At 48.5% G+C, this 57,671-nt stretch carries 52 protein-coding genes, 1 tRNA gene, 1 pseudogene and 1 other annotated feature (1 of these 55 running past the window's edge); of the genes and pseudogenes, 39 read left to right on the plus strand and 15 right to left on the minus strand.

Translation table 11 applies throughout. The features are described from left to right. Positions 1-151 precede the first annotated feature (151 nt). A complete protein-coding gene (locus AAIG11_RS03700) occupies positions 152-601 on the minus strand; it encodes a universal stress protein (protein WP_343184933.1) in 450 nt (149 codons plus the stop codon). A 133-nt stretch (positions 602-734) separates the two neighbouring features. Between AAIG11_RS03700 and AAIG11_RS03705 the strand changes: the two genes are divergently transcribed. After that, entirely contained in the window at positions 735-1,340 is a 606-nt protein-coding gene (locus AAIG11_RS03705) for a DUF445 domain-containing protein (RefSeq protein ID WP_343184934.1), read from the plus strand. A gap of 43 nt (positions 1,341-1,383) precedes the next feature. On the opposite strand, the gene AAIG11_RS03710 is transcribed toward AAIG11_RS03705, so the two are convergent. Further along, positions 1,384-2,841, minus strand: a complete 1,458-nt coding sequence (locus tag AAIG11_RS03710; RefSeq protein WP_343184935.1) for a sensor domain-containing diguanylate cyclase — start codon at positions 2,839-2,841, stop codon at positions 1,384-1,386. A 419-nt stretch (positions 2,842-3,260) separates the two neighbouring features. On the opposite strand from AAIG11_RS03710, the gene AAIG11_RS03715 reads away from it, so the two are divergent. Then, complete coding sequence (locus AAIG11_RS03715; RefSeq protein ID WP_343184936.1) at positions 3,261-4,109, plus strand: peptidoglycan-binding domain-containing protein; 849 nt, start codon at positions 3,261-3,263, stop codon at positions 4,107-4,109. Between the two features lie 80 nt (positions 4,110-4,189). Here the strand turns inward: AAIG11_RS03715 and AAIG11_RS03720 are convergent, their stop codons facing one another. Beyond that, a complete protein-coding gene (locus tag AAIG11_RS03720; protein ID WP_343184937.1) occupies positions 4,190-5,410 on the minus strand; it encodes a Zn-dependent hydrolase in 1,221 nt (406 codons plus the stop codon). Positions 5,411-5,782: 372 nt separating this feature from the next. Between AAIG11_RS03720 and rnhA the strand changes: the two genes are divergently transcribed. The 5 genes from rnhA (at position 5,783) to glk (ending at position 9,900) form a co-directional block, all read left to right on the plus strand. Further along, positions 5,783-6,250, plus strand: a complete 468-nt coding sequence (rnhA, locus tag AAIG11_RS03725) for a ribonuclease HI (protein ID WP_343184938.1) — start codon at positions 5,783-5,785, stop codon at positions 6,248-6,250. A gap of 57 nt (positions 6,251-6,307) precedes the next feature. Continuing rightward, entirely contained in the window at positions 6,308-6,853 is a 546-nt protein-coding gene (locus tag AAIG11_RS03730; RefSeq protein WP_343184939.1) for a copper amine oxidase N-terminal domain-containing protein, read from the plus strand. Positions 6,854-6,942: 89 nt separating this feature from the next. Further along, positions 6,943-7,563 carry a DUF3841 domain-containing protein gene (locus AAIG11_RS03735; RefSeq protein WP_343184940.1) on the plus strand — a complete coding sequence of 207 codons (621 nt, stop codon included), beginning with the start codon at positions 6,943-6,945 and terminating at the stop codon, positions 7,561-7,563. A 138-nt stretch (positions 7,564-7,701) separates the two neighbouring features. After that, the gene (locus tag AAIG11_RS03740) at positions 7,702-8,847 is read left to right on the plus strand and encodes a GGDEF domain-containing protein (RefSeq protein ID WP_343184941.1); all 1,146 of its coding nucleotides are present in this window, start codon (positions 7,702-7,704) and stop codon (positions 8,845-8,847) included. A 51-nt stretch (positions 8,848-8,898) separates the two neighbouring features. Then, the gene (glk, locus tag AAIG11_RS03745; RefSeq protein WP_343184942.1) at positions 8,899-9,900 is read left to right on the plus strand and encodes a glucokinase; all 1,002 of its coding nucleotides are present in this window, start codon (positions 8,899-8,901) and stop codon (positions 9,898-9,900) included. 97 nt (positions 9,901-9,997) lie between these two features. On the opposite strand, the gene fabG is transcribed toward glk, so the two are convergent. The 9 genes from fabG to AAIG11_RS03790 form a co-directional block, all read right to left on the minus strand. Continuing rightward, complete coding sequence (gene fabG, locus AAIG11_RS03750) at positions 9,998-10,738, minus strand: 3-oxoacyl-ACP reductase FabG (RefSeq protein WP_343184943.1); 741 nt, start codon at positions 10,736-10,738, stop codon at positions 9,998-10,000. A 90-nt stretch (positions 10,739-10,828) separates the two neighbouring features. Beyond that, a complete protein-coding gene (locus AAIG11_RS03755; protein ID WP_343184944.1) occupies positions 10,829-11,257 on the minus strand; it encodes a MaoC family dehydratase in 429 nt (142 codons plus the stop codon). Positions 11,258-11,367: 110 nt separating this feature from the next. Then, complete coding sequence (locus tag AAIG11_RS03760; protein WP_343184945.1) at positions 11,368-11,979, minus strand: flavodoxin family protein; 612 nt, start codon at positions 11,977-11,979, stop codon at positions 11,368-11,370. Positions 11,980-12,032: 53 nt separating this feature from the next. Next, the gene (locus tag AAIG11_RS03765; RefSeq protein WP_343184946.1) at positions 12,033-13,559 is read right to left on the minus strand and encodes a sodium:solute symporter family transporter; all 1,527 of its coding nucleotides are present in this window, start codon (positions 13,557-13,559) and stop codon (positions 12,033-12,035) included. 12 nt (positions 13,560-13,571) lie between these two features. Further along, positions 13,572-14,027 (minus strand): hypothetical protein, encoded by a 456-nt coding sequence (locus AAIG11_RS03770; protein ID WP_343184947.1) that lies wholly within the window; start codon positions 14,025-14,027, stop codon positions 13,572-13,574. Positions 14,028-14,330: 303 nt separating this feature from the next. Then, positions 14,331-15,761, minus strand: coding sequence for a sigma-54 interaction domain-containing protein (locus AAIG11_RS03775; RefSeq protein WP_343184948.1), 1,431 nt, complete (start codon positions 15,759-15,761; stop codon positions 14,331-14,333). An 87-nt stretch (positions 15,762-15,848) separates the two neighbouring features. Then, positions 15,849-17,177: an acetyl-CoA hydrolase/transferase family protein gene (locus tag AAIG11_RS03780; RefSeq protein ID WP_343184949.1), complete on the minus strand. Its 1,329-nt coding sequence runs from the start codon at positions 17,175-17,177 to the stop codon at positions 15,849-15,851. A 102-nt stretch (positions 17,178-17,279) separates the two neighbouring features. Continuing rightward, positions 17,280-18,311, minus strand: coding sequence for a 3-oxoacyl-ACP synthase (locus AAIG11_RS03785; RefSeq protein WP_343184950.1), 1,032 nt, complete (start codon positions 18,309-18,311; stop codon positions 17,280-17,282). Positions 18,312-18,488: 177 nt separating this feature from the next. After that, positions 18,489-19,736 carry a DUF401 family protein gene (locus AAIG11_RS03790; RefSeq protein WP_343184951.1) on the minus strand — a complete coding sequence of 416 codons (1,248 nt, stop codon included), beginning with the start codon at positions 19,734-19,736 and terminating at the stop codon, positions 18,489-18,491. Between the two features lie 232 nt (positions 19,737-19,968). On the opposite strand from AAIG11_RS03790, the gene AAIG11_RS03795 reads away from it, so the two are divergent. The 5 genes and pseudogenes from AAIG11_RS03795 (at position 19,969) to AAIG11_RS03815 (ending at position 26,197) form a co-directional block, all read left to right on the plus strand. Then, positions 19,969-21,333: a Na+/H+ antiporter NhaC family protein gene (locus AAIG11_RS03795; protein ID WP_343184952.1), complete on the plus strand. Its 1,365-nt coding sequence runs from the start codon at positions 19,969-19,971 to the stop codon at positions 21,331-21,333. Between the two features lie 105 nt (positions 21,334-21,438). Beyond that, positions 21,439-22,110, plus strand: a complete 672-nt coding sequence (locus tag AAIG11_RS03800) for a hypothetical protein (RefSeq protein WP_343184953.1) — start codon at positions 21,439-21,441, stop codon at positions 22,108-22,110. 119 nt (positions 22,111-22,229) lie between these two features. Then, positions 22,230-22,379, plus strand: a pseudogene (locus tag AAIG11_RS03805) (hypothetical protein); the annotation flags it as partial. Positions 22,380-22,406: 27 nt separating this feature from the next. After that, entirely contained in the window at positions 22,407-24,266 is a 1,860-nt protein-coding gene (gene fdhF, locus AAIG11_RS03810; RefSeq protein ID WP_343185176.1) for a formate dehydrogenase subunit alpha, read from the plus strand. Further along, complete coding sequence (locus tag AAIG11_RS03815; protein ID WP_343184954.1) at positions 24,263-26,197, plus strand: 4Fe-4S dicluster domain-containing protein; 1,935 nt, start codon at positions 24,263-24,265, stop codon at positions 26,195-26,197. The genes fdhF and AAIG11_RS03815 overlap by 4 nt, the downstream gene beginning before the upstream one ends. Positions 26,198-26,253: 56 nt before the next feature. Here AAIG11_RS03815 and AAIG11_RS03820 read toward each other — a convergent pair whose 3' ends face one another. Then, complete coding sequence (locus AAIG11_RS03820) at positions 26,254-26,748, minus strand: flavodoxin family protein (protein ID WP_343184955.1); 495 nt, start codon at positions 26,746-26,748, stop codon at positions 26,254-26,256. Between the two features lie 245 nt (positions 26,749-26,993). On the opposite strand from AAIG11_RS03820, the gene AAIG11_RS03825 reads away from it, so the two are divergent. The 15 genes from AAIG11_RS03825 to dpaL all read left to right on the plus strand — a co-directional run bounded on the left by AAIG11_RS03825 (position 26,994) and on the right by dpaL (position 44,840). Then, positions 26,994-27,758 (plus strand): SurA N-terminal domain-containing protein, encoded by a 765-nt coding sequence (locus AAIG11_RS03825; RefSeq protein ID WP_343184956.1) that lies wholly within the window; start codon positions 26,994-26,996, stop codon positions 27,756-27,758. Between the two features lie 198 nt (positions 27,759-27,956). Continuing rightward, complete coding sequence (trkA, locus tag AAIG11_RS03830) at positions 27,957-29,336, plus strand: Trk system potassium transporter TrkA (protein ID WP_343184957.1); 1,380 nt, start codon at positions 27,957-27,959, stop codon at positions 29,334-29,336. After that, the gene (locus AAIG11_RS03835; protein ID WP_343184958.1) at positions 29,314-30,762 is read left to right on the plus strand and encodes a TrkH family potassium uptake protein; all 1,449 of its coding nucleotides are present in this window, start codon (positions 29,314-29,316) and stop codon (positions 30,760-30,762) included. Before trkA ends, AAIG11_RS03835 begins: the two co-directional genes overlap by 23 nt. Before the next feature lie 324 nt (positions 30,763-31,086). After that, positions 31,087-33,006 (plus strand): threonine--tRNA ligase, encoded by a 1,920-nt coding sequence (gene thrS, locus AAIG11_RS03840; RefSeq protein WP_343185177.1) that lies wholly within the window; start codon positions 31,087-31,089, stop codon positions 33,004-33,006. Between the two features lie 338 nt (positions 33,007-33,344). After that, the gene (gene infC / locus AAIG11_RS03845) at positions 33,345-33,851 is read left to right on the plus strand and encodes a translation initiation factor IF-3 (RefSeq protein ID WP_283407917.1); all 507 of its coding nucleotides are present in this window, start codon (positions 33,345-33,347) and stop codon (positions 33,849-33,851) included. Positions 33,852-33,884: 33 nt separating this feature from the next. Then, a complete protein-coding gene (gene rpmI, locus AAIG11_RS03850) occupies positions 33,885-34,076 on the plus strand; it encodes a 50S ribosomal protein L35 (RefSeq protein ID WP_343184959.1) in 192 nt (63 codons plus the stop codon). A 36-nt stretch (positions 34,077-34,112) separates the two neighbouring features. Next, positions 34,113-34,472, plus strand: a complete 360-nt coding sequence (gene rplT / locus AAIG11_RS03855) for a 50S ribosomal protein L20 (RefSeq protein ID WP_283407765.1) — start codon at positions 34,113-34,115, stop codon at positions 34,470-34,472. 197 nt (positions 34,473-34,669) lie between these two features. Further along, positions 34,670-36,025 carry a TrkH family potassium uptake protein gene (locus AAIG11_RS03860; RefSeq protein ID WP_343184960.1) on the plus strand — a complete coding sequence of 452 codons (1,356 nt, stop codon included), beginning with the start codon at positions 34,670-34,672 and terminating at the stop codon, positions 36,023-36,025. Positions 36,026-36,096: 71 nt separating this feature from the next. Next, positions 36,097-36,747 carry a potassium channel family protein gene (locus AAIG11_RS03865; RefSeq protein ID WP_343184961.1) on the plus strand — a complete coding sequence of 217 codons (651 nt, stop codon included), beginning with the start codon at positions 36,097-36,099 and terminating at the stop codon, positions 36,745-36,747. Continuing rightward, the gene (locus tag AAIG11_RS03870) at positions 36,747-37,580 is read left to right on the plus strand and encodes a TrmH family RNA methyltransferase (protein ID WP_343184962.1); all 834 of its coding nucleotides are present in this window, start codon (positions 36,747-36,749) and stop codon (positions 37,578-37,580) included. The genes AAIG11_RS03865 and AAIG11_RS03870 overlap by 1 nt, the downstream gene beginning before the upstream one ends. An 82-nt stretch (positions 37,581-37,662) precedes the next feature. Further along, positions 37,663-37,917: a binding site (T-box leader), on the plus strand. Positions 37,918-38,008: 91 nt separating this feature from the next. Beyond that, positions 38,009-39,028: a phenylalanine--tRNA ligase subunit alpha gene (gene pheS / locus AAIG11_RS03875; protein WP_343184963.1), complete on the plus strand. Its 1,020-nt coding sequence runs from the start codon at positions 38,009-38,011 to the stop codon at positions 39,026-39,028. A 214-nt stretch (positions 39,029-39,242) separates the two neighbouring features. Then, positions 39,243-41,645, plus strand: coding sequence for a phenylalanine--tRNA ligase subunit beta (gene pheT / locus AAIG11_RS03880; RefSeq protein WP_343184964.1), 2,403 nt, complete (start codon positions 39,243-39,245; stop codon positions 41,643-41,645). 120 nt (positions 41,646-41,765) lie between these two features. After that, on the plus strand, positions 41,766-42,299 hold the full coding sequence (locus AAIG11_RS03885) for a cell division protein ZapA (RefSeq protein ID WP_343184965.1): 534 nt from the start codon (positions 41,766-41,768) through the stop codon (positions 42,297-42,299). Positions 42,300-42,328: 29 nt separating this feature from the next. Further along, positions 42,329-43,552 carry a tyrosine--tRNA ligase gene (gene tyrS / locus AAIG11_RS03890; protein ID WP_343184966.1) on the plus strand — a complete coding sequence of 408 codons (1,224 nt, stop codon included), beginning with the start codon at positions 42,329-42,331 and terminating at the stop codon, positions 43,550-43,552. A 61-nt stretch (positions 43,553-43,613) separates the two neighbouring features. Further along, on the plus strand, positions 43,614-44,840 hold the full coding sequence (dpaL, locus tag AAIG11_RS03895; protein WP_425499407.1) for a diaminopropionate ammonia-lyase: 1,227 nt from the start codon (positions 43,614-43,616) through the stop codon (positions 44,838-44,840). 27 nt (positions 44,841-44,867) lie between these two features. Here the strand turns inward: dpaL and AAIG11_RS03900 are convergent, their stop codons facing one another. Further along, entirely contained in the window at positions 44,868-46,109 is a 1,242-nt protein-coding gene (locus AAIG11_RS03900) for a nitrilase-related carbon-nitrogen hydrolase (RefSeq protein WP_343184968.1), read from the minus strand. A 67-nt stretch (positions 46,110-46,176) separates the two neighbouring features. Here AAIG11_RS03900 and AAIG11_RS03905 point away from each other — a divergent pair, with 67 nt between their 5' ends. The 5 genes from AAIG11_RS03905 (at position 46,177) to AAIG11_RS03925 (ending at position 50,437) form a co-directional block, all read left to right on the plus strand. Next, on the plus strand, positions 46,177-47,466 hold the full coding sequence (locus tag AAIG11_RS03905) for a glycoside hydrolase family 3 N-terminal domain-containing protein (protein WP_343184969.1): 1,290 nt from the start codon (positions 46,177-46,179) through the stop codon (positions 47,464-47,466). Positions 47,467-47,506: 40 nt separating this feature from the next. Next, positions 47,507-48,274 carry an SDR family NAD(P)-dependent oxidoreductase gene (locus AAIG11_RS03910; RefSeq protein ID WP_343184970.1) on the plus strand — a complete coding sequence of 256 codons (768 nt, stop codon included), beginning with the start codon at positions 47,507-47,509 and terminating at the stop codon, positions 48,272-48,274. Between the two features lie 331 nt (positions 48,275-48,605). Beyond that, positions 48,606-49,307, plus strand: a complete 702-nt coding sequence (locus AAIG11_RS03915) for a LiaI-LiaF-like domain-containing protein (protein ID WP_343184971.1) — start codon at positions 48,606-48,608, stop codon at positions 49,305-49,307. 134 nt (positions 49,308-49,441) lie between these two features. Then, complete coding sequence (locus tag AAIG11_RS03920; protein ID WP_343184972.1) at positions 49,442-49,654, plus strand: hypothetical protein; 213 nt, start codon at positions 49,442-49,444, stop codon at positions 49,652-49,654. 156 nt (positions 49,655-49,810) lie between these two features. Next, positions 49,811-50,437, plus strand: a complete 627-nt coding sequence (locus AAIG11_RS03925) for a thymidine kinase (protein ID WP_343184973.1) — start codon at positions 49,811-49,813, stop codon at positions 50,435-50,437. A 127-nt stretch (positions 50,438-50,564) separates the two neighbouring features. Here the strand turns inward: AAIG11_RS03925 and AAIG11_RS03930 are convergent. Continuing rightward, positions 50,565-50,640, minus strand: a tRNA-Thr gene (locus tag AAIG11_RS03930). Positions 50,641-50,915: 275 nt separating this feature from the next. Here AAIG11_RS03930 and AAIG11_RS03935 point away from each other — a divergent pair. The 7 genes from AAIG11_RS03935 to tdh all read left to right on the plus strand — a co-directional run. Next, positions 50,916-51,869, plus strand: a complete 954-nt coding sequence (locus AAIG11_RS03935) for a phosphotransferase family protein (RefSeq protein ID WP_343185178.1) — start codon at positions 50,916-50,918, stop codon at positions 51,867-51,869. Between the two features lie 199 nt (positions 51,870-52,068). Next, positions 52,069-53,400 carry an NADP-specific glutamate dehydrogenase gene (gene gdhA, locus AAIG11_RS03940; protein ID WP_343184974.1) on the plus strand — a complete coding sequence of 444 codons (1,332 nt, stop codon included), beginning with the start codon at positions 52,069-52,071 and terminating at the stop codon, positions 53,398-53,400. A gap of 109 nt (positions 53,401-53,509) precedes the next feature. Then, positions 53,510-55,153, plus strand: a complete 1,644-nt coding sequence (locus AAIG11_RS03945; RefSeq protein WP_343184975.1) for a sensor histidine kinase — start codon at positions 53,510-53,512, stop codon at positions 55,151-55,153. Then, positions 55,150-56,523 carry a sigma-54-dependent transcriptional regulator gene (locus tag AAIG11_RS03950; RefSeq protein ID WP_343184976.1) on the plus strand — a complete coding sequence of 458 codons (1,374 nt, stop codon included), beginning with the start codon at positions 55,150-55,152 and terminating at the stop codon, positions 56,521-56,523. The genes AAIG11_RS03945 and AAIG11_RS03950 overlap by 4 nt, the downstream gene beginning before the upstream one ends. A 249-nt stretch (positions 56,524-56,772) precedes the next feature. Beyond that, entirely contained in the window at positions 56,773-57,063 is a 291-nt protein-coding gene (locus tag AAIG11_RS03955; protein ID WP_343184977.1) for a hypothetical protein, read from the plus strand. Positions 57,064-57,241: 178 nt separating this feature from the next. Beyond that, the gene (locus AAIG11_RS03960; RefSeq protein WP_343184978.1) at positions 57,242-57,442 is read left to right on the plus strand and encodes a hypothetical protein; all 201 of its coding nucleotides are present in this window, start codon (positions 57,242-57,244) and stop codon (positions 57,440-57,442) included. Positions 57,443-57,490: 48 nt separating this feature from the next. Next, positions 57,491-57,671, plus strand: the beginning of a protein-coding gene (gene tdh, locus AAIG11_RS03965; protein WP_343184979.1) for an L-threonine 3-dehydrogenase. Its footprint extends 848 nt past the window's final position; 181 of the gene's 1,029 nt are visible here — the first part of the coding sequence; its start codon is at positions 57,491-57,493; its stop codon lies off the right edge, out of view.

Consider the following 57,671-nt stretch of genomic DNA (forward strand, 5'->3'; position numbering starts at 1 on the left):
GAACATGGTCTCTCTTTGTCATCATTCGAATCACCCCTTATATCTATATTCGACATCAAGGGGCGAATCTCCTTTTTGATTGCAAGAAAAAAAGCCTATTTTCATAGACTTTTTCAACAACCTCAGACCCTCCGAAGTGGAGGGTCTTTGATTATTTAACGACTAATACGCTGGAGCTGGTCTCCTGAATCACCGCGTTACTGACACTGCCCAGCAGCAGCTTTTTAAATCCACCGCCACCGCGGCTCCCCATGATGATCAGATCATAGTTGCCTTCTTCAGCGGTTTGAGAGATGGTATGAGAAGGATGTCCTTCTTTCAACATGGTTTCAGCCTCGATTCCTTTCTCCCGGAAACGCATGGAAGCATGTTCCACAATTTTTTGGCGGTGCGCCACCATTTCTTCATTCATTTTTTCCAGTTTTTTAATTTCTTGTACGTAATACTGTTCATCCGCATATTCAACGACTGTCATGGTCAGTTTTTCATACACATGAAGCACAGCCACGTGATCAATGCGGCAACCGGAGGCAATTTCTACGGCTTTTACCACAGCTTTCATGCTTTCTTTTGAACCGTCTACGCATACCAGAATTCTCATTGTTGTTCGCTCCTTTCGGTCCAGTAAAATTGGTTGTTACATTGATACCCAGAGATGAGCAAATATACCGGGCAAATTGAATGAATTCAGTGAAAGATGTGTTACAATATGATAAAGGTAAGGAGGAGTTTCGATGATGGGATTAAGCTGGCTCTTAATGATGATGGTGGGCGGCCTCATCGGCTGGTTGACCAACCGACTGGCCATCCGATTGCTGTTTAAGCCATACATGCCTGTGGGAACACCCATACCTGGCTTTAATCTTCAGGGGCTCATTCCCCGGCGTAAGGCTGAGCTGGCAAGGAGTGTGGGAGTTCAGATTGAAACAGAACTGCTTTCAATGGAAGATATTCTGCAGGCCTTTGCCCGGCCTGAGCAGAAAGAAGAGTTGAAGCTGTTTCTCCGTCTCTATCTCAACGAGATGATGATGGAGCGGGTGCCCTTTTTTTTGAAAGACGTGATGAAAAAACCGGTGGATCACTTTGTCAGCGATCTGATGAATCGGGAAAGTGACCGTTTGTTGAATGAACTGTTGGAGTACATGATGGAAGAAGGCGCGGCCGGTATAAAGTTGGCCGCCATGGTGGAAGAGAAGATCAATGCTTTCCCCATGGAGCGGCTGGAAGCTATGGTGATGGCAGTCGCCAGCCGGGAACTAAAACAGATCGAGTGGATCGGTGGCTTCCTGGGAATGCTCATCGGACTGATACAGGGAATAATGCTGACATTCATGGGCTGATGATGGTTGATCAGAAAAACGGGTGCTTCAGATGGTGGCAAGGTCAAGGCTGCTTGTTCCCAAAGTCTTTCATAATCGAGAAGATGGCAGGTCGGGCGGCTTTATAGGCATCCTTAAATTCGTACATGCGCAAATCGGCGACGCGTACCATTTCTTGCAGGGTGGTGCCGTCTTTGTCATAAGTGGCAATTCCATAGCTGAAGGAGTTATGGATGGTCGTGTCATCAATAATGATTTCTTCCTGTTCCAGTTCACTGAGAAAATCCAGCATTTTTTGGTGCAGATGAGTTTCGTCAGTATAATAAAAAATGCCCACAAATTCATCGCCGCCATAGCGGGCCATCACATCACTTTTTCGTGTGATTCGTTTTAAACCCGCAGCAAAACGCTTAATCAACTGGTCACCTGCCAAATGTCCCAAGTGGTCATTGACCACCTTCAGGCAGTTCAAGTCAAACAGTACTAAATGGAACATTTCCTGGTACCGTTCAGCCTTATCCAGCACCTGGTTGAAAACTTCCTCAAAAAACGTGCGGTTGTAAATTCCGGTGAGTGAGTCATATTGAGATAAATACCGTTTATCTTCATATAGCAGATAATTGGCAATGGCAATTTCCACATGGTTACGAATGAACTGCATGATTTTCAGGTCATCATCAGAAAACGCCGCTAAACGGGTGGATTCCACATCGACCACTCCGAAAAAGTCGCCTTCAATGAAAATGGGAGCAGTGATGGAAGACTTGATGGTGCGGTCACCGTCATCCTCCAGAGGAATGGTGTAAACATTGTCCAAGGATGAAATATTATCAATTTTGGCAATATAGTTCAGTTTACCGTTGGTGGCCTTGTAAAGGAAAGATTCTTCAATGGGCAGTTGAAAGTGATCAATCAGTTCATTCTTGAAACCCCGGTGAGCCGCCATTTTAAGCAAGTTGCCTTCCCGCAGCATAATAGAACCCACTTCAGCTGCGTCAATGGCCTGAATGGCCTTTTTCAACACCAGATCATAGATGTTGTCCAAACATTCGACACCAATCACCGATTGAGTGATTTCCAGCATGGCTTCTCTCAGATTAATGAGCCGACCAAGTGCCTGCTGGTTCAGCTTTTTCGATGTCACGTCATTCAGTGTTGCGAGGATGCAGGGCTTTCCCTGATAATGAACCAGGGTAAAATGATAATCGAACCAATGGGGTCCCTCAGGGGTTAGCAGGCATACTTCCTTAATCAGGTGATTGGATTTGAGCCCGGCAGATTCCAATGCCTCCGGGTGATCCAGAATATCGACGATGCGCATGAAAAACATTTCCCGCTGATCAGGATGAATGACACGAAGGCTCTGGCGAAAAGTGATTTCATCACCTGAAAAACCCGTGAGCTTTCGAAACAACGAGCTGACATAGAGAGGGTCGCTCAGATTGATCATCACAAAAGGCACTGGCATCAGGCGGTCCAGTGTCATCAAATCTTCGGTGGTCATGGGTTTGAGGGCGTACATGGGCTTCACCTCATTTTCCCTATTATACAACATGATGATGAACGGGTACAGAAAATATGTCGACTATTCTTGCTGTCGGCTGGTTTGAGGTGGAAAAAGGTCTCTGATATTACTTCTCTGCATACCCATTTCTAAAGAAAAATCAACATAAACGGAGCTTTCTCATAAGCGGTTGGTACATATCTATTCGGTGACTCAATCCAGATAATCCGTGAGAGGCTTACAGATGATTGACTATCATCATCTCGATTTTATAAGAAGTGGAGCATATATTTCTTTTTTATAGGGCTGTCTTTCTCTGATTTCAGTCTTTTGAAGGTTCGGTGCTGGTTAAGGGGTTTCTCATGAAGGCCGAAGTATGATACAATAACCCGGAATGTACCGGGATTGGCCGGTAATTACACTTCGGGAGGTTACATATGTCTATGAATCAACAGATTAAGCGGGTGGGAGTTATCACTGTATTGATAATGGCATTATGGTTACCGTTACAGGCAGATGCTTTCACGGAAAATAGCCTTTTGAAAAGAGAAATGTCGGGGCAGGAAGTGCAGGAGTTGCAGCAACATTTGCAAGCATTGGGATTTTTTACAACAGAACCCACGGGATATTTTGGACAGGTGACAGAATCAGCAGTCGCCGCTTTTCAGGAACAGCATGGATTAACATCAGATGGGATCGCTGGAGCCAAGACGCTTTCCATGATCACCACATTCGTTCAGTCGCCGGAGCAAATGGCGGAGGTTGCTGTTACCAGAGGAAGTGGTTCGAGGGTAAATGCCAACAGTCAGACAGAAATCAAGGCGCTTTCCTGGTTTGGTGAGGTGGAGCATCTTTTTGCCAGGGGTGATGTGGCCACGATTGTTGATGTGTGGACAGGGTTGTCGTACCAGGTGAAGCGCACCTATGGCACCAATCACGCCGATGTTGAAACGCTGACAAAAGAAGATACAGCTATCTTTAAGAAAGTGGCAGGCGGTGAATGGAACTGGTCCAGAAGACCGGTGATTGTGGAAGTGCACGGTCTTCGCATTGCAGCTTCCATTGCATCCATGCCCCACGCAGGAAGGGATGACCTTCCGGCGCTGCAGACAGTGAATAACAGAAGCGGCGGCTTTGGCAAAGGAACCAATCTTGACGAAGTGAAAGGGAATAACATGCATGGTCATGTGGACCTTCATTTTGTGGGAAGCAAAGGCCACAGCAGTGGCCGGGTGGATGCCGATCATCAAAAGGCCATTCAGGAAGCATTGAATGCCACTCTCTAAAGATCACAATGATTACCACATAAAACAGCAGCCCCACTCAGGAGAGCAGGGCTGCTGTTTTACGTGGTATGATATTTTGCTTATTTTTTATCAAGGGCCAGAACGGTATTGAGAAGCACATTGCACCCTTTCCAGCATTGCTCCACAGGTGTATGTTCTTTTTCGCAGTGACTGTAGCCGGTATCACTGGGAACAAAGAGCATGGCAGAAGGAACGATGTCGGCAATGAACTGGGCATCATGCCCGGCTCCAGCATACATAACCTTATAGGAATAGCCCAGTTCTTTGACTGTTTCTTCTGCCAAATTCACCAATGCAGGATCAAAATGGACAGTGTTTCGTGCCCACTGTTCCCGGTAGGTAACTGGGCAGCCATGCATTTCTTTTGGCACGGCATGAATCACATCAACCACTTGTTTGATGACCTCGGGATCTTGATGACGCGAATCCAATGTAATACGTACATAGTCGGGGATAACAGTATGCACATTGGGGGCGCCGCTGAATTCACCGGTGGTATAAACCAGCTTGGAGTCCAGCTTGTCCAGTTCGTCATGCAGATACTGGATAACGGCAGTCATGGCATAAAGAGCGTCTTTACGCATGGGCATAGGGATGGTGCCTGCGTGGTTGGCTTGTCCTCTGGTGATGAACTCGTAGTTAACCATTCCCACAACACCGCCGAGTACAGCCACTTCTTTGCCTTCAGCCTCCAGCACTGGTCCCTGCTCGATATGGAGTTCGAAGAAAGCCTTGTAATCATCAGCCTTAAACCGGTTGCTTTGATCACCCTTGTAGCCGCTGGCTTTAAGGGCTTCTTTGAAAGTAACTCCTTCTTTATCCTTGGAAGCCATCATGGTGGCTTCGTCAAATTTGCCGGTGATGATTCCTGAACACATCATGGCTGGTCCAAAACGAGAGCCTTCTTCGTTGGTCCAGGCAATCACCGTGATGGGATGGCGGGTCTTGATGCCTTCTTTCACGATGGTTTCTGCCACCTCAAGGCCTGTGAGGACACCTAAAACACCATCATAATTGCCGCCTTTGATAACGGAGTCCAGGTGAGAACCCATGGCGATGGCCGGCAGATCCTCAGTACCTTTCAGAGTCGCATACATGTTGGCCACGTCGTCGGTTTTGACTTCCATTCCCAGCGCTTCACAACGTCTTTTGAACTCGGCACGGGCCTGTAGCTCTGGCTCTGTGAAGCATAACCGGGTAATGCCACCATTTCCAGTATCACCGAACTGACTAAAAGTTTGAATCTTGTCCTGCAGTCTTTCTTTGCTGCAATTGATCATATAATTCACACTCCTTTGATAGAAAATATGACATGACACAGTTGCTGCCAAACTGCACCTATGTTAATTCTATCACTTTGAACAGAATTGTCAAAAGAAGTAAAGAAATTCTTCGAAAAAGCAGACAGCTTACACAGATATCCGAAGGAAACAAAGAAGATAATACGATTTCACCAAAGTTGTGGCAGGACCCATCAGCACGGACCGGCAGGTGAAATCTTCGTGATTTAATGATATGGTAAAAAAGGGTTTTGAAAAGTAATGTCGAAAATGTATATGGCAAACAATCTGAAACGACCGGTCGAAACAGGCTGATTCATACTGAATCAGAAGTAGTCAGATCCAGCAATTTTGAAAGGCGTGATGGAAACCATGAAAGAAGTGAAGATTTATACAGACGGCGGGGCTCTGGGTAATCCGGGGAAAGGTGGTTATGGGGCCATTCTGGTGCATGGAGACCACAGAAAAGAAATTTCTGGCGGGTTTCGGATGACCACCAACAATCGAATGGAAATGACTGCGTGTATCCAAGCCATTGAACTCCTGAAATATCCCTGTATGATTAAGCTGTACAGTGACTCCAAATACCTGGTGGACGGTGTTTCCAAGGGGTGGGCAAAGCGATGGCAGGCCAACAACTGGAAGCGGAACAAAAGAGATATGGCAGAGAACATTGATTTATGGGAAAAGTTGCTGAAACTCATCGAAAAGCATGAGATTGAGTTTATATGGGTGAAAGGCCACAGTGGTCATCCGGAAAATGAGCGATGTGATGAACTGGTGAAGCAGGCTGCTTCAGCGGAAGACCTGCCTGAGGATGAAGGGTATCAGGAACGGTGAAAAAATGCCAGTCAATTGACACCAGCAAGCAATGATTTAAATAGGAGGCGGCAGACAATGAAGCGACAGCACCAAGATTCTCTAAAGGTAAAAGCGGCACATCAATGTATGAATGGGATGTTTACAGTGGTGATCGTTTTACTGATATTGATGGCAATATCGCTCTTGCAGCCCATATACGCTCAGAATTCACTGACCATTTCGTTGAATGGACAGCCTATTATCTTTGGTGAAACAGCGCCGGTGGTTTGGGAAGGAAGAACACTGGTGCCTTTCAGACGTTTGGCAGAAGCCATTGGTATCGATGTCGACTGGCAGGAAGAGACCCAACGAATCACAGCCACCGCTGACGGGGTCGAACTGGTGATGACGGTGGGGACAAGAATGGCAGTTTTCAATGGAAGTGGGCGGGAAATGAATGCAGCGCCTCAGATCTTAGAGGGGAGAGCCTTTATTCCTCTCAGAGACTTTAGCGAATCCTTCGGAGTACAGGTGGACTATCAGGATGGCCATATTGCCATGACCTATGATCCAATACTTTACTCTGTTAATGGAAAACTATCAGGATTCTATGCGCTGGGGGCTCTTTGGTGCAGTTCCTGATTTTGTTTACCAACAGCTTGAATCTGTGTTTGAACATCAACATCAGTAGCCGAATCAATCAGGCTGAACCAAGAAAGATGGTGAGGAACATGAATCCGAATCGGAATCCCATTTCAGGAAAAGTGACACTGTGGACACGACAAGACATTCGGAGCCTCGAGGAGCTTAGAATGAATGGGGTTATTCGCATCACCCCCCGACATTTGAAGGAGAAATTTGAAGAAATCTCCGACTACATTGCAGCTCTTTACAGCTGGTTTGTTCAGGCGGCAAACCAGCGAGTTCCGAAACCGGCTGACGTGTTGTTTCCTGTCTGGTGCTCAGTCAGCGAGGCAAACATGTTGCGTCCAACTGAAGCAACAGTGGTGTATGTGCTGGAGGTGGATGAATCGGAAGTCATCTACTTTGACAGTGTTAAATGGGATTATGTGCTGAACCACCTTTATATTCCCAAAGATTCTGATGATGCCCAGACTTACCGGGAAGAAATGAGGCGCCGGGGCCACCGTGACGTGTATTCATTTTTTGATCACAAGACGGCACATTTTTATGCCCGGGAACGCACAGAGATTATGAATAGCTGGTCGCGTGTTTTTGAAATCGACCAGTGGGATATTTTCCGGGTGCAGGCGAATCTGTGGGAGATTCGAAAGGAAATGGTGAAATCCATCCTATATCAGCAAAATGCCGATTCAAATGAACACCTGTAAAAACGAACAAAAGTTTGACGTTCAAGACGACACATTTTATAATGGCAATAGATGAGACAGAGTGTTAAATCTTACTTTACCCGGGAAAAGCCATGGCCGGTACATTCAAACGATAGATTTGAGACAGGCGGTTTACCAATGAAAGAAAAGATCAGGGGATTGCCAAACAATAAAAATCTTAACAGCAGACTGGAACAGCGGATTTTTCTCACGCTGCTGATGATCGGCATGTTGTTGACGTTTTTGTCAGGTGCAGCCAATTTGTATTATCGGACACCAGTAGACAGGGTACTGGCACCCTTTGCCATGACGGCTATCATTGGCGGTTTTTTTTGGTATGCGGTCAGTTATGGCCGTTTTAGGGGGCCGATTCTTGCAGCCTCTTTATTTGCCTGTGTCGGACTGGTTCCTTATCTTTGGATGGCTCACGGAGGTCTCTTTGGAGGCTTTCCTTTTTTTGTGCCCTACCTGACGGTGGTGCTAATGGCCATCCACCAGGGGGGCAGGCGCTGGATCTATTTGCTGGTTCTTTTTGCCACGACAGGTTGGATGATTTACCTGGACCTGCTGGGCAGCGAACTGATCAAGCCCATCACCGATCCCCGGGTATTGCTCTATAGCAATCTATATGGCCTGATCGGTTCTGCACTGAGTGTCACCGTGCTATTTTTGATTTTTTCCCGCAGCTATGAAGAGGAACAGCAACGTGTCCTGAAAATGGCTGCTGCGCTTCGGGAAGCCAATCGGGAGCTGGAGTATCTATCGCGTTTTGACACCCTCACAAGCCTTCCCAACCGACGGGATATCACCGAAAAAATGGAATATCAGCTTCGCTTGTCCAATCGAAATCAACAACCCTTTGGATTGTTGATGGTCGATGTGGATCATTTCAAAAAATTCAATGACCATTTTGGCCATCAATGTGGAGACTATGTCTTAAAAGCACTGGCTGAACTGATGCTGAGTTTAAAGCGAGAACAGGATTCTGTTGCCCGGTGGGGAGGAGAAGAGTTTATTCTTCTTCTGCCGGATACGGATTTAAGGGGAACAATGGTGATGGCAGAACGGCTGCGTTCAGCGGTGGAAAACCATTCTTTCAATGATGGCGTTAATCGTCATCAGTTAACCATTACCGTGGGAGCCACGGTCTTTGACCTGCTTTCCGAGCAGATTGATCACACCATTCGAAAAGCTGACACAGCGCTCTATTGGGGAAAAGAACAAGGGCGTAACCGTTGCTATGCTTATACTACCCGCATGATAGAAATGAAAGAACTATTATAAAGATGATGCGGTTATAATTGACTGCGATGAATATCAGGGAGGTGAATAATCATGTTGAATCAATCAGTATTAATGCTGGCAGGGGATGTGGGCGGCACCAAAACCAACCTGGCTGTTTTTGCCAGGGAAGAGGGCTTGCGCAGGCCATTGGCGGAAGCGTCATTTGTTAATCGGGAGTATCCCCATTTCACAGCAGTGATCCGGGATTTTCTGAAAGAACATCCTCTTCCGGTGAAACATGGCGCCATTGGCGTGGCAGGACCCATTGTCAAAGGCCGGGTGGAGGTAACCAACCTTCCCTGGCAGATGGATGCGAAAGAGCTGAGGGAAGCGTTGGACTTTCAATCGATCACTCTCTTGAACGATCTGGTGGCTTTTGCCGGAGCCGTACCCGTTCTTGAAGAAGATGATGTATTAACCCTCAACGCCGGTGCGGCAGAACCAACAGGTGCCATGGCAGTGATTGCTCCGGGAACCGGCCTGGGAGAAGCTTATCTTACCTGGGCTGCGGGAGAATATCACGCGCATCCTTCGGAAGGCGGTCATACAGACTTTGCGCCCCGCGATGAAAAAGAAATGGCCCTGCTTCGCTTCTTACAGCAGCAGTACGACCATGTCAGCTATGAACGGATCTGTGCAGGAATCGGACTTCCCAATGTGTATCGTTTTGCGGCACAAGCCGCAGGATTGTCTTCAGATGATGACGTTTGGAAAGAAGTAATTGCAGCAACAGATGCCACTCCAGTGATTATCAGGGAAGGGATGAAAGAAGACGGTTGCCCTGTTTGCCGGGAAGCCTTGCGTCTTTTTGTCAGTATTCTGGGAGCTGAGGCGGGTAACCTGGCACTGAAAGTGCTGGCCACCGGCGGTGTTTACATTGGCGGCGGAATTCCGCCTCGTATCTTGTCTTTACTGAAGGAACCAGGGTTTCTGAAAAATTTCCAGGAGAAGGGACGGTTTACAGACGCCATGAAAAAAATGCCTCTTCATGTAATTCTAAACCCGAGAGTAGCCTTGATGGGAGCAGCTCGGTCTGGTTGGCAACAAATATAGAGACAAGGGGAGTTTCTCTTGTCTCTAATCAGTTCAACAACTTCCATAGCAAGGGTATTGACAATGCTGCGCGAGAGGAGTCATCGTGCTTCAGAGGTTACAAGACGACACCGCCGTCAACACTGAGAACAGTACCGGTGATAAATCCGGCCTCTTCTGATGCCAGAAAAACATAGGCATTGGCAACGTCTTCGGGTTTTCCCAAGCGTTTCAGGGGAGATTTATCTTTCATCATATCCAGTACATTTTCCGGCATTTTGGCCACCATGGGCGTGGCAATAAATCCAGGGGCCACAGCATTCACCCGAATGCCACTTTTGCCCAGTTCTTTTGCCCAGGTTTTCGTCATGCCGATGACACCCCATTTGGTGGCGGCATAATTGGTTTGGCCAAAGTTGCCGAAAAGCCCCACCACTGAAGAAGCATTGAGGATGACGCCATCCTGCTGTTCCAGCATGGCAGGCAGTACGGCCTGAGTGCAGTTGAAGACGCCTTTCAGATTGATGTCAATTACCTGATCAAAGGCTTCTTCAGACATTTTTTTCAACTGTGCGTCGGCGGTGATGCCGGCATTATTCACCAGCACATCAATGCGGCCCCACTGATGTGTTACATCTGCTACCATGCGGGCAATGGAGTCCCGGTCCACCACATCCACCTCGTAAGCCAGGAGTTCTCCGCCGGCCTCTTTCACAAGTGCCATTGTCTCCTCAAGCCAGTCCAGCTTCAGGTCGCATAATACCAGGCGGGCATTTCTTTTGGCAAAAGCAACAGCGGTAGCCTGGCCGATCCCTCTGGCGGCTCCGGTGACGATGACTGTTTGGTTGGTTCGATTCATATAAATCCCTCCGTTAATAAGTCGTGATTCAGCCACCGGCGGTGATAACACGATGAATCAGCCGGCCGGTGGCCAATGGGTATCGTATGTTTATGAGGGTGATGCCACTGGCGGCATCACTGTAGCAGTTCCTTCAATGACTACCTGATCATCCTGATTGGTCCAGGTGGTTTTCAATACAACTCGGTTTTTGTCCGGAACCATATCAATGACCTCTGCCTCGACCCGAATGGTATCGCCGAATTTGACGGGGCGGGTGAATTTAATCTCCTGACCAAGGTAGATGGTGCCTGGTCCCGGGAGGTGCATCCCCAGAACGCAGGAGATCAGAGAGACAGAGACCAGCCCGTGGGCGATGCGTTCGCCAAAACGGGACTTTGCGGCAGCCACCCGGCTCATGTGAACAGGATTCATATCACCGCTGAGCCCTGCAAAGAGAGACACATCAGTTTCAGTAATGGTTTTTTCGAAGGAAGCCCGGTCACCCAGACTGATTTGATCAATGGTTTTTCCCTGCATGAAGCCACCTCCTCCTTGATAATGGTTATGTTATCGGAAATATCATGCGCAAAAAAGCTGTGGATAAAGCGTTTTAGCGGGTTTGTTTAGTGGCAGACGTTTCAGGTCGGCTACTGGTGGATTTTTGTCAGCAGAAAGTGCAAATTGTCGGATAGATGTTTCATGATAGACGCGCCTTCAGTATCTTCATCGGCATTCATTTTTCCGGAAGTACCGGCAGTTCCAACGGTCCAGTAATTGGAACCCACTAAAATCAGATCGTTCACACCGGCCCAGAGTGCCAGCTGAGACCAGGCAAATGTTTGCCCTGTTTTTCGGGCCACTGTGATGGGTGCAAAAAGTTTTCGGGAAAAAATCATTTGACCCCAGTTGTATTTCTTGTCAGTGGTGTTCAACTCATTTTTCATCCACCGGGCAGAAAAACCGGCCCGATCCAACACCGCTTTCAATCGAGGGGTGATGGAACCGTTGTATACCGGCGAACCGGCAACGATACAATCGGCTTCAATCATTTCCTGAAAAACAGCCTGAAAATCATCCTGCACCACGCAAGCTTTGTTCTCAATACACTGATAGCAACCGGTGCACTGTTCGATCTTTTTATCTTTCAATAGAATCAGTGATGTCTCATGACCCTGTGCCTTCAGATGACCCAGCACCTGAGTCAGGTAGAATTCTGTGTTACCGTTGCGGGGACTTCCGCAAAGGGCAATGACCTTCATGGAGCAACACCTTGCTTTCGGTTGGAATGGTGAAAATTGGCAGTATACGTTGTTTAGAGATCGATGACAGCATCTACCCGGGGATCCAGGTTTTCATTGGCGGATCCTTTGGTGAAGAGAGAAACGACAACCGTCACCACGATGGCTGCTGTAATGACGTTGACATACCAGGGAAGACCGCCGGGCCATCTGAAACCGCGGTTATTAAGAATCAGAGAGACGATGTTCAGCGAAAGTGCGACTGCCAAACCGGAGAAGACGCCCTGAGAGCTGGCACCTTTCCAGGTGAGGCCCAGAATGAAGACGGGGAAAGTGGCGGACATCAGGGTTCCCCATCCAAAAGTACCCAGAATGGCAACGGCTTCGCCGCTGGCCAGTGCGAAGAAGATGGCGCAGATACCGATGACAAACGTCGTGATGCGGGAAATCCTGATCTGGTTATCGGCGGTCAGGTTGACGCCAAAAGCAGAAGGCAGATCCCGGGAAATAATATTGGAAGAAAGGGTGAGGAACATGCTGGCCGTGGACATGGAAGCTGCCAGGATGGCTGCGTATACAAACATTTGAGAAAAACCGCCCACATAGTCGGCAACAGCAAAGATGGCGGTATCGTTATTGGCAAGAGGCGCTACCAGGCCGCTGCCTACCAGATAAAGAGCACCATACCCCATGGTGAGGGCGAACAGACCAATAACGAAATGTCCCAGGCCTGCATAGGCGGCCAGTTTAGGCATGTCTCGGGGGTCTTTTAGTGCGTAGATGCGTGTCAGCACCTGGGGCTGCCCCATGGTTCCCAGAATGGGAATAAACATCCAGGTCATGGCAATGGAACCGGGCAGTACCCCCCAGGCATCCATCATTTTGGGCGAGAAGGCTTTTGCCAGCTCTTGACCTTCAACAGTGGCGGCTACTTCACCCGCGGTGGAAACAACCTGTACTACATTGGCAAATCCGCCAGTCATGATCAGAAAAGAAAAAACCATGATAAGGCCGGCTACGATCATCACCAGCCCCTGAAATGCCTGTGTCAAAATACCACCCACTTCACCGCTGAGGGCGGTGTAAGCTGTGAGAATGCCGAAAATAATGAACCCGGCCACATAAGGGTTTAATCCCAGCAGGTGGGCAAAAAGGGTGGAAGAAGCACTGATTTGAGAAGCCAGATAAGCAATGGCACCCAGAAACAGGATGACAGAAAGGAGTGCTTTAATTCCCCGGTGCCGGTCGAAGCGAATATCAGAAATATCTCCCAGGCTGGCAATGGGGTAGATTTCAGCCATGGCCCGAATTTTTTTACCGATGGCGATGTATGCCATGGCAAAGGCACAGGAAGAAAGCATCCATAAATTCATGGTATTGCCTGTGCCATAAATCAAACCGGGTACCCCAACAACTGCAAAGGCACTGGCGACAGCAGACACAGTGGAAAGACCAACGGTAACAGGGCCAAAAAGGGCAGTGCCGCCGAAGAATGACTGGGGATCAATGGCTTTTTTCTTGGCAGCCCAGCCAATGATAAAGGAAATGACGATCATACCGACTGAAAAAAACAAAATGGAATAGCGGGCAGTATTTGTCATGTGATTCACTCCTTACGCGTTGGGATGGTCCTGGTTAAGTGCTTCAATTTTGGCTTTAAAAGCATTCCAGGAATCTTCAGAGAGCCATTCAGATGCATAGAGAATAAGACCTGCCGTTAACGTCAGCATTCCGCCAATCCAGTAGGCGATGACAATCGCTCCAAAAGACGGATGAAACCCTAAAATGGTAAAGGAAGGCATGACTCCCATAAAAGCCTGGGAGTAGTATTCGGCGATGTAGAAACCGGCCAGCCACAAAACAGCCCAGGACACCAGGGGATAAAGCAACATCTTCTTGCTGAGTTTCCCATTCTGGGCAGCTCCCATGAGCATATGTAACAACATCAGCACCACGCCCAGGCATAAACCGAAAAACCAGTAGCCAAACCATCCACTGAGGGTGATGATCACCCAGCAGGCGGTGATCAACAACACCAGCATTGTCTTGTGATCTTTCATATCAATCATGACATTGACCTCCTTCATCTTGTCTTGATAAATCAAACAACCGCTGCGACCCTCCTTCTGCCTGTCGGCCTTTTGAGCGCGAGCCATGGTCATCACGCTTCTGGAGGTTATTATTGCAAATAGCATGCCAGTTGGAAAACGTTTTGAAAACGCTTTTTTTCAACGCTTTTCCTTTGGAAAGAAGGTGCGATTTGTAACAGGAATGCGACAGTGCGCTAAATTGTTACGGAAAGACGGAACATTCCGGGAATGAAAAAATCCAACCCGAAGGAGTTGGATTTTTGAAGAATCACAGTAGCCTGATTAACGGTCGTGAGCCTTCAATTTGCGATACAATGTCATTCGGTCGATTCCCAGCAGATCGGCTGCCTTTGATTTATTGTTGTCGCAAATTTCAAGAGTATCTTCAATGATTTTGACTTCAATGCGTTTGATGATCTCTGCCAGCGAGTTGTGGGGTTGACCACCCAGCATCTCAGCCGTGTCATTGGAAGCGGCAAAACCACCCAGAATTTCCTGGAGGATTTCATCTGGAATGAGTTCTTTTCCGATGATTTCATCTTCGGCAATGACAATAATGCGGCAAACAATGTTTTCCAGTTCCCGGATATTGCCTGGCCAGGGATATCGACTGAGAAGCTGGATGACTTCAGCGTTGAATTTTCGATAAATGCCGGTCTTTTGATAGAAGAGGGAGCTGAAGTGTTCGATGAGCAATTCGATGTCTTCAGCCCGCTCTCGCAGGGCCGGAATGTTCAGGTTCAGCACATTCAGCCGGTAATACAAGTCTGAACGGAATTCCTGGGTTTTGATTTTATCATGTAAATTGCGGTTGGTGGCTGAAATCACCCGCACATTGATGGACTTGACTTCATTGCCGCCAATACGTTCCACCTGATTTTCCTGCAACACCCGCAACAGCTTGGACTGCATGCTCAGGGGCAGATCGCCGATTTCGTCTAAAAACAGGGTGCCATGGTTTGCCAGTTCAAATTTTCCCAATTTTCCTTTTCTGCTGGCGCCGGTAAATGCACCGGCTTCATAGCCGAATAGTTCTGATTCCAGCAGGGTTTCGGGGATGGCAGCACAGTTGATGCTGACAAAGGGTTTGTTGCGCCGATCGCTGTGGTGATGAATTGACTGGGCAAAAAGCTCTTTGCCTACGCCGCTTTCACCGGTGATGAGCACCGGCAGGTCGGTGGCGGCAAAAGAACGGGCCCTGTCTTTAAAGTGTTTAATCAGCGGAGACTGGGTGATGATATGATCAAAATGATATTTGGCACCGGAGGCGTTTCGCTGGTCGGTGTTGTCGTCCCAGTCAGGGCGAATGGACTGAATGATGGATTCCCGGATTCGTTTGGCGTTTTCATGGCTTTCAAGGCCTTCGATCACCACCATACCGGCAGCGCCAATCACTTGTTCGCCGTCAAAAATGGGGATGCGGTCCACCACCGCCACTTTGCCGGTGGCGAAGTGATGGGGGATGCCCACCTCAGGAATACCGGTTTTCAGCACGATGGGCAGACGGGTGGTGTGGTCGAACTCCAGCAGCGGCCGGCCCAGTGCGTTCTTAAAATCCGGGGCACCGTAAAAGCTGAGAAAAGCCTGGTTCATCACCACCACAATGCCGTTTTCATCCACAATGTTAATGGGAAGGGGCAGTTCGTCGAATAATGATTTGGGTATGTGCTGGAAAAGCTTTTCCAGATGTTTGTCAGCCTGTTCATTGAACATTGTTTCACCTCATTAAGCATCCTGTCGCCCTTTGCTGCACGGTTATCTTCTTTATTATCTTACCATATTCCTCGCCGGTTGCTAAGTCTAAAGAAAATTCATTTTTTTAGCCTCGGCAGTCAGTTCCTCCCTGAAATCCGGGTGGGCAATCTCAATTAACTGACGGGTACGGGAATCGATGGACTCTCCCCGCAGGGAAGCCACCCCATATTCTGTCACCACGTAGTCCACATCGTTACGGGAAAGGGAAACAACAGCGCCGGGCTTGAGGGTGGGCACAATTTTTGAGATGTTTTTCTTTTCACCATCGGCACCGGTGATTTGAGCGGTGGAATAAAGAGCAATGAAGGATTTGCCGCCGGGTGATTTCTGAGCGCCGATGGCCGTGTCTGCCTGCCCACCGGTACCGGAAAACTGCTGATAACCCAGGGATTCAGAGCAGCACTGGCCACCAAAATCGACTTCAATCGTGGTGTTGATGGAGATCATTTGATGATTTTGGGCAATGATGGAGGGGTCGTTGGTCCAGCAGCCCTGTTCAAAGAGCACACTGGGATTATCATCAAGAAAATCATACAGTTTTTGAGAGCCCAGGGCGAAGGTGCAGACAGACTGATCCCGGTGGAGGGTTTTCATGCTGTTGGTAACGGCACCTTTTTCGATGAGATCAACCATGCCGTCGGTGAACATTTCGGTGTGAATACCCAGGTTTTGACGCACTTCCAGTGCTTTGGCAACGGCATTGGGAATGCCGCCGATGCCCAGCTGAATGGTGGAACCGTCTTCAATACGTTCGGCAATGAGGGCGCCAATGCGTTCATCATAAGAATTAATGCCATTCACCGGCAGGCAGGGGACGGGTCTGTCGGTTTCCACCAGGGCATCCACTTGGGAAACATGAATCTGATTGTCACCAAAAGTGCGGGGAAATTGACTGCTGACTTCCACAATCACCAGCGCTTTTCCTGACTGAATCAGCTGTTTCTCATAGGTGTTGCCAATGGAAAGACTCAGGTACCCGTGGCGATCCATGGGGGCGCAGGTGGTTAACAGTACCGGTCGGCGGTTGGCAGTGGCAGTGAGGCGTTTATCCATGGCCCGGTGTAAATGATTGGGCTGAAAAGTGATATGGGGCTGGTGGTTGTTTTTGCGCATCACCGGCGTATAAAACCAGGAAGAGACGGTGAATGTTTGGCTGTATTTGGGATTTACAAGAAACTCGTAGGCTCCCATGGGCAGGGTGTTGGTAAGAAGCAGGTCGCTGACTTTTTGATCACTGAGTTCATGCAGTGATTCCAGCAGGGTCATGGGTTCGCTGGCGGCCAGTCCGCAAACAAGATGATCGCCGTTGGCAATAAGCTGCAAGCATTCGGCAACGGTTTTTTTTCTCTTGTTGTACATTTCCAGAATTGACATGATGCATCCCTCCGATTTTCATTTTCATTATTTCTTTTAAGGGTATGTTCCGGCGGCTGTCAGACATACATAGCTGCCTGGAGCTGAAGTGACACTGGTTTTTTATTCGGCGGTTTTACCCCACCGTACCAGCGTGCAGGCAAAGGCATAACCGGTACCGGCCCCCAGCAGTGCGCAGAGGCTGCCATCCTTCACCAGGCCTTGTTCAATCCCCAGCTGGAGGCAGAGGGTCTGGTCCACATGACCGCAGTGTCCGTGATCGCTGAGATAAACAGACTGAGATTCTGACAGTCCCAAATCGGCAATGATGGCTTTATGGGCTTTGGGATTGATGTGGGTGATTCCGATGAAATCGATGGCGTCGGTGGTGAATCCGGATTTTTCGACGGCTTGCCTCACTGCGCCGGTGAAGGCAGGAAGAGAACGTTCTCCCAACAGGGTTTTCATTCCTTCGGGATCAGGGAGGTGAATCTTATTGGCTTTCCGCAGGGCTTCCGGATCAGCGGCGATGGTTTCATCGATGGGGTGAAGGGAGCCGCCCCATTTACCGATGACCTGGTCGCAGAAAACATGGTCAGTGATAATGGCGGTTTCCAGTATTTCATTTTCAAAATGGTTTTTCCGCAGCAGAATAGCACAGCCTGCAGGTGACATGTCAAACATAAAAGATTGATTTTTGTCAGTGTAATCGATGAGGTAAGCATTGGTGTTTCCGCCGGCAATGAGCACCTGGTTGAGATTCGGGTCGCTGCGCATCATGTCTTTTGCCACCTTCAGGGCCAGCGGTGTACCGGCGCATCGGAATCCCAGATCCCAGGCATAAGCATTATCAGCACCCAGTTCATTCTGAATTTTAATGGCTGCAGTCCAGCACACGTACTCACAGTAGGTTTCGCCTGAAAAAAGAATCATGTCCAGATCCAGGGGATCTACTCGGTTTCGTTCCAGCAGTTTTTGGGCACTTTTGACGGCCATCATGGCGGCGTGGTCTTCTGGACCACCCACATGCTTTTCGCTGATGCCCATTTTGGTACGCAGAATTTCCGCCGGGATGTTGACCAGGGGGGATAATTCTTCTGCGGTGATCTTTTGATCCGGTAAATAGTTTTCATAATCCACAATGCCAATCTTCATGGGAATCCTCCTTTAAAAAGAATATGACCATAGGCATTGCAAGGCTTGTGCCAGAAAAATCACATACCAAAAAACCCTGTAACGGGAGACGTTACAGGGTTTTTTGAATCGTAATGGCAATGAGAGCTTCATGAAGGATGAGGGACGGGGGTGCGACATGTCACAATTATGTTACAGTCACCACGATCGTACCAGGGTTAGCAGGGAAAGGGTGGTCACCATGAGGATCAGCACGGTGGCCGGTGCATAGAGCCGGTATTCCCGGTAGAGCTGACCGGTGGTTACCTTCATCATTTTTAACGTAAAGGTCTGACAAAGGTGCAACGGAGAGAAATAGTACCCTAAAAAGGCGCTGATCAGCAGAAAATAAGCAAATATGTGGAGCTGCACCATGGTCATATCTGTGCTGATGCGTATGAGCATGGGCAGCGTCACTGCCAGGGGTGCATTGATGTTTCCGGTGATGAACCCAAAAAACAGGGAGGTGGCCATGAAAACCCCCATTACTGAGAGCGAACTGTTGCTGGCGGCAAAAATGGCATCAAAGAGCATCAACAGATCGCCCATTTGGAGAATGATATCTTTCATCAACAGTACGGCAACAATAATTAAGACGGTATCCCAGCTGGCAGATTCCCGGAGCACCTGAAAAAATCGATGACGGTTGGATTGGAGATACACAATGCCAATACTGACCAGCATAGTCATATAGAAGGGGAGTCCCGTGGCGGCGTTAATCAGCACAGGTACGTAAATAGGGGCAGTGTCCAGAAACAAATGACGTAAATGAAGGGCCCGGTGAACAGTGAGATGATCCTTTGAAGCGGGTTCCGGTTGAATGTTTTTCAGATAAAGAAAGTAAGCCACCGTCAGTGCCAGCAACAGAAAAATCAGGGTAAGAAGCAGCACCCAGTAAATATTGATATGGGGAAGGGATGACCGAATCAAAAGAATGGTGGATGAAAAGGGGAAAAGAATCATGGCCACATGACGGAAGACCAGATTTACAGCGGCTCGCCGTGCCGGTGCCAGACCGGCATCTGCACCGATTTCATCCACAAAGGGGGCCGACAGAATTGCGCCGCCGGGAATAATCAGTGTACCGATAAGGCTGGGAATAATGACCAGTACCGTCTTCTTGCTGCTGACAAGGGCAAGAATGGATGTCACAATTCGATCCAGAACACCGTAATGTTTCATAGTACCGCCCACCACGCTGACCAGCAAAACAGTCAAAATCGTATCCCGGGAAGGGGCGTGGGTAAACAGACCAGCAACAACCTGACCAACGGCAGGCATGCCAATGCAGGAGAGTACTGCCAGAATGCCGGTGGTAACGGCGATGGTGTAGCTTAGTTTAACTTTAAAGCGAAGCAGAACTGGAATGCAGAGAAAAGCAGCAAGCGTTGCTATGAGCTGGTTCATGGGAGTCTCCTTCGGAAAATGAGGGGATGTTGAATATCATGTCCATTATACTACAGATAAAAAAATTTCCAATGGGATTGAAAAAAGAAAAGGGATCGGTTACAATAATTCAATAGTTACCAGAAAGAAAGCAATATTCTAAAAAATGAGACAAGAAGGTGATGAGACAGCTTTACCGTTTGCACATATCCACAGCAGCAGCCAATTCAAAACACATTAAAGGAGGCAATCTATGGACAACATGGGCTTTATTTCCGTCATTCCCGCCATCTTTCTTATCGCTTACATCTTTTACACGAAGCGTATTCTGGAAGCACTGACACTGGCTTGTCTCATGGGATTCTTCATTGGTCATCGGGGTGGGTTTTTTACGGCCTTCATCGATGGGTTGCTGGATGTCAGCATGGATTATGACATGATCTGGCTCTGGGTCGTGTGCGGCCTCATGGGCAGTATTATTGCTCTCATTGAAAAAGCCGGCGGCTCCTTTGCCTTTGGCGAATGGGTCTCAAAGCGGGCCAAAACCCGAAAAAGCACCCTGATCTGGACCTGGATTCTGGGGATTGGCATTTTTATTGATGATTATCTCAACTCACTGACAGTGGGTTCCTGCATGGCACCCAACACAGATCGCCATAAGGTTTCTCGGGAAATGCTGGCCTATGTGGTGGACTCCACCGCGGCTCCCATTTGCGTGCTGATTCCCATCTCCACCTGGGCTGTTTTTGCGGCAGCACTTCTAGAGGCCAATGGTTTCGCCCCCCGGGGAGAAGGCATGTTGTACTTTATCCGTACCATCCCCTATAATTTCTATGCCTGGATTGCGGTCATCATTGTGCCGCTGGTGATCATCGGTGTAGTTCCTCTTGTTGGCCCCATGAAAAGAGCAGAGCAGCGGGCGCAGGAAACCGGCGTGCTGGCGCCTCCCGGATCAGAAAAAATTGATATTAAAGCAGGCGAAATCGTTGAAACCCCTGAAAATCCTAAAATCTACAATTTCTTTTTACCCATGATTTTTCTGGTGGCGGCCACCATTTACTTTGAAGTGGATATGATGATGGGCGTTATTACCACCGTGGCCTTCATGTACGTGCTTTACATTCCTCAAAAAATTATGACCGCCGATGAATTTTGGGATTTGTCCATCAAAGGCATCAAAAATATGATCTATCCCCTGATGCTCATGGTATTGGCATTCCTTTTTGCGGAAGCCAATGAGCAGATCGGCTTCACCTCCTTCATCATCGAGTCGGCCACGCCCCTCATGACGCCCCATTTACTGCCGCTGGTGGTGTTCATTGTGCTCACCATCACCGAGTTCATTACCGGCACCAACTGGGGCATGTACATCATCGCCCTGCCCATTGTGATTCCTCTGGCACTGAGTGTGGGTGCCAATCCCTTTATAGCCATCGGTGCGGTTCTTTCAGCCGGCGTTTTCGGCAGTCATATCTGCTTTTATTCCGACGCCACCATCCTCACCTCGGCGGCCTGCGGCTGCGATAACTTCCAGCATGCCCTCAGCCAGATGTATTATGGATTTATGGCAGCAGGATTATCTGCTGTGGCTTTTCTGGTGGCCGGATTCATTTTCTAATCACCCTTCAGGCCCTTTGTCCTCAACCATGCCGGCAGCCTTGTGACTGCCGGTTTTTTGCGCTACAATGAAATTCACCAAACGTGTGAGGAGGGGAATCGTTTCATGGAAGCTGTGATTCTTGCATCCATTCCATTCACATTGTCTCGTTCAGAACTGGCAACAAGGCTGGCAATTCCGGAAGAATCACCGCGATGGAGACGGGTATCGGCGCTGGCACGGCAGGCGGAATCTGTAGGTAATCTGGGCGGGGCCTATCTTCCGGTGACCATTGATGACACAGGAGACGGATTTGTCACTGCCGCTGGTATTCGCATCGACAGCCGGATTCTACAGGAACAGACAGCGCAACCACAGCTGATTTTCCCCTTTCTGGCAACCTGCGGTCGATCTCTGGAAGACTGGGCCCAAAGCTTCACCGGGATTACTGACCGGTATGTGGCAGAGCTGATGACGGAAATAGCCTGCCAACAGGCCCTGGAAAAGCTGCTGGAAGAAGTGGACACCCGTTATTGCCTGACTAATGCATCCATGGTGAATCCCGGCTCTTTGGAAGACTGGCCCCTGGCAGGTCAGACTCAAATATTTGAATTGTTGCATCAGGCAGCATTTGAGGTGGGTGTCACCCTTTCCCGGGACTTGCTGATGAGTCCCCTGAAATCAATGTCGGGCATCCGCTTTTCGGGAAAAACCCTGCATCGGAACTGCAGCCACTGTCCGCGAAAAGAGTGTATTGGCCGGCACGACCCCTATGAAAACCCTGTTAACAGAAAATGAGGACACAAGAAGGACATAGTGATGCGTTTCGTTTCTTTTAACAGGGGTATTTTTTTGCCAGGGACAAAAGGCAGAAAAAATGCCTTATTCAGAAAAAAGTCTTCAAAGGAGGAACTCATGTGAAACGCAAAGAAACCACCTGTGGGTACTGTGGCTGCGGCTGTGGCATTTATGTCAATATGGCCGATGATGGTACCATGCTGGGGGTGACTCCCAGCTATAACCATGTGGTCAGCCAGGGAAAGCTTTGCTCCAAAGGCTGGCACGGGTTTGCCTTCGTCAAAGATTCCCGGCGTTTGTCCAGTCCCCTGATCCGCCAGGCTGACGGATCATTCCGGGAAGCTTCCTGGGAAGAGGCATATGAAAAAGTGGCGACAGGCCTGAAAGCTGCCATGACTGGCGGCGACAATACCAATACCATTGGAGTGGTCACCTCTGCCCGCTGTACCAACGAAGAAAACTTCATGTTGGTAAAACTGGCCCGGGCCGGGCTGAAGACCAGCAGCATCGATCATTGCGCCCGTCTCTGACACAGCCCTACGGTGGAAGGTCTTTCCACCTCCTTCGGCGCCGGCGGCATGACCAACTCCATTGATGAAGTCAGTGATGCAGAACTGATTCTGGTCATAGGGTCTAACACCACAGAGCAACACCCGCTGGTGGGCACCCGCATTTTTGAAGCTCTTGAAAAAGGGGCACAGCTTTATGTGGTGGACCCACGAAAAATTCGCCTTACCGATTTTGCCCACGCCTATGCGCCCATTGAGCCCGGCACCAACCTGGCCTTTATCAATGCCATGATGCAGGTCATTATTGAGGAAGATCTGGTAGACCAGCATTTTATCGAAACCCGCACCGAAAATTATGAAGCGGTGAAGGCATCAGTGGCCCACTGCACGCCGGAATGGGCGGCCCCCATCACCCGACTGACGGCGGAAACTATCCGCCAGTTTGCCCGCACCTACGCAAAAACGGATAAGGCCATGATTCTTTTCACCATGGGAGTGACCCAGCAGACAACCGGCGTTAAAAGCATCCGGGCGCTGGCTAATCTGGCCATGATGACCAACCACGTGGGACGCCCTTCAACAGGGATCAACCCCCTGCGGGGACAGAACAATGTGCAGGGTGCCGGCGATATGGCAGCCCTTCCCAACTATCTCCCCGGATACCAGTGGCCGGAATGGCCGGAGACGAAAGAACGCTTTTCAAAAGTATGGGGTGATTTCTCCTGTCTGCGAGGTAATAACATTATTCAAATGTTTGATCTCATGGATGAAGGCATCATGAAGGCCATGTACATTGTGGGTGAAAATCCGGTGCTGTCTGACCCTGATCAAACCCACACCATTCATGCCCTGGAAAAAATCCCTTTTCTGGTGGTACAGGATATTTTCCTCACAGAAACAGCCCGGTATGCCGATGTGGTGTTGCCAGCCGCCAGTTTTCTGGAACGGGACGGCACCTATACCAATACAGAACGGCGGGTACAGCTGATCCGCAAAGTGATTGAACCCGTGGGAGATTGCAAGCCGGACTGGGAAATCATCAATGAGATCATGAAGCGGATTGGCATGGCGGTGGATTACCAGTCGCCGACCCAGGCGATGGATGAGATCAATCTGCTGGTGGATTCTTACGGCGGCATCACCCATGAGCGGATTCAGGAAGTGGGTCTGCAATGGCCCTGTCCCGCCAAAGATCATCCCGGAACACCCATTCTTCATGAGGGTGAGTTTAAACGCGGGAAAGGTCTTTTCACTGTCAATGACTGGGAACTCATCGGCGACCAGCGCAGCGAAGTATTTCCCTTCATCCTCACCACCGGGCGGGTGACCCATCACTATCATACCGGCACCATGACCCGGAAAATTTGGACACTGGACAGGGAATACCCCAAAGGCTTTGTGGAAATTCATCCCAAAGATGCGGCAGATCTGGGAATTCGGGAACATCAGGAGGTGCGCATCACCTCAGCCCGGGGCACCATTACGGCACCGGCAATGATCACTGACCGAATCAATGAAAAAACCGTATTTATCCCCTTTCACTTTGCAGAAATCCCCGTCAACCGGCTCACCGGCAGAAACTTGGATCCCATTATCAACATTCCCGCCCTGAAAGTATCGGCGGTTCGAATCGAGGTGGCGTCATGAGTGAAAGAAGGTTGTATACCCTAAAGAAGAAAAGTTTGGATGCTGTTCTGGAAACATGGAACCAGCAAACACCTGTGTATGTTCCCAGTGGCCGGGGAAAGGATATTACCCTTCAGCCTATGGATGAGGTACAGCGGACAGAAGACTATATTAATCTCACACTTCCGGTGAAAGAAATGGTGTTTGAGCAGAAGGAAGCTCTTTTCAGCTGGGAACGCAGGGAATCAGGCGTTCAGGTGGAAAACCTGGCCCATCGCCATGCCGGCAATCGGATACTCTACGGTGTTCGCGCCTGTGATACCTATGGCATTGCCTATACTGACCGTTTTTATCTCAAAGAATTCTTGGATCCCAACTACCAGTCAAGACGGGAAACCGTGACAATTGTGGCTGTCAACTGCCTGCGGGCAGGAAAGCACTGCTTCTGTACTTCTGTGGGTACCGGCGTCTTTTCCACCGTTGGCCATGATCTGGCACTGACAGAACTGGAGGAAAAATATCTGGTGGAAGTGGCCACTGAAAAAGGACAAGTTCTGATTGATGCGGCTGCAAAGTGGTTTACACCGGCAGTTTCCCAACTGATGCAGGAAAAAGAGACGCTTCGGCAACAGGTGGAAGAAAGCTTCCCTCTGAAAATGGATCTCACCAATCTATGGGATGACATGGCCCGCACCTTTGATGCCGATTTCTGGCTGGACGAAGCCCACGCCTGTATTGGCTGTACCGGCTGTACCAATGTATGCCCCACCTGTACCTGTTTCAATGTGGTGGAAGAGAGACAACAAGAAAACCAGGGGGAGCGGGTGCGCTACTGGGATTCTTGTCAGAGCGACCATTTCACCCGGAATGCAGAGCATCATAATCCCAGGGATGCGGTTTCCCGGGTGCGTTACCGCATTTATGACAAACTGAAGTACATTGAGGAACGGTTCGGATACAAGGGTTGTTCCGGTTGTGGCCGCTGTACTGATGTGTGTCCCACCTATATCAGCATTATTGACATTATTCATGCCATGCAGCAAACAGTCAGAGAGCAGGCCACCGAACCGGCAGTTCATCAGATCACTGCCATGCGCCATGAAATTTACGACCGTGAAGTTAACGCCCGCCGGGGGCTATATGCCCCCGATGTGGCTACCATTACCCGTATGAAACAGGAGACGTCTGAAATCAAGCGGATGTTTGTGACGTATGATGATTCCTCCCGCCGGGTACAGGACGCACACAAAGGTCAATTCTTTCAGGTCACGGTGTTTGGAGAGGGAGAAGTACCTCTGTCCATCCCCTTTGGACCGGATCAGCAGGATGAACTGGTTTTCGACTTTAAAAATGTGGGATCAGTCACAGAGACGCTGTACCAGATGCGGCCCGGTGATAAAATTGGCCTTCGGGGACCCTACGGCAGAGCTTTTCCCTATGAGCCCCTGAAAGGGCGCCACCTGGTTTTTGTTGGGTCCGGTGTTGCCATGGCACCCCTGCGCACCATTCTGGAGCCGGTATTAAAAAATCGGGAAGATTTTGGCCGGGTGGAAATTATGGCCAGTGCCCTGCGCTACGAAAAACTGATTTACAAAGATGAAATGAAGGTATGGGGTCAGGCGTCGGGGGTGACAGTGCATTATGCCCTGAAAGACCCCACTGATCAGGTGGAAGCCCACAACGGCTACGTGAACGATCTTTTACCGGGGCTGAAACTGGACTGGCAGCACACCACCGCTTTGGTGTGTGCTTCTCCCAGCCGCATCAAAAAAGTGGCTAAAGACTTAATGGCCCTGGGAATGAAACCAACCGACATTCTGGTGACTCTTGAAACCCACATGCGGTGTGGTGCGGGCAAATGCGGCCACTGTAAGGTAGGGAGTCATTACATGTGCGTCGACGGGCCTGTCTTCACCTATGAAGAAATGATGACCCTGCCGCCGGAGTATTAATAAAATGATAAGGCACCCATCAGACTTCTCTGAGCAAGTGGTCTGATGGGTGTCTTTTATTGCGATAAGTGGCGTGCCCAGTCTGAAGCCTGTTGAATACATTCCTCTGTGTGATTCTTCAAGGGCTCAAAAAAATCGATGGTGTCAAGCACCTGGCTGTCAGGCAGATGTGCCTTCATGTGAAGAAATGTCTTGCCGTTCTGACCGCCATGGCAGCTGAAAAGGGCCACTTGTTTGCCGCTGAAATCAACTTCTTCAAGAAGTGTCGCAATGGGAGGTGAGTAGGTCCATGCCCATACCGGTGTTCCAATAATAATGAGATCATATTCTTGGGGATTGAGAGATAGAGGCATCAATGTGGGTTTTCGTTTCATCATCACCTGGCTGCCACCCCAGAAATATTTTGAAAAACCTTTGGAGCGGATCTCCTTTTTGGGAGCAATGGCGAAAATGTCAGCGTCAATGGCCTTTGCCATGGTTTCTGCCATGAGTTTCGTATTGCCTTCCAGGGAGTAGTAGATCACCAGCTTTTTTAATGAAGAGGGACTCATATAATCAACTTCCTTTCCATGATACTGAAGATGGTTAAACGGCTAGTTCATTTGGAAATACCCTGTGAAACTGTTTCTAATCACAAGACAGAAAACAGTCTTTTGGCGGATATACGTACTGATGATTGCTTTAACGCACCTTGCTGTTTGTGGATGTGATCATCAACGATTTGCATTATTTTGTCTCATATGTTACCATGAGCCCGTAGCTTATCAGCCAAAGTGAAAGGAGCTTGACAATGTACATGAAAAGTCAAAAAAATAAAAAAACCGGGATCAGTAAAGTCGCAGGACTTCTGGTGCTGATGTTGATGATCGCACTGCTGGCCGCTTGTGGTGGTTCCGAAGAACCGGAAGCTGCTGAGGTGGAGCTTGGTGAACCGGTGGCCATGGTGAATGGCAATGCGATTTATCAGGGTTCCTTTGACCGCACCACAGAACGAATGATCTGGTCCTATGAGCAACAGGGGATGGACTTCAGCGGAGAAGAAGGCGATGAACTACGGCTGCAGGTGGAAGAAAGCGTTTTGGAACACCTGATTCAGCAGGCAGTGATGCTTCAGGAGGCAGAGAAGCTTTCTTTGGAAGTAAACGAAGAGGCGGTTGAAACTGAGTTTGAGAATTTGAAAAGCCAGTTCGAAACAGAGGAAGCTTTCAAAGACATCCTGGAACGCACCATGTTCACTGAAAGAGAACTGAAAGAAACCCTTAAAATCGAAATGACCATTGAAGCACTTTTGCAGCATGCTGTGGGAGATATGGAAGTGGAAGAGGCTGAGCTGCAGGAAATGTACAGCTTCTACGAAATGCAGTATGAAATGCAAATGGAGGCCATGGAAGAAAGCGGGCAGGAACTGTCACCGGAAGAACTGGCCATGATGGAACTGCCACCTTATGATGAAATGAAAGAAATGCTTCGGAACCAGCTTTTGCAGGAAAAACAGCAGGAAGCCATGATGGTTTACGTGGACGAGTTAATGGAAAGCAGTGATATTCAAAAGCTCATGTAATCAAATTTACGGCGCAGTGTCATACGGCACTGTGCTTTTGCTATGGTACGGGAAAATGTGATGATAACTTTGCGCGGGCGGTTTTGTGGTTGCTGGTTTCAGTGACCTTATGATACAATACATGAACAATGCCAGTTGAGATAACGTTATGATGGCAGTTTGCAGCTATGGAAAAGATGGAAAGTGAGGAGCAGTCTAATGAAAGTGCTGATTGTGGGCATGGGCAAGTTGGGCTATCAGCTTGCGGAAGCATTTGCCATTAAAGATAATGATGTGGTGGTGATGGACCAGAAGCAGGCAGCCTTGCAAAAAACAGCTGATCAGTTGGATGTGTTAGCCATTCAGCATAATGGAGTGGAAATCACCAGTCTGAAAAAGGCCAACATTGGTGAACTGGATCTGACCATTGCTGTTACTGATGATGATGAGACCAATATCCTCATTGCTTTTTTATCAAAGCGCATGGGCTGTCAACGCTCCATTGCGCGGGTGCGTAACCCGGAGTATTCCCGCCAGTCAGATTTCATTAAAGAAGAAATGAATATCGATTATATTGTCAACCCGGAGCAAACAACTGCTCAGGAAATCCGCAACTATCTGTTGAGGGATATGTCCATGCATGTGGAAGATTTTGCTCAGGGAAGAATCGTGATGGCGGATGTGCATGTCAATCACATGTGTAATATAGCCGGATACCAGTTAAAGGATCTGAACATCCGGGAAAAAGTGCTGGTGGCTGCTATTGTCAGGGAAGGCGACATTGTGATACCGCACGGAGAGACTCTTATTGAAGAAACCGATGTTCTTTATCTCATTGGAGAAAGTGAAGACGTTGCCAGTTTTTCTGGGAGGTGCGGTGTTTCCACTGAAAAAAAAGAAGTGGATAATGTGGTAATATTGGGTGGGGGTCGCATTGGATACTACCTGACTGAATACCTGGTGGATCTGGGAATGAACATAAAAATTATTGAGAGCAATCGGGAAAGGTGCAAATACCTGGCAGAAACCTTCGGGAATGTACTGGTCATCAACGGAGACGGCACCGATATCAACCTGCTGAAAGAGGAAGGAGTTTTCGGAGCAGATGCTTTGATTTGCCTCACGGGGCTGGATGAAGAAAACCTTCTGTTGGCACTGCTGGCCAAACAGTTTGGTATGAAGCATGTGATTTCGAAAGTGAGCCGCCCCAATTATATTCCCATCATCGAAAAACTTGGGGTTGATGTGGCGGTGAATCCGGTGACCATTACGGCTAGTGAAATTCTCCGGTATGTACTGGGAGGCAAAGTGGCTTCCATCTCGTTGTTACTGGGCGGCTCGGCAGAAGCGCTGGAAATTGTCATTAAACCAGAGGCTTATGTGACCCGGGACCAGCTTCAGTACTTGGAGCTTCCTAAAGGCATCATCATTGGTGCAGTGCTTCGGGGCGATGATGTGCTCATTCCAGACGGCACTACCCACATACGGCCGGAAGACCGGATCGTTGTATTTATTCTAAGTGGAGAAATGTCCCGCATTGAAGAATACTTTTATCCACCCAGGAGAGGATTCTTAAGTGAACTATGGAATTATCGCTAAAGTGATTGGAAGTTTATTAATTTTTGAAGCTATCATGTTTGCCCCGGCCATGCTGGTGGGGCTATTATATGACGAAACCAGCGCCATTGTGTTTTTGGGTGTGATGTTACTCACTCTCACAGTGGGTTTGGTGTTGCAAAAAATCAGCGGTTCATCCAAGAGTATCCGGGCAAAAGAGGCTCTGATCATCGTGGCTGGCGGCTGGCTAGCGGTTTCTTTTTTTGGCGCACTTCCCTTTTACTTTTCCGGCGCTATCCCATCAATGATGGATGCGTTTTTTGAAACTATGTCAGGATTAACCACCACAGGAGCCACCATTCTGGAAGAAATTGAAGGTCTTGACAAAGGCATTCTATTTTGGCGATCCTTCACCCACTGGCTGGGGGGTATGGGAATTCTGGTGTTGACATTGGCTGTACTGCCGGCTTTGGGGGTGGGTGGATTTCAGATTTTCAAGGCAGAAACGCCTGGACCAGTGGCGGATAAACTGGCACCCAAAATGAAACACACGGCCACTATTCTCTATACGGCTTATCTGGGCATCACATTGCTGGAAACGGTGTTGCTGATGTTCGGCGGGTTGTCGCTGTATGAGGCCCTGGTGCACACCTTCGGTACTGTGGGCACCGGTGGTTTCTCAACACTGAATGCCAGTATTGGGGGGTATCACAGCGCTTACGTGCAATGGGTGATTGCCATTTTCATGGTGGCCTCCGGCATCAATTTCTCCCTCTACTACGCCCTCTACCGCAACCGGTTGCGGGATATTTACCAAAATGAGGAGTTGCGATTCTATCTGCTGATCATTGGCACCGCCACGCTGTTGATCTTTTTTAATTTGCAGTGGGAGTATCATGGCAGTGTCTTCACCACGTTGCGTCACGCTTTTTTTCAGGTGGCTTCCATCACCACCACTACTGGGTATGCCACGGTGGATTATGAAGTGTGGCCCCAGTTTAGCCAGTCGGTTCTCTTCTTTCTCATGTTTGTGGGTGGGTGCGCCGGTTCCACCGGTGGTTCCATCAAAGTGATTCGGCTGCTGGTACTGGTGAAACTGATTAGACGGGAAATCATGCGTATTCTGCATCCTCGGGCATTGGTGCCGGTGCGCATTCATCACCGAATGCTGGAACCTGATGTCATTGCCAGCGTTACCAGCTTTTACATTCTTTACCTGCTGATCATGGCAGTGGGTACCATGCTGCTCAGCCTTGAAGGCCTTGATCTGACCAGCTCATTCAGCGCGGTGGCCGCTACCCTTGGAAATATTGGGCCTGGCTTCGGTTTTGTGGGACCCACACAGAACTATGCTGCTTTCAGTACGCCTGCAAAAGGACTCATGTCCCTTTTCATGCTCATGGGACGGCTGGAGCTTTTCACTGTCTTTATTCTCATGACCCCCGACTTTTGGAAAGAACAGGCGTAGTTGCTTGACAGATCAACAAGGCAAGCGTATAATCAGTCATATAAACAAACCCTTCAGAATGGCCATGACACGGAACATGTCTCAGGTAACTCTTCAGTTGACAGAGAAAAGACGCCCTGGCTGAAAGCGTCTTATTGGCAGAACCCTGAGGTACCATCCGAATAGCTGCTTTCTATAATGGAAAGCCGGTGACTCCGTTATCGTCTTAATGAGATGACTGACCAGCGTACAAGTCAATTCAGGTGGAACCGCGAACCCTTTTCGCCCTGATCCCAGGGAGTGAAGGGTTTTTTGATGATTTAAAAAGGAGGAACAAAGATGTCCATGATTAAAGTGACACTAAAAGACGGCACTGTCCGTGAATACCCCAAAGGGGTAACCGTTCAGCAGGTGGCAGAAGATATCAGCCCTGGTTTGGCCAGAGCGGCTATTGGAGGCGAAATCAACGGAGCACCGGTTGATTATATCACGACGTTGGAGTCAGACGTTGAACTGAGTCTGGTGAAATTTGAAGATGAAGCAGGAAAGGTCTTTCTGCGGCACACTGGTTCCCACATTCTGGCCCAGGCAGTGAAGCGCCTCTACCCAGAGGCGAAACTCGCCATTGGCCCTGCCATCAAGGATGGCTTTTACTATGATATTGACACGGATCATCCCTTTACACCGGAGGATCTGGAAAAGATTGAAGCTGAAATGAAAAAAATCATCAAAGAAGATCATCAAGTTTCCCGTTTTGAGCTGCCCCGGGATGAAGCCATTGATTATGTGAAAAAACATGGGGAAGACTATAAAGTGGAACTCATCGAAGACCTGCCAGAAGATGCCCCCATTTCATTTTATCAGCAGGGAGAATTTGTCGATCTCTGCGCGGGTCCACATGCCCCTTCCACTGGGCGGGTGAAGGCCGTGAAGCTGATGAGCGTAGCAGGTGCCTACTGGCGGGGCAGTGAAAAGAACAAAATGCTGCAGCGGATTTACGGCACAGCATTTGACAAAAAAGCAGATCTGCAGGATTATCTTGACAAGATGGAAGAAGCCAAAAAACGTGACCATCGTAAGATCGGCAAAGAGATGGATCTCTTCAGCATTCAGGAAGAAGGTCCGGGCTTTCCTTTCTTTCATCCCAAGGGCATGGTCATTCGTAATGAACTGGAAAATTTTTGGCGCTATGAACATGTAAAACGGGGATATGATGAAATTAAAACCCCCATTATTCTCAACGAAGACCTGTGGCATCAGTCGGGTCATTGGGATCATTACCAGGAAAACATGTACTTCACACAGATTGATGAGGGTAATTATGCTGTCAAGCCCATGAACTGCCCCGGTTCCATTCTGGTATTCAAACGTAAAATGTACAGTTACCGGGATTTGCCGCTTCGCATGGGTGAGCTGGGATTGGTGCATCGCCACGAAATGTCGGGCGTTCTTCATGGGCTGATGCGGGTGCGCTGCTTCACACAGGACGATGCCCATATCTTCATGCTGCCGGAGCAGATCAAAGACGAGATTATCGGGGTCATCGACTTTGTTGACTACGTTTATAAAATGTTCGGATACAAATACCATGTGGAGCTCTCCACCAGACCTGAAGATTCCATGGGAACCCAGGAAGAATGGGATCTGGCCACGGAGGCGCTGCGGGAAGCCCTGGATGCCCGGGGACTGGCTTATAAAATCAACGAAGGTGACGGCGCGTTCTATGGCCCCAAAATTGATTTTCATCTGGAAGACTGCATTGGCAGAACCTGGCAGTGTGGCACCATTCAGCTGGATTTTCAGATGCCTCAGCGTTTTGATATCAATTATGTGGGTGCGGATGGTGAGAAGCACCGTCCCATCATGATTCACCGGGTTATTTTCGGCAGTATTGAGCGGTTTATTGGGATTCTCATCGAGCATTTTGCCGGCAAATTTCCATTGTGGCTGGCACCGGTGCAGGCACGCATTCTGCCCATCTCGGAACGACATTATGAAGCGGCCAAAGGGTTGCAGCAGCAGCTGTCAGAAGCAGGGATCAGGGTAGAACTGGATGACCGCAATGAAAAAATCGGATATAAAATTCGGGAAGCCCAGTTACAGAAAGTGCCGTATATGATGATTATGGGAGACCGGGAAGTGGAAGAGAATAAGGTGAATCTGCGAAGCCGTGACCGCGGTGAGCTGGGTGCTGTGGATGCTGATGAGTTGATGGCTTCCCTGATCAAGGAAATTAAGGAAAAACAATTGCCCCAGGAGGCATAAAGGGCTGGAAGGTTATTTTCATCGGATTATAGAAATATCATCCTGGGCATTGACATCTGACCAATAACCTGATAGACTGTTTAATTGTCAAGAACAACAAGTAGAACGATCCGTTTCTCACCCTGCGGCAGCGACTCGACAGGGTCCATGACTGGTGCTTTCGATGGTGCTTGATGCCGGCAAATGAACGGCGGAGGCAGGTGGCCATCACTTCCTGGAGTTATAGAGGGAATGGTCTGAAAAGCAACAGTAAATGAAGAAACAGAAGCGGATTGGTCTTATGACCGATCCGCTTTTTATAGTCGCACTGTCAACAGAGTACAGGGAGGTGTCATACGATTAAAGAACTGCAAATTAATGAACAAATCAGGGACAAAGAGGTCAGACTGACTGATCAGAATGGTGAACAGCTGGGAATTGTATCTGGCAAAGATGCATTGCAGATGGCCATTGATCGAAATCTTGATCTGGTGAAAATTGCGCCCATGGCCAAGCCGCCGGTTTGCCGCATTATGGATTACGGCAAATACAAATATGAGCAGGCCAAAAAAGAAAAAGAAGCTCGCAAAAACCAGAAAGTGGTCAATGTGAAAGAAATTCGCCTAAGCCCCAACATTGAAGAACATGACATGCAGGTAAAAGCCAATCAGGCCATTAAGTTTCTAAAGGCCGGCGACAAAGTAAAAGTTACCCTGCGTTTCCGGGGGCGTCAGTTGGCCAACATTGGTCTGGGGCAGCGTGTAATGGATGCTTTCAAAGAGATATTGAGTGAAGCGGGGAATGTGGAAAAGGCGGCCAAGATGGAAGGTCGTCAGTTAATCATGTTCATTGCCCCCAAGCCATAAATAACTGAACTTGCAAACAAGGAGGATAACACCATGCCAAAAATGAAGAGTCACCGTGGCGCTGCCAAGCGTTTCAAGAAAACAAAATCAGGATTCATTAAGCGTGCCAAGGCATTTAAAAGCCATATTCTGACGAAGAAGTCGGCCAAGCGTAAACGGAACCTGCGCAAAGCCACATCTGTTTTCAAGGGTGAGTTAAGAGCAGTTCGTCAGATGATTCAATAAGCGAAGACTGAAAGTCAAAAGAGGAGGATCAACACAATGGCTAGAATTAAAAAGGCAGTAAATGCCAAGAAAAAGCATAGAAAAATCCTGAAGTTGGCGAAAGGCTACCGCGGTGCCCGAAGCAAACTGTTTAAAACAGCTAACCAGACAGTAATGAAGGCTCTGAGCCATGCATACAAAGGTCGCAAACTGAAAAAGCGGGACTTCAGAAAACTGTGGATTACTCGTATCAATGCAGCCACTCGTATGAACGGCATGTCCTACTCCCGTTTCATGAATGGTCTGAAACTGGCGGGTATTGAAATGAACCGTAAGATGCTGGCAGAAATGGCCATCCATGACAAAGAAGGTTTCTCACAACTGGTGGAACTTTCCAAGAATAAACTAAACGCTTAAGACAAGACAAGTTCAAGTGAAGAGCCCTTGGAGGGGGACGAAATCATTCGCCCCCGCAAGGGCTTTAATCGTTTTCTTTTTAGGGTCATGGAAACAGGATCTTTCTCTTTTCAGGTGTTGAGACATCTGATATAGTAATAGCTGAAACAGGCGCCAGCATTCGGCGGGTGACGACATCGTGAAAAGGAAGGCAGAACATGAATAGTAATGGGTTGAAAAGCAGATTATATATGAATCCGGCACGTGTTTTGGTAATGGGATTTGCAGCGGTGATTTTGGTGGGAATGAGTTTGTTGATGCTGCCGGCGGCCTCGATTGATCAAGCCTCTGTCGGACTTGTGGATGCTCTCTTTACGGCCACATCAGCGGTATGTGTCACAGGACTTGTGGTGGTGGATACAGGGACCCACTGGACTGTGTTTGGAAAAACAGTGATTGCCTTCCTGATACAAATTGGCGGTATCGGATTTATGAGTATGGCGACTCTTTTTGCGGTGATGCTGGGGAAGCGAATTTCTTTAAAAGAGCGGCTTCTGATTCAGCAGGCAGTGGGACAAAATACCCTTTCGGGGGTGGTGCGTTTTTCACTTTATCTGCTGGCGCTGACCTTTGGGTTGGAACTGGTGGGTGCGCTGCTTCTTTCATTTCGTTTCGTGCCTGAATACGGCCTTGCCACAGGCGTTGGCTATGCAGTGTTTCACGCCATTTCAGCTTTTTGCAATGCAGGTTTTGATTTAATAGGAAATGGGCGCAGTCTGACTCCTTATGTGACAGATCCACTGGTGAACTTGACAATCGGCGGACTGGTGATTTTGGGGGGATTGGGATTTACGGTGGTCTTAGATATCGTTAATCACTATAAAACGCGCCGATATGCTTTGCATACCCGGCTGGTTCTTATGATGACAGTCATTTTGCTGGCAGGTGGAACATGCCTGTTTTTGTTGTTGGAATGGAACAATCCAGATACAATGGGAAACTTACATTTTCTTGAAAAAATACAGGCTGGTTTTTTTCAATCACTCACAACGCGAACAGCAGGATTCAATACCATTGATACGGCAGGTCTCACCACATCATCTCAGCTTTTAACAGTTATTCTGATGTTTATCGGCGGGTCACCGGCCTCAACAGCAGGAGGGATTAAAACCGTTACCTTTGGAGTCATGCTGATCATGGCTGTTTCCGTCATTCAGGGGAGGGAGAACGTGGAGATTTTCCGGCGAAAAATTCCCTTTGATATTGTGAATCGGGCGGTGACCATTCTGGTCATAGGGTTGCTGATGGTGGTGATAGTCACCATGGGATTATCGATTCTGGAGCCACAGTTTTCGTTTATGGAGGTATTATTTGAAGTGACTTCTGCATTTGGAACAGTAGGTCTTTCCACAGGAATCACATCCTTGCTCAGCACACCAGGAAAAGTGCTGCTGATTATCACCATGTTTGCCGGCAGAGTGGGTACTCTCACCATTGCCTTTGCACTGGCCAGTCGCCAGAGTCAGTATCAAAACCTGGTACATTATGCCGAAGAGCGGGTGATGGTGGGCTAATAAAGCAAGGGTATTGCCCTCCAAAGTGTTAACATATCGATTGTGGATGATGAATGTGGGGAGGAACATAAATGAAGCAATTTGCGGTTATTGGCTGTGGTCGTTTTGGGTCGGCTGTAGCCAAAACTCTTTACAAAAATGGGTACGACGTACTGGCCATTGATGAATGCGCTGACATTGTGCAGCACCTTTCGGAGAACGTAACTCATGCGGCCAGCATCGACGTAAAAGACGAACACGCTCTTCGGGCTGTGGGGATGCGCAACATAGATGTGGCTATTATAGCCATCGGTTCAGATATCAAAGCGTCCATCATGGCGACACTGGTAGTCAAGGAGCTGGGTGTCAAATATGTGGTGGCCAAGGCGCAGGATGAACTGCATGCCAAGGTGCTCTATAAAATTGGAGCAGACAGGGTGATTTTTCCCGAACGCGACATGGGTGTGCGTCTGGCATACAACCTTACCTCCACCAATATTTTAGACTATATTGAACTGGCACCTGACTATAGCATTATGGAAATCACTGCCCCGGAAAAATGGATAAATAAAACTCTGCAGGAAGCCAATGTGCGGTCAAAATATGGGTTAAGTGTTCTGGCGATCAAGCATGGCGAAGTTGTCAATGTTTCACCCCAGGCAGATGCGGTTGTGCAACGTGGAGATGTACTGGTGGTGGTGGGTCTAAATGATGACCTTCAAAAAGTACAGGAGAAGGTTTGATGAGATTAACCGGAATCAGCAGCACTGCCAATGAGATCTGCAAGAGAACGACTGCCCTTCATCAACGGCGCTTTCGTCGGGAGCAGGGGCTTTTTCTGCTGGAAGGATTCGGTGGGATACAGGATGCCCTGAAAGGCGGCTTAGAACCGGTTTATTTTATAGTTGACCATGTATTCGTCAGCCGGGAAGAAAATCAATCCTTGATCCAACACCTTTCAGCCTTTCAAATTCCTGGATACGAAATGCCTCCTCACTTGATGAAACGAATGGCAGACACAGAGCATCCTCAGGGGGTGCTGGCGGTCTTTCGTCAGCCGGTACATCAGGTACAACAACTGCTGGAGAAGCCCTGCGGATTTTGGCTCATGTTGGATCGGATTCAGGATCCGGGAAATTTGGGAACCCTCATTCGTTCGGCAGAAGCCGCCGGATTGACAGGTGTGCTGCTTACCCATGGTTCCACAGATCCATATAGTCCCAAAGCCCTTCGTGCGGCTACCGGGGCTGTCTTGCATTTGCCGGTGATTGAGTTATCGGAAGCCGATTCTGACGGAATCACCATTAAAAGAGCGGGTTTGCGTTTAGTGGGGGCGGCTCTTGAAGGCGGCAGTTCGTGTTATGAGCAGAGTTATCAAAGTCCACTGGTGTTGGTGATCGGCAATGAAGCCAAAGGAATCGGGGATGCTCTCATGAGAAACCTGGACCAGCGGGTGACCATTCCCATGAAAGGGACGATCCAATCCCTAAATGCGGCCATTGCAGGCAGTATTCTCATGTTTCATCTTGCCCGGGAACTGAACAGCCCTTCAGGGGAAGCCCCTTGTATTCCCTGAGAGCCTGTGGTATAATCGGTTCGATGGAATTGGGATATCATCGCTGTCAAGCTGTAAAAACGGCGGCGCAGCGGCGAAAGATTCAAAGGCTGTGAATGGGAGAGTACATTACAGAGGAGTTTCGAAAGAGAAAGGTGCCTCCGGCTGAAAGCGCCTGATCCTCACTGTGATGGAAGTTCGCCCGGGAGCTGCGGTGCTGAACCTGTCAGTAGGCATCGACGAAAAGACCACGTTACGGTTATGAGAGATTGACGGTGTCACAGGCCCACTGATGGGTTAGTGGTTGGATCGCCGTCAGTTATAAGGGTGGTACCGCGGAACAGCTTTCGTCCCTTCAGGGAGACGAGGGCTTTTTTTGTTACCTGAAACATCTGATTTATCATCAGCACAGCGGAGCATAATCATCCACTGGAAGGGAGTTTATGGAGATGGAAAAAAATCTGAAACAACTGGAGATCGAAGCAAGAGAAGTGTTGAAGGCTGCCAGAGATGCCAAAGAGCTGGAGAACCTCCGGGTGAAGTATCTGGGGAAAAAAGGCTTACTCACCGAGTTGCTGAGGAGTATGGGAAGCCTGCCAAAGGAAGAACGACCCCGCATGGGCCAGGTGGCCAACGAAGTGCGGGAGGCGGTGGAGGCCGCCATGAATGCAGCCCGGGATCGCATTGGCAGTCTGGAAATGGAAGCGCGGATTGCCCGGGAAACCATTGATATCACCATGCCTGGGAAAGTATTCTCCCAGGGAACAAAGCATCCGCTGACACAAACCCTTGATGAGTTGAAAGAAGTATTTATCGGGATGGGATTCACTGTGGCAGAAGGACCTGAAGTGGAAACAGTTACTAATAATTTTGACATGCTCAATGCTCCGAAAAATCACCCTTCCCGGGAGATGACGGATACCTTTTATATTAACGAACAGGTGATTTTAAGACCGCAGACATCGCCGGTCCAGGTGCGGGTGATGAAAAGCACCAAGCCGCCGATTCGCATCATTGCACCGGGACGTTGTTTTCGAAATGATACTCCTGATGCCACGCATTCCCCCATGTTTAATCAGCTGGAAGGACTGGTGGTGGATAAGAGCAGCACTCTTGGGGATCTGAAGGGTAGTCTCGAAATTTTTGCGCGACACCTTTTTGGAGAACACACACAGATCAAGTTTCGACCCCATTATTTCCCCTTCACTGAGCCCAGTGCTGAGGTGGATGTTACCTGCTTTAAATGCCAGGGGGAAGGCTGCAGTGTCTGTAAAGGCAGTGGATGGATCGAACTGCTGGGAGCCGGAATGGTTCACCCAAATGTGTTGCGCAATTGCGGTATCGATCCTGAAACATACAGCGGATGGGCATTTGGCATGGGAATTGATCGGATCGCCATGCAGAAGTACGGCATTGATGATATTCGGCTGCTCTATGAAAATGATCTGCGCTTCCTTTCACAGTTCTAAGGAAGAAGCTGCTAACTGACGATCCATAAGAAGGGTTAAAACAGACTGAAGTCCCGAAGATGTTCTGAATGACGTGTTAGACAGCTGGAAATGGCTTTCACCCTGGTGTATGCTCTCTGGTTCCATTTTCGATGGTGCACCTGTGGACTTCAACAGCATGAAGCAATGGGGTGGGTGCTGCAAAGAAGAACTGATGATAAGAGGAGGAGTAGCGATGCTGGTACCTGTTAAATGGCTGAAGGAATATGTGGCTTTATCAATGGATACAAAAGAATTTGCTGATCAGATGACCATGTCGGGATCAAAAGTGGAAGAGGTCAGAAATTGGGGAGAAAATCTTGAAAAATTGGTGATTGGAAAAATCATGTCCATCCAACCACATCCCAATGCTGATAAGCTGGTGGTGACCCAGGTGGATATAGGAGAAGAGAAACCGCTGCAAATTGTCACCGGTGCCACCAATATCAAAGAAGGCGATACAGTACCGGTTGCCCTTGAAGGCACCACACTTCCCAATGGTGTGACCATTGTGGGAGAAGACTTGAGGGGTGAGGCATCTCAGGGGATGATGTGCTCCCATGATGAGCTGGGAATTACCAAGAACCTGATTCCCGAAAGCATGAAAGACGGTATCTGGATTTTGGATGAAAAGACACCAGGCAGCCGGTTTATTGATGCACTTCCGGCAGTGGACCAAATCATCGAATTTGAAATTACTTCAAACCGACCTGACTGCATGAGTGTGATCGGTATTGCCAGAGAGGCGGCAGCCACCCTTGGTGAAACACTCAAACTGCCTGCAATCAACCTTAAAGAAGCTGGAACTGATTGGACAGATACTGCCAGTGTGCGTATAGATGATCCGGAAGGTTGCAGTCGTTATGTGGCGCGAAAAGTGGAGAATATTGTGATACGCCAGTCGCCCCAGTGGCTTCAGCAGCGATTGATGCAGGCAGGGGTGCGGCCCATCAACAATGTGGTGGATGTCACCAACTATGTGATGCTGGAAATGGGGCAGCCGCTTCACGCCTTTGATGCAGCCATCGTTGCCCGGCAGTCCATCGTTGTTCGCCGTGCAAAACCGGATGAAACCACCAAGACTTTGGACGGTACACTGCGCAAGCTCAATGACCAGATGACTCTCATCACCGACCTTGAAAAAGTGCTGGGGATTGCCGGTGTTATGGGTGGCGAAAATTCAGAGGTGACGACTGAAACCCGTGCCATTATACTGGAATCCGCCTGCTTCAACGCTGACCGCATCAGAAAAACCTCTCAGCAGCTGGGTCTTCGTACAGAAGCCTCTGCCAGGTTTGAAAAAGGGCAAGACCCTGAACTTTCGCTCATGGCAGCCAACCGGGCGTGTCAATTGCTGGAAGAACTTGAAGCCGGGCAGGTATGCCCGGGTGTTATTGATGTGTACCCCCAACCGGCAGCTCCCCGGGAAAACACCCTTCGGCCTCATCGGGTGAATGCGCTGTTGGGTACTGATTTAGAAGTGTCTGAGATGGTGGAAATCCTTCATGCACTGGAAATAAAAGCTCATGAAGCAGATGAAATCATTCACATTACCGTGCCCACTTTCCGGGGTGATCTTGTTCAGGAAGCGGATTTCATTGAGGAGATCGGCCGCATTTATGGCTATGACAAGATCAAGGCAACTCTGATGACGGGAGATATTATGGTGGGGGGGCTCTCTCACCGGCAGAAAATGGAGGAAGTTTTGAAACGTACCATGAGTGGGTTGGGTTGCTATGAAGCCGTCACCTATTCTTTTGTCAGTCCTTCGGGTGTCGATCTCAGCAGATTGCCTGAGGACAGCTTCAAGCGGGATTTTGTTCGGTTGTTGAATCCCCTTGGTGATGAAACCAGCGTGATGCGCACCACGCTTTTACCCAATATGCTGGAAGTGTTGCGTCGCAATGTGAGCCGCTCTGTTCCGGCAGGCAGCTTCTATGAGATCGGCCAAGTCTTTTACGGTCAACTGGATGAGGCAAAAGCGGTGCTGCCTCTGGAAGTCAAAGAGCTTGTGATGGGAGTTTATGGAGAGGGAAATGATTTCTTCGCCCTGAAGGGAATGCTGATTCATCTATTTAAGGCATTGGGACTGGCATCACCTGATTTTGAACGGGAATCCAATCACCCCACCTTTCACCCCGGACGTTGTGCCAATATATATGTGGGTGATCAACTGATGGGAACTCTTGGAGAAGTTCATCCCCTTGTTGCAGCCAACTATGATATGGACGACGTAAGGGTGTGTGTGGCAGAAATAAATGGCGATGCTGTCCTGGCAATGGCAAAAATAGAACCTCTCTACAAGCCCCTGCCCCGTTACCCGTCGGTTGTTCGTGATCTGGCAGTGGTGGTGGATAAAATGCTGTCGGTGCAAACCATCGAAATCCTCATACGCCGCCAGGCAGGTGAACTGCTGGAAGACTGCCGCCTTTTTGATGTATATCAGGGAGTGCAGGTGGGCGAAAACCAAAAAAGCGTGGCGTATACCCTCACATTCCGTCACAATGAACGTACCCTGAAAGATAGGGAAGTGAACCAGTGCTATGATGCAGTGGTGTCATCTCTCAAGAAAGAACTGAATGCAGTCCTGCGGGCATAAACCCCGTGAACCTTAACAAGAGCGGCATGCCATTACGCATGCCGCTTTTGGCAAGCTTTTCACAGCTCTAAAGGTGTGTTATAATGTAGGTCATTAATCCGGGCCAAGGGGTGAGAAACGGTGTCAGAAAAGAAAAACCGTGTACTGATACGCATCAACGGACAAGAGTATCCCATTGCAGGTAAGGAATCGAAAGAATACTTGATTCGGGTGGGATCCTATGTGGATGAAAAAATGCAGGAAGTCAGTCGTCTCAACCGCCAGCTGAGCGTTTCGCAGATCTCAGTACTCACAGCCATCAATGTGGCAGATGAAATGCTGAAGCTGAGGGATGCCTACGAGACATTGCAGCACACAAAACCCCCGACAAATGAAGAACTAAGCAATGTGAAACAAGAGCTGGATCAAAAAAACGGTTCGCTTCAGCAAGAAAAGGAGTATTCACGCACACTGCAGCGAAAACTGAACAACGTGAAACAGGATCAGGAAAAACTGCGGGAAAGTAACCAACAGCTATTGCGACAGCTAAGGGAAAAAGATCATGAGCTTGTCAACGCTCAGGAGATTATCGGAGATCTGCAAGAGCAGTTATATGAAAATCAGATGAAAGTGGCTACTTTGGAGAAACAGCAGGGGCAGACAGCTGAGGCTTAGTATTGCCCTGATTACAGGAGGAAACCCATATGTCCAACGTATTTGATGTGCTTAAAGAGAGAGGTTATGTTGCACAGGTAACCCATGAAGAAGATTTGCGGCAGCTGCTGGGGGAAAAACCGGTCACATTTTACATTGGGTTCGATGCCACAGCAGAAAGCCTTCATTTGGGTCACTATGTTCAGATCATGGTGATGATGCACCTGCAAAAGGCTGGTCATCGTCCGCTGGTCTTGCTGGGGGGCGGCACTACCATGGTGGGTGACCCCTCAGGGAAAACCGACATGCGTAAAATGCTCACTCAGGAGCAGATCCAACATAATGCATTGCGATTCAAAGCGCAGTTTGAACGGTTTTTGGAGTTTGACGAAGGCAAGGCGTGCATTGTGGATAATGCTGAATGGTTGCTGGAACTGAACTACATTGAATTTCTGCGCAACATTGGGCGGCATTTTTCAGTTAACAGAATGCTGGCTGCAGAATGCTATAAATCCCGCCTTGATCAGGGGCTTACCTTTTTGGAATTTAATTATATGATTATGCAGGCATACGATTTTCTGGAACTATATCGTCGGTATGACTGTCAGTTGCAAATGGGTGGCGACGACCAGTGGTCCAATATTCTGGCGGGGTATGAATTGATTCGTAAAGTAGAGCGGGATAATTCCTTTGCCCTCACTTTTCAGCTGTTGACCACCAGTGAAGGGAAAAAAATGGGCAAAACTGAATCTGGCGCTTTGTGGTTGGATCCCGAAAAAACATCCCCGTATGAGTTTTACCAATACCTTCGCAATGTGGATGACAGAGATGTGGAAAAAACCCTGAAACTGCTCACCTTTGTATCTTTGGAGGATATTAAAGAGCTATGCAGCGCCGAAGGGGCTGCCCTCAACAGGGCCAAAGAAGTACTGGCCTTCGAAGCGACCAAGATTGTACATGGTGAAGAAGCCGCCCGACATGCCCAGGAGGCAGCACGAGCTGCATTCAGCGGCGGTGTATCAGAAGACATGCCCACCACGGCGTTGAATGAAGCTGTTTTGAAAGATGGACTTGATATCCTGACACTGCTGATGGAAACCGGGCTGGCAGCCAGTCGTTCAGAAGCACGGCGACTGGTGCAACAGGGCGGGATCAGTATTAACGATGAAAAAATCGCTGCCATCGAAACGGTGGTCACCCTTGACTATTTAGATGCTGGGCAGATGATCATCAAAAAAGGCAAAAAAGTCTACCATCGAGTCATTGCAGAGTAAGCAACCATACATTTCTGGTAGCCGCATACCGGACAGGTGAAGGAGGAATCGGTAAATGCCGCTGACAAATTCCATGGAGTGGATGATGAACCCCCGCTTTGAACAACAGGTATCAGAAGATGGACCGGCTGCCTTTCTGCACCCGGAGCGAATCGAAGCGGTCAATCGGCTGGTGTCCAGTATGGAGGGCTATGTACCGACCCCCTTGGTGAATCTGCCAGCCCTGGCAGGCTTCTGGGGATTGGGAGCCATTTACGTTAAAGATGAATCAAAGCGATTTGGCCTCAACGCTTTTAAAGTACTTGGAGGAATCCATGCTGTTGCCAATGTCATTTGTCGGCGGCTGGGAGTCGGTATGAATGACATGACCTTTCAACAGTTGATCTCAGAGGAAACGCGGGAAAAGCTGGGTGATCTGTTATTTGTCACAGCCACAGACGGCAATCACGGCCGGGGAATTGCCTGGGCTGCCCGGCAACTGGGACAGCGTGCGGTGGTGTTCATGCCCAAGGGATCTTCTGCCCGCCGACTGGAAATGATTCAACGGGAAGGTGCCGAGGCGAGCATTACAGAAATGAACTATGATGACGCTGTGCGTCATGCCCGGGAGTATGCTCAGGCTCATGATGGGATAGTTGTACAGGATACTGCCTGGGAAGGATATGAAGAAATCCCTGCTTGGATTATGCAGGGATATGCTGTGATGATGGAAGAAATCAGCGGGCAATTGAAAGAACTGGGAAAGCTGCCGCCTACTCACGTGTTTCTTCAGGCGGGTGTGGGCTCTTTTGCGGGAGCCATTCAGGGTTATCTGGCGGCCAAATGGGGTGAACATCGTCCTCAAACCGTTGTGGTGGAACCTGATCAGGCAGATTGCTACTTTCGAACTGCCAGTATTGACGACGGCATGCCCCACGCTGTTACCGGTGACATGGCCACCATTATGGCGGGTCTGGCCTGTGGTGAACCCAATCTGCTGGGCTGGAAAATCCTGCGGAAATATACCCGGGCCTTCGTTTCCTGTGCAGATCCCCTGGCTGCCAGGGGAATGAGAATTCTGGCTGCCCCCATGGCGGGAGATCCTGTCGTTGTCTCTGGAGAATCAGGAGCTGTGGGTATGGGTGTTCTGGCAGAAATGATGCAGCAAAACACCAATGGGGAGCGTTTGGCAAAAGCCCTCCAAATGAATGCCGAATCTCGTATTCTCATCATCAGCACTGAAGGAGACACTGATCCCGACCAGTATCGGCGAATTGTATGGGAGGGGGCATACCCATCACAGGAATAACGAGAGCCGCCGGAGGCGGCTCTCGTGCTATAGATACAGCTGGTAATCTTCGCTGTGTTTGACAAAGTCGGTTTGCAGCTGCAAGCCGTCTTTGTCGCCGCTCAGCACTTTTCTGACAATGGCTTTGGCAAGGTGGGTGACTGGTTTCTCGTTGAAAATTTCATCAGGAGATAAAAAAGCAGCTTCGGTGTTTTCAAAACCGTCGGGGACTGGTTCGCCGCCTAAATCTTTCATACGGTAAACCTGATAGCTGTCCACCACCCCATTGACTCGAAGATTTCGAAGGGCCAGCAGTTCCAAAGCCCGCGTGCGCACACTGGTTTCCTCCATAATTTCTCTGGCAGCACCCACTTCAGGAGCTTCTCCTTTGTCCAAATGACCACCTGGCAGCAGCCAGTAACCCTTGATGCGGCCATAGTTTTGACGCACCATTAAAAACCGGCCGTCTCGCTCCACCAGTCCACCCACGCCAATGAAGTTTTGAGGATAGACCCACTTCATCAGCGCCATCTCGTTGATTTGCCGGGCATGGTGCCGGATGGCCCGTTTCTTTTCCACCTGGCCGGAATCAATCGTAAACTCGATGAGCTGCTCCTGGTCATTGGCTTCATAAAGCATTTTTCCAGTGGGAGAGATGACGCAGGAATGGCCGAAATAATTGGCGCCCACCCGATTTACAGCAGCCACAAAAACCTGGTTTTCCATGGCCCTGGCTTTTAGTAGTGTCATCCACTGATCGAAAAAGGGGCTTGAGTACTGAGCGGGAACAGCAACCAACTGGGCACCCTGCTGTGCAATGCCCCGAGTGGTTTCGGGGAACATGATGTCATAACAGTTGGCTACTCCAAAGGACACATCAGTTGCCTGAAAAAGAGGGATTCGGTTGCCTCGGTTAAACGTCTTTTCTTCCAGGTGCCGTTGGCTCACCAGATGCATTTTTCGGTAACGGTCCTGGGTGGTGCCATCAGGATTTAATACATAAGTGGTATTGAACAACCGATCGCCCTTTGCTTCCGGTATGCTGCCACCCATGACTACCGTATGATAATGGCATGCCAGATGATTGAGGAACGAAAGTGTCTTGGATAGCGCTTTGCCATGATGCTTCATTCGCCGGTAGTCAAAGCCCACCGACCACATTTCCGGGAGCATGAGAAGATCTGGTGGTTGCGTTGCCTGCTGCAGCAGTTTTTCGATAGTACGACAGTTGGCGTCAAAATCGCCTTTGACAATATCCATTTGAATCATCGTGATGTGCAGGGGTTTCATTGTATCAGCCTCCAAGTAAATAAGTACCCCTTTGGAAAAAAAAACAACAGTCAGGCAAGGTGAAGCAATGAAAATAATACTTGGTATAGATCATCGAAAAAAAGAACTGGGTGGCAGACAACGTTGGCATTGGATATTACCAGCTTTGGTTTTCGGTCTGGTGATGGCGGGTTGGCTCATCGGTTGCGGGAACCAGAATGATGTGGATCAACTGGAAGCAAGAGATGCAGAAGCAGAGAATGCAAATGAAGACATCTGGAAACGATCACAGAAGGAGCTGGAGGAGTCGTCGGCAGCAGATATCATCGATGAAGTGATGAAAAAAACGAAAGAGTTGGTGGCGGCAATGAGCCTGGAAGAAAAGGCAGGGCAGGTAATCATGCCGGCCTTTCGACAAACAGCTGATGGAAAACCGATTCTCCGATTGGATGAATCTACCCGTGATACACTGCTGGAAATTCAACCAGCGGGAGTGATTTTGTTTTCTGAAAATATCGATCATAACTCACAAGTGAAATCGCTCATCGAAGCATTGCAGGCCAACGCAACCGTGCCCCTGCTGGTGTCGGTGGATGAGGAAGGCGGACGAGTCAGTCGGCTGGGGGCAAAAGGAATTTCAGTTCCCCGGCTGCCTGCAGCTGGTGTTTTTGGAGAATCCGGGGATGCAAAAATGGTTTATGAAGCTGGCCTTGAATTGGGAAAAGCCATGAAGATGCTGGGTTTCAATATGAACATGTCACCAGTGGCAGACGTCAATACCAATCCCCTTAATCCGGTAATCGGTGATCGCTCATTTGGCAGCGACCCGGTTGAGGTGGGACGACTGACAGTTTCGATGGCCAATGGATTAATGGATGCAGGCATTCTTCCGGTACTGAAGCACTTTCCCGGGCATGGTGACACCCATCAGGATACACATCGGGGTGCAGTCAATCTTCCACATGACCAAGAGCGACTGGCCTCAGTAGAGCTGATTCCTTTTCGGCGTGGTATTGAAGCGGGGTTGCCGGCCATCATGACTGCACACTTACATGTACCGGCCTATGACAATGCTTTTCCCGCCACACTATCACCGGCTGTTTTAACGGGATTGCTGCGGGAAAAACTGGGGTTTGAAGGGGTAATTATGACAGATGCACTGGACATGCAGGCAATCACCGACGATTGGTCAACCGAAGAAGCGGTCATTCTGGCACTGGCTGCGGGGGCAGACCTGCTGCTAATGCCCCCTGAGCCCCTGGTTGCCAGAGACGCCATTGTGACGGCGGTGACAAATGGAGAACTGCCACAGGAACGACTGGATGTAGCAGTGGAGCGGGTATTATTGTTGAAATGGAAAGCTGGTCTGATAAACTGAATCAAAACTGCTAAGATATTCATCATGGGAGGGAAGAAGAATGGATCCGCGAGTGGCACGAAAAGTATATGATTTTTTTAAATTTGAAGGTAAAGTGGCCATTATCACGGGTGCCGGTAATGGCATTGGAAAGGCAACGGCCATCATGATGGCCGGATTGGGGGCCAGGGTGGTTGCCTGTGACATTGAAACAGAGCGTGTCAATGAAACTGTGACAGAAATCACCAGAGATGGCCTGACAGCCATGGCATTCACCTGTGATATCACCCAGCCAAACCAAATTCAGTCGCTGGTGGACAGAACGCTGGAAATTTTCGGAACCGTGGATATTCTGGTGAACAACGGGGCAACACTGGGAGGCGGAAAGCTGGTGGACGAAGTCGATGAGCCGGAGTTCGACCGCTTGATCGATGTGAACTTGAAGGGCGTGTACCACTTTATCAAAGCGGTACTGCCCATTATGCGGGCAAAACAGTATGGGAAAATCGTCAGTGTCAGTTCGGTGGCAGCCATTGCCGGCGATTTCAGTGATATTCATTATAGTGCCGCCAAGGGTGGGGTAATTGCCATGAGCAAAACGCTTGCAAGAGAACTGGCTCAGGAGAAAATCAATGTGAATGTGGTGGCCCCGGGGCTAACCAATACACGGATGGCTCACGAATGGGAATTTCCGTCGGCGCTGGAACGTTTTCACCGCATCGGTGAACCTGAAGACATGGCCGCAGCCATTTGTTTTTTGGCTTCTGATGCTGCCGGGTATTTTTCTGGCCAGGTGATTTCCCCCAATGGTGGCGAGTACATGCAGTAAAATGACCGTTTTTCCAACAACCCACTTTAACTGATCAGTTTGATCGCCTCACATCTGATGTTCGAAAGCAAAAATTTCTTAGTCATGAAGCAAGGTGCAAAAACGGCCGGAAACTGTGAAGCAGTTTTCTGGTCGTTTTTCAAGCGGTCACTACGACAGAATCGAATCATATAGATTTCTGCAGTAGCGAGATCACCCTATTTTGCAGCTGTATGTTGTGAAACATTGAAAGAAAAAATGCGTATCTATAAGCATAGAAACCTATTGGAACGGTTTGACAAAAGTGATTTGCAAAAATAAGTCAAACAATTTGAGAGACGGGGTGTGGATTATGAGAGGGAGAAGACAATGGCTGCCAGGCGGTTTGTTGATCGTTTTAGGAACGATTTTGCTGCTGAATAATCTGGGATACACAACGATTTCCATTGGCTGGCTGATACGCCAGTTTTGGCCGGTGGCACTGATTTTGTGGGGTGTTTCGTTTCTGGTTGGTCGAAAGGGAACCGGTGAACTCGTCACGGGGTTGGTGCTGGTGGCGCTTGGCGTTACGATGCTTGGCAACCGCCTCGGCTGGTTTGTATTTGAAATGAAGAGAATGTGGGCCTTTTTATGGCCGTTGGCACTCATTATTATCGGCATCAATTTTTTGCGGGGGCCAAACGTGACAGGACGAAGCAATACTGCGTTTATGAGTGGCATCGAGAAAACGAAGGCATCCTGGGAATTGGAAGATGGCACTTATTGGGCAATTATGGGTGGCATTTCGCTTGATTTAAACAAGGCACGTCTGGAATCTGGCAAGGAGTACCAGCTGTCGTGCAATGTGTTGATGGGCGGAATTGAAATCATTGTCCCGGAAGAAGCAACCGTCTACTGCGAGGGATCAGTGATGCTGGGAGGGCTTGAAATGCTGGGAGAAGAAACAGGTGGCATCTATGCTTCGCTGGCAGCAGAGCGGGTTGCTGCCGAATCTCATGCACCTTTGATTCGAATCCATTGCCGTGCTGCCATGGGTGGCATTGAGATATCCTGACTACGGTCTTTTCGTCCACTTCATCAGAAAGAACAGCCATAAAACAATCAAAGGCGCCAGCAGATAGACTTCAACGCCCTCTAACCAGCCAGACATGAAGGCACCCCAAAGCACGATGGAAAGCAGGGATATTAGTGTTAACATCAATTGACGGGGTGGGGGAAGCTGGCGTCGTGGCACTGCATGTGGCTCCTTTCAAATCTATTATATTAATGGTTGTTGCTGACGGTTTCAATGGAGGGGTTACTCAGTTCATACCCATCTGTTTTGTTGGCAAGCTGGCAATCAAGGAACCAGTTAAAATAAAACTGATATCGTTGGTACCGCCGCTGTCAGTAACAGCATGATCATGAGCGTGTTTATGATCCATAAGCGGAGATTTAAAATACCCAATACCTTGACAGAAAAGAGATCCTTCTGTAGGCTGATAGTAAGAGAGTCCGATGTCCCATGGGATAGCCGGGCTTTTTTGGTAAAAAACCATCCCAGGGGAGGATTAATCATTGGCACAACTGACTTTTATACATTCCACCATGAAAAGCGGCAAATCCCTTGACTTGCTGAAAACTGACCACGCATACCGTGAACGCGGTTACAAGACACTGCTCTTCACCTCAGAAGTAGATACCCGATACTTAGACAATGGTGGGTTACGCGACCCGAGGAAGGGTCAAATTACCACGCGTATTGGTTTGAAAGCGGAAGCGTGGTTGATCGAGAAGGTGGATATCTGCCGTTTGGCCAGAGAAGAAAGCCCTGACTGCATTCTGGTGGATGAAGCCCAGTTTCTGGCTGAAGAGATGATTCTCAATTTAGCTGAACTGGTGGATCATGAAGGGATCCCGGTCATCTGTTATGGTCTGAAGAATGATTTTAAGGGAGAATTGTTCCCGGGAAGTAAAGCACTACTGATCTATGCGGACACACTTCGGGAAATTGAAACAGTTTGTGAATACTGCACCAATAAAGCTTCCATGAACTTGAGGTTAATTGATGGCACACCAGTTTTTTCAGGTGCTCAAATCCTCATGGGAGACAATGAGTACAAACCGGTATGCCGCAAGTGCTATCAATCAATGAAAAGACATCAGACTGAAAAGGCAATGCAGTTAAACGGTGATCAAAAATAGTCATCACAAGAAAAGCCCTCCCGGTCGGGGGGCTTTTGCTTTCGGGATACGGTGAAAATTCGGCGTATTTCGGCGCATTTTTTGGAACTATGCCAAGTTCACCAAATCCTAAAAGCGTTGATTTTACTGGAGCTAGTAGCCGGATTCGAACCGGCGACCTGCGCATTACGAATGCGCTGCTCTACCATCTGAGCCATACTAGCAAATCGTTCAATACCACACTATTCTACCACAGATTCCAAAATAGGAAAAGTATGAATAGCAATTTGAATGGCAGGAATCAAAAAATCATTCATCAGCAACGATTTCTCTACCAGCTTTTGATTGATGAAAAGATGGCATGTATCCATTGATGAAACGGGCGACGATCTTTTTGTCGGGAAAGCGTTGAATTAAAAAATGTAAGGGTAATAAGTCTGGTAACGACTAGCAAGAAAGACGGATAATAAAGCATACCAATCGGAAATGAGTGAGTACTATGTTGCTTTATCAGCCACAGGAAATCCAACGATACCTGCAAGATCTTCTGAGCAATCAAAACATTTCCATTGAACCCATTGGTAATCATGAGCTGGGCCGCCACCTGGTTTACCGGGTGAATCTTCCGGGAGAAGCACCGCTTGTCTTTAAACTCTATTGTAAAAAGAATCGACGACTTCGGGAAATTGCGGCCCTTCAGCGGCTGGAAGAATCACAGGTGAAGTGTGCCCGAATGAAGGCAGTGGGTATGCTGGCTGATGGAACAGAGTGGCTGTTATCCACTTTCATCTCAGGGATAGTGCTTGACCGGGTGTGGGAACAGATGAATGATGAGCAGGAACAGCACATGTTTGAATTGCTGGGAGACGAACTTGGAAAAATCCACAGTGCTGCCACATATCCCTTTTTTGGGCACTGGGATGAAAATGGAAATAGTCTGTACAAGCTGAAGCATTACTTTTCAGAATTTGTTCGCAGCAGTGAATACGTATTTAGGCACATTGAAGCCCAGCAGCTGCCGGATTGGAGGCTGCTGGAAAAAGCCATCTATATGATTCGCCGGAATTATTCATTGGTGAGTCCCATACGAGTCTCCCGTTTGACGCATCATGATTACGATGGCAGAAATATTCTTGTTCAACAGGAAGGAAAACAATGGAATATTACAGGTGTACTGGATTTTGAACAGAGTTTCCCCGGAAACTGCGAAATCGATCTTGCGGGAATTTATGCGCGTTACCTTATGGGAGCCACCCACCGGGAAGACTGGTTTCTGAATGGGTATCAACGGCACTTGCCAGTGGACAAAGATTTCTGGCGGCGGTTACCTTACTATCTTTTGTGTAAGGGGGTAGTGATCTGCAGCTGGACAAACCACCAGGCACCAGATTATTACCAGGAAGGGTTGCATCTGATTCAGCGATTCTACTCACTGGTGGAAGATGAACAGTAAAGATGAGGAAATATACCTCGATAGAATTGTCTTAAAAATCACAAAAAAACGTTGATTTTCCATGTCGGTAGCAGTATGATAAAGGTGAGTAGGGCATAATGACCCGCGAAATCGATAATAAGGGGAATTATAACCCGCATCTTCGGATGACAACCCAAGGGAAAACGTTGTCATACATCGTATGTGAGGAGGAAGGTTAATGTCAATGCATGATTTTTTAAATCAGGTGGCAGCCAACAACCCGAACCAACCAGAATTTTTGCAGGCAGTCCATGAGGTTGTGGAGTCTATCTGGCCGGTGTACGAGAGTCATGACAGCTTGTATCGAAGCAAAATACTTGAGCGAATCGTTGAACCGGAACGGGAAATCAAATTTCGGGTTACCTGGGTAGACGATCAGGGAGAAGTTCAGGTGAACCGGGGGTATCGTATTGAGTTTAACAGCGCCATTGGACCATATAAAGGTGGCCTTCGTTTTCACCCCACTGTTAATCAGTCGATTCTCAAGTTTTTGGGATTTGAACAAATCTTTAAAAACAGCCTCACCACGTTACCCATGGGAGGTGGCAAAGGCGGTTCAGATTTTGATCCCAAAGGAAAATCAGATGATGAAGTGATGCGGTTCTGTCAGAACTTCATGCTGGAACTCTTCCGGCACATTGGTCCTGATACAGACGTGCCTGCGGGTGATATTGGTGTGGGTAAGCGTGAAATTGGCTATTTATTTGGCATGTACTGCAAGATCAAAAATGACTTCACAGGGGTGTTCACAGGTAAAGGGATGGAATGGGGAGGCAGCCTCATTCGGCCTGAAGCCACCGGTTATGGATGCACTTATTTTGCAGAAGAAATGTTAAAAACCCGTGGCAACTCACTTGAAGGCAAAACTGTTGTTATATCTGGTTCGGGTAATGTGTCGCAGTATGCCATACAAAAAGTCAATGATTTGGGTGGTAAAGTGGTGACAGCATCTGACTCGGGAGGGTTTATTCATGATCCTGACGGAATCACCGGAGAAAAATGGGAGTACCTGCTGGAACTTAAAAATGTAAAAAGAGGTCGTATCAGTGACTACGCAAAGGTGTACGGAGTAGATTACCATGCGGGAAAACGGCCATGGCATGTTCCCTGTGATGTGGCGCTTCCCTGTGCCACTCAGAATGAAATAAATGGTGATGAAGCCAAAGCGCTGGTTAAAAATGGGTGCTTGTGTGTATCGGAAGGTGCCAACATGCCCTCAATGCCGGAGGCTGTCGAAATTTTCCAGGAGAATCAAATGCTCTTTGGCCCCGGAAAAGCGGCCAATGCAGGTGGCGTGGCTACCTCGGGGCTTGAAATGTCTCAAAACAGCCTGCGCCTCAATTGGACGCGTGATGAGGTGGATAGTCGGTTAAAATCCATCATGAGCGCCATTCATGAGCAATGTGTGGAGCACGGGAAAACCGGCACCTATATCGACTATGTAAAGGGAGCCAACGTCGCCGGATTTTTAAAAGTTGCCAATGCCATGCTGGACCGTGGACTGGTATAGCAATCTGGTATACAGTATAATGAGGGCAGGTGTCTGAACCTTTGCCGAGTTGAAACCACCAGATGACGGGAAAGATTTCCCGTCATCTTTGCCGAAGGAGGTTGGTCAAATGCAGCGCTTTATCTCGTTTGCCTATCAGATGCTGCAGGCTGCGGGAAGGGAAACCAGCCGACTGGAGTTTGTGCATGCAATTTTCAAAATGGTGCAACAAGCAGCTGATGTGGACGAAACCAGCCTGTTTTTTTACTATGACCTTAAGCTGTACCAGTTTCTGGCTGAATACCGGGGCCAGCCGGCACTACGCTTATGTAAAGTGAACCCCCTGGCAAAATTGGATCATCTGTGGGATTATCACAGGTTGACGGATGTGTGGATGCCTGCTTTTTTTCAGGTTTACGTCGATTCCCGGGGGTTTTCAGACTGGAAGGTGGAGAACTGGCGCGGTTGTCATGTCATGGAGCAAAAAGTACCTTCAGGTGATGCTGATGAAGTGACAGGTGTCATGATGGTACCGTTTCTATACCAGCATGACAAAATGGGAATCGTCCTATTGAAGCAAATGGGAGGACGCCCCTTTGATTCAGAGATGAAACCGCTCTTTGAAGGATTAAGTCAGGCGTTGTCAGAAGCTTTTAATCATCAGCATGTACACCATGCCTGTCAGGAAAGGGTCAAAGAATTATCCTGCCTGTATGAAATCTCTCATCTGGCAGGTCTGACCAATGGCTCGAAAGAAGATGTGCTTGCGCGAATTGTCACCATGCTGCCTGCTGCGATGCAGTTTCCGGAAATAGCCACAGCGCGGATTTGTCTGGATAATCAGTGTTTCACCAATCCGGGGTTTCAGGAAAGTGATATTCGGCTGGCTGCAGCCATTACTTCGGAGAAACAGAACTGGGGATCATTGGAGGTATTCTACCTCCCTGGACACATGGATTTCTATGACGACATTTTTCTAAAAGAAGAGGAAAAGTTGATTCAAACGGTATCCAGCCAGATTGCTCTGCTCATGGAACGGAAGGAAGCTGAGGAATTGAGCCGTCGGCTGCAGAATCAGCTGCTTCATGCTGACCGGCTGGCTACCATTGGCCAGCTATCTGCCGGAGTGGCTCACGAAATCAACGAACCGCTGGGTTCTATTTTAGGATTCAGTCAATTGATCAAAGAAAGCAACACGGATGAAACAACACTGAAGGATATTGACAAAGTCATTAAAGCCACGCTTCACGCCCGGGAGATCATTCGCAAGCTGATGTTGTTTTCCCGCCAGATGCCTCCCAGGAAAAGCCGGATCAATGTGAATCAAATCATTGAAGAAGGACTATATTTTCTGGAGAGCCGCTTTGTCAAGAATGCCATACAGCTGGAACGGCACTATGGAAAAGATATACCGGAAATCATTGCTGATCCCGGCCAAATACATCAGGTGCTGGTGAATCTGGCTGTTAACAGCATGCATGCCATGCCAGATGGCGGCGTCTTTACCATTGAAACCAATGCCGTCAACGAAGAAGTACACCTGACAATCAGGGATACTGGTGTGGGAATGCCTGAAGAAGTGCGCCAGAAAATTTTTCTTCCCTTCTTCACCACGAAAGACGTACAGGAAGGTACCGGGCTGGGATTATCAGTGGTGCATGGAATCGTGGCCGCCCACCACGGCCGCATTGAAGTCATCAGCCGTCCAGGTGAGGGAACATCTTTCGTGATTATTCTGCCGGTAAATGAAGCGGGGAAAGGAGCGGTTCAATGACAAAGGAATCCATACCAAAAGAGACAGAACAGATACTTGTGGTGGATGATTCAGCTGATACTCTTGAAATTTTGGAACGCAAATTAGCCGGAAAAGGCTATCAGGTTTACCTGGCCAATCAGGTTGAAAGTGCTCTTCGAATCCTGGAAACCACAGAGATCGACCTGGTGATCACTGATTATAAAATGCCGAGACTCACGGGGCTTGATCTGATTCGTCATATAAGGGAGCGGGATCAGGACCTTCAAATTATCATGATCACCGGTTACCCTACGGTAGAAAGTGCAGTGGAAGCCGTTAAAAGTGGCGCGGAGGAATATCTGACCAAGCCATTTACAGATGAGGAGTTTTTTGCCTGTCTGAACCGCGTCATGGAAAACGTCCGCAACCGGAAGCTGGCCAGAGGAAAAGCTGCTCCCGACGGCAGTCGATACGGCATCGTGGCGGCATCTGAACCGATGAAAGAAGTCTTTCATGCCATTGATAAATCGGCAACAAATCCGGTGACTGTTTTGGTAACCGGAGAAAGCGGCACCGGTAAAGAGCTGGTCGCGCGGGCGATCCATTATCACAGCGAACGGGCAAAAGCACCTTTTGTTCCCGTTAACTGTGGTGCCATTCCGGAAAATCTGTTGGAAAGTGAGCTTTTTGGTTACATGAAAGGGGCGTTCACAGGTGCTAACGAAACCCGGGCGGGTTTTTTCATCACTGCTGATGGGGGTACCCTGTTTCTCGATGAGATTGGTGAGACCAGTCTTGCCATGCAGGTGAAACTACTGCGAGTGATGGAGGATGGAATGGTAATGATGGTGGGTTCTCAGCATCCCCGTCGGGTGAACGTTCGTCTCATTGCAGCTACCAATAAAAATTTGAGAGATCTGGTAAAGCAGGGTCGCTTTCGGGAAGATCTTTACTATCGCTTGAATGTCATCAATATTCAAATACCTGCCCTGCGTGAGCGGGGAGATGATGTGGTACTGCTGTCTAATTATTTTTTACAGAAATGTGCCGGGGAGATTGGTCGTGATGTACCGGTTTTATCCGATGAAGTACTTCAGATTTTTAAGCGATACGAATGGCCGGGCAATGTGCGTGAGTTGGAAAATTTGATTCAGCGACTGGTGATCATGGTTGAATCTTCACGGGTAACACAGGCTGATCTGCCTGCGTTTATGAAGGGCGGCATTTCCATTGCAAAGGGATTCGAACGCACCCTTGAGCAGGTGGAACAAGAGTACATCATTGATGTGCTGAACTATACAGGAGGGAACAAAACGAAAGCTGCTGTCATTTTGGGAATAGACCGAAAAACCCTGAGACGGAAAATTGATGGCGTTGTAGATAATGATGATGGTGATAACACTCTTTGAACGATTGAGGCTTTGTAAAAAATAATTAAATCGGGACTAAATAGAACACCGGGGCATTTCGCCTCGGTGTTCTTCTGTATAGCTGGAAATAGTTGAGAGAATGAAGAGTCTTGCAAGTGTTGAAAATACAGGAAATATCAATAAAGTACACCGGTCGAGTTAGTTGGCACGCCTCTTGCTTATATATAGAGGTACCGGAAAAAGTCCAGCGGCCCGTCAAACGGGCGAAACGAATAAGGAGGGTTTCTCATGTTAAATGCGAAAAGAGAAATAGCGGAAAAAGAAGCAGATATGAAGGTAACCGGCATGTGCCTTAGCTGTGCGCATCAGGATGGCTGTGCAATGACGCACCATGGCGGCGCCAATTTGTATGGATGTGAGGAGTTTGAGAGTGTTGCCCAGTGTTCTGGTCAGGTGGATTACCGGGAAGAAATGAAAACCACCCCTGTATTAGGGCTTTGTGCCACCTGTGATTCCAAGAATCAATGTGCACATAAGACAGCTCCCGGCGGTGTGTGGCATTGTGAAGAATATCGTTAAATAACTGACTGGTTGTGTCATATGAACGAGACCGGTGTTTCCTTGTTGGAAACACCGGTTTATTTCTGTTGCGATCACTTGTGCTGTCTTTCCATTACAATCAAACTGGGTTATAATCATCTTGCGTGGGTATGATTCTATCAAAGATGCCGTGGAGGCGGAAGGAGATGTGACTGTGATGAAACTAAAAGAAGTGTTGGCAAAAAGAGATCAACTGAAAAATCAGATCTATGCATTGAAGCGATCCATTGCGCTATGTCAAATTCATTTAAAAGATGAAGAAATGATCCAGGATTTAACCGACATAAAAGCAATACTGGATTCGGAGTTCAATGATTTGAGCAACGGATTACAAGCCATTGAGGAGATAGAAATGTAAGTTTGCCTTGTGAAGTGACTGGAGCTCAAAGGGATAAGGGGGAGGTCAATGAAAGCGCTGGTTAAAAAAAACCGGGAAGCTGGCCTTTGGATGGAAGAAGTCCCTGTGCCGCAAGTTGGTAAAAATGACGTACTGATCAGAGTTAAAAGAACATCCATCTGCGGAACGGATATCCATATCTATCACTGGGACGAATGGTCACAAAAGACCATTCCTGTGCCAATGACCA

The sequence above is a fragment of the Anoxynatronum sibiricum genome, assembly GCF_039414295.1.
Lineage (GTDB): Bacteria > Bacillota > Clostridia > Peptostreptococcales > Tindalliaceae > Anoxynatronum > Anoxynatronum sibiricum.

Excerpts from the sequence above, each read along its gene's own strand:
- AAIG11_RS03700 (WP_343184933.1), bottom strand. The coding sequence starts at position 601 with ATGAGAATTCTGGTATGCGTAGACGGTTCAAAAGAAAGCATGAAAGCT.
- AAIG11_RS03705 (WP_343184934.1), top strand. The coding sequence starts at position 735 with ATGATGGGATTAAGCTGGCTCTTAATGATGATGGTGGGCGGCCTCATC.
- AAIG11_RS03710 (WP_343184935.1), bottom strand. The coding sequence starts at position 2,841 with ATGTACGCCCTCAAACCCATGACCACCGAAGATTTGATGACACTGGAC.
- AAIG11_RS03715 (WP_343184936.1), top strand. The coding sequence starts at position 3,261 with ATGTCTATGAATCAACAGATTAAGCGGGTGGGAGTTATCACTGTATTG.
- AAIG11_RS03720 (WP_343184937.1), bottom strand. The coding sequence starts at position 5,410 with ATGATCAATTGCAGCAAAGAAAGACTGCAGGACAAGATTCAAACTTTT.
- rnhA (WP_343184938.1), top strand. The coding sequence starts at position 5,783 with ATGAAAGAAGTGAAGATTTATACAGACGGCGGGGCTCTGGGTAATCCG.
- AAIG11_RS03730 (WP_343184939.1), top strand. The coding sequence starts at position 6,308 with ATGAAGCGACAGCACCAAGATTCTCTAAAGGTAAAAGCGGCACATCAA.
- AAIG11_RS03735 (WP_343184940.1), top strand. The coding sequence starts at position 6,943 with ATGAATCCGAATCGGAATCCCATTTCAGGAAAAGTGACACTGTGGACA.
- AAIG11_RS03740 (WP_343184941.1), top strand. The coding sequence starts at position 7,702 with ATGAAAGAAAAGATCAGGGGATTGCCAAACAATAAAAATCTTAACAGC.
- glk (WP_343184942.1), top strand. The coding sequence starts at position 8,899 with ATGTTGAATCAATCAGTATTAATGCTGGCAGGGGATGTGGGCGGCACC.
- fabG (WP_343184943.1), bottom strand. The coding sequence starts at position 10,738 with ATGAATCGAACCAACCAAACAGTCATCGTCACCGGAGCCGCCAGAGGG.
- AAIG11_RS03755 (WP_343184944.1), bottom strand. The coding sequence starts at position 11,257 with ATGCAGGGAAAAACCATTGATCAAATCAGTCTGGGTGACCGGGCTTCC.
- AAIG11_RS03760 (WP_343184945.1), bottom strand. The coding sequence starts at position 11,979 with ATGAAGGTCATTGCCCTTTGCGGAAGTCCCCGCAACGGTAACACAGAA.
- AAIG11_RS03765 (WP_343184946.1), bottom strand. The coding sequence starts at position 13,559 with ATGACAAATACTGCCCGCTATTCCATTTTGTTTTTTTCAGTCGGTATG.
- AAIG11_RS03770 (WP_343184947.1), bottom strand. The coding sequence starts at position 14,027 with ATGATTGATATGAAAGATCACAAGACAATGCTGGTGTTGTTGATCACC.
- AAIG11_RS03775 (WP_343184948.1), bottom strand. The coding sequence starts at position 15,761 with ATGTTCAATGAACAGGCTGACAAACATCTGGAAAAGCTTTTCCAGCAC.
- AAIG11_RS03780 (WP_343184949.1), bottom strand. The coding sequence starts at position 17,177 with ATGTCAATTCTGGAAATGTACAACAAGAGAAAAAAAACCGTTGCCGAA.
- AAIG11_RS03785 (WP_343184950.1), bottom strand. The coding sequence starts at position 18,311 with ATGAAGATTGGCATTGTGGATTATGAAAACTATTTACCGGATCAAAAG.
- AAIG11_RS03790 (WP_343184951.1), bottom strand. The coding sequence starts at position 19,736 with ATGAACCAGCTCATAGCAACGCTTGCTGCTTTTCTCTGCATTCCAGTT.
- AAIG11_RS03795 (WP_343184952.1), top strand. The coding sequence starts at position 19,969 with ATGGACAACATGGGCTTTATTTCCGTCATTCCCGCCATCTTTCTTATC.
- AAIG11_RS03800 (WP_343184953.1), top strand. The coding sequence starts at position 21,439 with ATGGAAGCTGTGATTCTTGCATCCATTCCATTCACATTGTCTCGTTCA.
- AAIG11_RS03815 (WP_343184954.1), top strand. The coding sequence starts at position 24,263 with ATGAGTGAAAGAAGGTTGTATACCCTAAAGAAGAAAAGTTTGGATGCT.
- AAIG11_RS03820 (WP_343184955.1), bottom strand. The coding sequence starts at position 26,748 with ATGAGTCCCTCTTCATTAAAAAAGCTGGTGATCTACTACTCCCTGGAA.
- AAIG11_RS03825 (WP_343184956.1), top strand. The coding sequence starts at position 26,994 with ATGAAAAGTCAAAAAAATAAAAAAACCGGGATCAGTAAAGTCGCAGGA.
- trkA (WP_343184957.1), top strand. The coding sequence starts at position 27,957 with ATGAAAGTGCTGATTGTGGGCATGGGCAAGTTGGGCTATCAGCTTGCG.
- thrS (WP_343185177.1), top strand. The coding sequence starts at position 31,087 with ATGATTAAAGTGACACTAAAAGACGGCACTGTCCGTGAATACCCCAAA.
- rpmI (WP_343184959.1), top strand. The coding sequence starts at position 33,885 with ATGCCAAAAATGAAGAGTCACCGTGGCGCTGCCAAGCGTTTCAAGAAA.
- rplT (WP_283407765.1), top strand. The coding sequence starts at position 34,113 with ATGGCTAGAATTAAAAAGGCAGTAAATGCCAAGAAAAAGCATAGAAAA.
- AAIG11_RS03860 (WP_343184960.1), top strand. The coding sequence starts at position 34,670 with ATGAATAGTAATGGGTTGAAAAGCAGATTATATATGAATCCGGCACGT.
- AAIG11_RS03865 (WP_343184961.1), top strand. The coding sequence starts at position 36,097 with ATGAAGCAATTTGCGGTTATTGGCTGTGGTCGTTTTGGGTCGGCTGTA.
- AAIG11_RS03870 (WP_343184962.1), top strand. The coding sequence starts at position 36,747 with ATGAGATTAACCGGAATCAGCAGCACTGCCAATGAGATCTGCAAGAGA.
- pheS (WP_343184963.1), top strand. The coding sequence starts at position 38,009 with ATGGAAAAAAATCTGAAACAACTGGAGATCGAAGCAAGAGAAGTGTTG.
- pheT (WP_343184964.1), top strand. The coding sequence starts at position 39,243 with ATGCTGGTACCTGTTAAATGGCTGAAGGAATATGTGGCTTTATCAATG.
- tyrS (WP_343184966.1), top strand. The coding sequence starts at position 42,329 with ATGTCCAACGTATTTGATGTGCTTAAAGAGAGAGGTTATGTTGCACAG.
- AAIG11_RS03900 (WP_343184968.1), bottom strand. The coding sequence starts at position 46,109 with ATGAAACCCCTGCACATCACGATGATTCAAATGGATATTGTCAAAGGC.
- AAIG11_RS03905 (WP_343184969.1), top strand. The coding sequence starts at position 46,177 with ATGAAAATAATACTTGGTATAGATCATCGAAAAAAAGAACTGGGTGGC.
- AAIG11_RS03910 (WP_343184970.1), top strand. The coding sequence starts at position 47,507 with ATGGATCCGCGAGTGGCACGAAAAGTATATGATTTTTTTAAATTTGAA.
- AAIG11_RS03915 (WP_343184971.1), top strand. The coding sequence starts at position 48,606 with ATGAGAGGGAGAAGACAATGGCTGCCAGGCGGTTTGTTGATCGTTTTA.
- AAIG11_RS03935 (WP_343185178.1), top strand. The coding sequence starts at position 50,916 with ATGTTGCTTTATCAGCCACAGGAAATCCAACGATACCTGCAAGATCTT.
- gdhA (WP_343184974.1), top strand. The coding sequence starts at position 52,069 with ATGTCAATGCATGATTTTTTAAATCAGGTGGCAGCCAACAACCCGAAC.
- AAIG11_RS03945 (WP_343184975.1), top strand. The coding sequence starts at position 53,510 with ATGCAGCGCTTTATCTCGTTTGCCTATCAGATGCTGCAGGCTGCGGGA.
- AAIG11_RS03950 (WP_343184976.1), top strand. The coding sequence starts at position 55,150 with ATGACAAAGGAATCCATACCAAAAGAGACAGAACAGATACTTGTGGTG.
- AAIG11_RS03955 (WP_343184977.1), top strand. The coding sequence starts at position 56,773 with ATGTTAAATGCGAAAAGAGAAATAGCGGAAAAAGAAGCAGATATGAAG.
- AAIG11_RS03960 (WP_343184978.1), top strand. The coding sequence starts at position 57,242 with ATGAAACTAAAAGAAGTGTTGGCAAAAAGAGATCAACTGAAAAATCAG.